The 57671-nt window shown below is 39.4% G+C and carries 26 protein-coding genes, 13 tRNA genes and 2 rRNA genes (2 of these 41 cut by a window edge); 38 read left to right on the plus strand and 3 right to left on the minus strand.

All coding sequences use genetic code 11. The features are described 5' to 3' along the window. The 33 genes from rrf to NAG76_08565 form a co-directional block, all read left to right on the plus strand. Positions 1-18 (plus strand): 5S ribosomal RNA (rrf, locus tag NAG76_08405) (it extends 99 nt beyond the left edge of the window). Between the two features lie 303 nt (positions 19-321). After that, positions 322-3253: ribosomal RNA gene (locus tag NAG76_08410) — 23S ribosomal RNA — on the plus strand. A gap of 141 nt (positions 3254-3394) precedes the next feature. Continuing rightward, positions 3395-3470, plus strand: a tRNA-Asn gene (locus NAG76_08415). A gap of 1 nt (position 3471) precedes the next feature. After that, positions 3472-3547 (plus strand) — tRNA-Thr (locus tag NAG76_08420). 38 nt (positions 3548-3585) lie between these two features. Beyond that, a tRNA-Glu gene (locus tag NAG76_08425) sits at positions 3586-3660 on the plus strand. Between the two features lie 4 nt (positions 3661-3664). After that, a tRNA-Val gene (locus NAG76_08430) sits at positions 3665-3740 on the plus strand. Between the two features lie 6 nt (positions 3741-3746). Then, positions 3747-3820, plus strand: a tRNA-Gln gene (locus NAG76_08435). An 18-nt stretch (positions 3821-3838) separates the two neighbouring features. Beyond that, positions 3839-3914, plus strand: a tRNA-Lys gene (locus NAG76_08440). A 13-nt stretch (positions 3915-3927) separates the two neighbouring features. After that, positions 3928-4010 (plus strand) — tRNA-Leu (locus NAG76_08445). A gap of 713 nt (positions 4011-4723) precedes the next feature. Further along, a tRNA-Leu gene (locus NAG76_08450) sits at positions 4724-4806 on the plus strand. Between the two features lie 44 nt (positions 4807-4850). Continuing rightward, positions 4851-4933: transfer RNA gene (locus NAG76_08455), tRNA-Leu, on the plus strand. A gap of 301 nt (positions 4934-5234) precedes the next feature. Beyond that, a complete protein-coding gene (locus NAG76_08460) occupies positions 5235-6680 on the plus strand; it encodes a DEAD/DEAH box helicase (GenBank protein ID URN96232.1) in 1446 nt (481 codons plus the stop codon). Positions 6681-6910: 230 nt separating this feature from the next. Next, positions 6911-7477 (plus strand): FAD-dependent oxidoreductase, encoded by a 567-nt coding sequence (locus NAG76_08465; protein URN96233.1) that lies wholly within the window; start codon positions 6911-6913, stop codon positions 7475-7477. 222 nt (positions 7478-7699) lie between these two features. Next, the gene (locus tag NAG76_08470; protein URN96234.1) at positions 7700-8641 is read left to right on the plus strand and encodes an ABC transporter permease subunit; all 942 of its coding nucleotides are present in this window, start codon (positions 7700-7702) and stop codon (positions 8639-8641) included. A gap of 33 nt (positions 8642-8674) precedes the next feature. After that, positions 8675-9562: a carbohydrate ABC transporter permease gene (locus NAG76_08475; GenBank protein URN96235.1), complete on the plus strand. Its 888-nt coding sequence runs from the start codon at positions 8675-8677 to the stop codon at positions 9560-9562. Between the two features lie 102 nt (positions 9563-9664). Continuing rightward, entirely contained in the window at positions 9665-11227 is a 1563-nt protein-coding gene (locus tag NAG76_08480; GenBank protein URN96236.1) for a helix-turn-helix domain-containing protein, read from the plus strand. 1 nt (position 11228) lies between these two features. Further along, positions 11229-12950, plus strand: a complete 1722-nt coding sequence (locus tag NAG76_08485) for a sensor histidine kinase (protein ID URN96237.1) — start codon at positions 11229-11231, stop codon at positions 12948-12950. A gap of 100 nt (positions 12951-13050) precedes the next feature. After that, positions 13051-14760, plus strand: a complete 1710-nt coding sequence (locus tag NAG76_08490) for an extracellular solute-binding protein (GenBank protein ID URN96238.1) — start codon at positions 13051-13053, stop codon at positions 14758-14760. A 100-nt stretch (positions 14761-14860) separates the two neighbouring features. Further along, complete coding sequence (locus tag NAG76_08495) at positions 14861-18934, plus strand: discoidin domain-containing protein (protein ID URN96239.1); 4074 nt, start codon at positions 14861-14863, stop codon at positions 18932-18934. A 35-nt stretch (positions 18935-18969) separates the two neighbouring features. After that, entirely contained in the window at positions 18970-28227 is a 9258-nt protein-coding gene (locus NAG76_08500; GenBank protein URN96240.1) for a carbohydrate binding domain-containing protein, read from the plus strand. Positions 28228-28500: 273 nt separating this feature from the next. Continuing rightward, a tRNA-Gly gene (locus NAG76_08505) sits at positions 28501-28575 on the plus strand. 6 nt (positions 28576-28581) lie between these two features. Further along, positions 28582-28658: transfer RNA gene (locus NAG76_08510), tRNA-Arg, on the plus strand. A 9-nt stretch (positions 28659-28667) separates the two neighbouring features. Next, a tRNA-Pro gene (locus NAG76_08515) sits at positions 28668-28744 on the plus strand. A 9-nt stretch (positions 28745-28753) separates the two neighbouring features. Further along, positions 28754-28827: transfer RNA gene (locus NAG76_08520), tRNA-Gly, on the plus strand. Between the two features lie 575 nt (positions 28828-29402). Further along, a complete protein-coding gene (ppc, locus tag NAG76_08525) occupies positions 29403-32207 on the plus strand; it encodes a phosphoenolpyruvate carboxylase (GenBank protein ID URN96241.1) in 2805 nt (934 codons plus the stop codon). Positions 32208-32450: 243 nt separating this feature from the next. Further along, positions 32451-33509 (plus strand): trypsin-like peptidase domain-containing protein, encoded by a 1059-nt coding sequence (locus tag NAG76_08530; protein ID URN96242.1) that lies wholly within the window; start codon positions 32451-32453, stop codon positions 33507-33509. A 126-nt stretch (positions 33510-33635) separates the two neighbouring features. Then, positions 33636-34202 (plus strand): RNA polymerase sigma factor SigW, encoded by a 567-nt coding sequence (gene sigW / locus NAG76_08535; GenBank protein ID URN96243.1) that lies wholly within the window; start codon positions 33636-33638, stop codon positions 34200-34202. 91 nt (positions 34203-34293) lie between these two features. Beyond that, positions 34294-34980 carry a zf-HC2 domain-containing protein gene (locus NAG76_08540; GenBank protein ID URN96244.1) on the plus strand — a complete coding sequence of 229 codons (687 nt, stop codon included), beginning with the start codon at positions 34294-34296 and terminating at the stop codon, positions 34978-34980. Between the two features lie 125 nt (positions 34981-35105). Next, entirely contained in the window at positions 35106-35951 is an 846-nt protein-coding gene (cdaA, locus tag NAG76_08545; GenBank protein URN96245.1) for a diadenylate cyclase CdaA, read from the plus strand. Then, positions 35944-37356 carry a CdaR family protein gene (locus NAG76_08550; GenBank protein ID URN96246.1) on the plus strand — a complete coding sequence of 471 codons (1413 nt, stop codon included), beginning with the start codon at positions 35944-35946 and terminating at the stop codon, positions 37354-37356. The genes cdaA and NAG76_08550 overlap by 8 nt, the downstream gene beginning before the upstream one ends. A gap of 89 nt (positions 37357-37445) precedes the next feature. After that, positions 37446-38786 (plus strand): phosphoglucosamine mutase, encoded by a 1341-nt coding sequence (glmM, locus tag NAG76_08555; protein URN96247.1) that lies wholly within the window; start codon positions 37446-37448, stop codon positions 38784-38786. A gap of 854 nt (positions 38787-39640) precedes the next feature. Continuing rightward, entirely contained in the window at positions 39641-41476 is a 1836-nt protein-coding gene (glmS, locus tag NAG76_08560; protein URN96248.1) for a glutamine--fructose-6-phosphate transaminase (isomerizing), read from the plus strand. Positions 41477-42004: 528 nt separating this feature from the next. Further along, entirely contained in the window at positions 42005-42481 is a 477-nt protein-coding gene (locus NAG76_08565; protein URN96249.1) for a GNAT family N-acetyltransferase, read from the plus strand. Between the two features lie 413 nt (positions 42482-42894). On the opposite strand, the gene NAG76_08570 is transcribed toward NAG76_08565, so the two are convergent. Next, positions 42895-43527 carry a hypothetical protein gene (locus NAG76_08570; protein ID URN96250.1) on the minus strand — a complete coding sequence of 211 codons (633 nt, stop codon included), beginning with the start codon at positions 43525-43527 and terminating at the stop codon, positions 42895-42897. 73 nt (positions 43528-43600) lie between these two features. Continuing rightward, a complete protein-coding gene (locus NAG76_08575) occupies positions 43601-44242 on the minus strand; it encodes a hypothetical protein (protein URN96251.1) in 642 nt (213 codons plus the stop codon). Between the two features lie 1236 nt (positions 44243-45478). Between NAG76_08575 and NAG76_08580 the strand changes: the two genes are divergently transcribed. After that, complete coding sequence (locus tag NAG76_08580) at positions 45479-46396, plus strand: phosphotransferase (protein ID URN96252.1); 918 nt, start codon at positions 45479-45481, stop codon at positions 46394-46396. A 152-nt stretch (positions 46397-46548) separates the two neighbouring features. Here the strand turns inward: NAG76_08580 and NAG76_08585 are convergent, their stop codons facing one another. Further along, positions 46549-47100 carry a TetR/AcrR family transcriptional regulator gene (locus tag NAG76_08585; GenBank protein ID URN96253.1) on the minus strand — a complete coding sequence of 184 codons (552 nt, stop codon included), beginning with the start codon at positions 47098-47100 and terminating at the stop codon, positions 46549-46551. A 148-nt stretch (positions 47101-47248) separates the two neighbouring features. Between NAG76_08585 and NAG76_08590 the strand changes: the two genes are divergently transcribed. The 4 genes from NAG76_08590 to NAG76_08605 all read left to right on the plus strand — a co-directional run. Further along, positions 47249-48145, plus strand: a complete 897-nt coding sequence (locus tag NAG76_08590) for a ketopantoate reductase (GenBank protein URN96254.1) — start codon at positions 47249-47251, stop codon at positions 48143-48145. Positions 48146-48641: 496 nt separating this feature from the next. Next, a complete protein-coding gene (locus NAG76_08595; GenBank protein ID URN96255.1) occupies positions 48642-54971 on the plus strand; it encodes a 5'-nucleotidase C-terminal domain-containing protein in 6330 nt (2109 codons plus the stop codon). A 326-nt stretch (positions 54972-55297) separates the two neighbouring features. Beyond that, the gene (locus tag NAG76_08600; protein ID URN96256.1) at positions 55298-56047 is read left to right on the plus strand and encodes a class I SAM-dependent methyltransferase; all 750 of its coding nucleotides are present in this window, start codon (positions 55298-55300) and stop codon (positions 56045-56047) included. Between the two features lie 583 nt (positions 56048-56630). Beyond that, positions 56631-57671: the 5' portion of an endonuclease MutS2 gene (locus NAG76_08605; protein URN96257.1), read on the plus strand. It continues 861 nt past the right edge of the window; only the first 1041 of its 1902 coding nucleotides appear in the window; it begins with the start codon at positions 56631-56633; its stop codon lies off the right edge, out of view.

The raw sequence follows: 57671 nt of genomic DNA on the forward strand, positions 1-57671 counted from the left end.
AGTAGGACGTCGCCAAGCGGTATTCACAAAATACCTGTTGCATAATTTGTCGAATGTTGATATAATCAAAACTCGTCAGCGCAACAAAGACGATTTTTCTCTATGAAATGAGACATATTTCTTCGGAAGTATGATCATCATAAAGAAGAATGTTTGTTCCTTGAAAACTGGATAAGAAAGTAATGAAACATCCAAAGCGAATGAAAGTGAAACACGCGAATTTACATTCAAATGTTTTACTCAATAGCGAATATTTTTTTCATCGACGACCTTGTTCCACAAGAACACTTGAGGAGATGAAAAACAATATGAGCGCAACTAGGTTAAGCTAGTAAGAGCGCACGGAGGATGCCTAGGCACTAGGAGCCGAAGAAGGACGTGGCGAACAACGATACTGCCTCGGGGAGCTGTAAGCAAGCTTTGATCCGGGGATTTCCGAATGGGGAAACCCAGCAGTCGTAATGGACTGTTACTTCTAACTGAATACATAGGTTAGATAGAGGCATACCAGGGGAACTGAAACATCTAAGTACCCTGAGGAAGAGAAAACAAAAGTGATTCCGTCAGTAGCGGCGAGCGAACGCGGATTAGCCCAAACCAAAGAGCTTGCTCTTTGGGGTTGTAGGACAGTTCACATGGAGTTACAAAGGTGTAGGTTAGGCGAAGAGGTCTGGAAAGGCCCGCTAGAAGAGGTAAAAGCCCTGTAGCCAAAAGTCGACACTCTCCGAACTGTATCCTGAGTACGGCGGGACACGTGAAACCCCGTCGGAATCCGGCAGGACCATCTGCCAAGGCTAAATACTCCCTAGTGACCGATAGTGAAGCAGTACCGTGAGGGAAAGGTGAAAAGCACCGCGGAAGCGGAGTGAAAAAGAACCTGAAACCGTGCGCTTACAAAAAGTCAGAGCCCTATTTATGGGTGATGGCGTGCCTTTTGTAGAATGAACCGGCGAGTTACGATTACGTGCAAGGTTAAGTTGGAAAGACGGAGCCGCAGCGAAAGCGAGTCTGAATAGGGCGAATAAGTACGTAGTCGTAGACCCGAAACCGTGTGATCTACCCCTGTCCAGGGTGAAGGTGCGGTAACACGCACTGGAGGCCCGAACCCACGCACGTTGAAAAGTGCGGGGATGAGGTGGGGGTAGCGGAGAAATTCCAATCGAACTCGGAGATAGCTGGTTCTCCCCGAAATAGCTTTAGGGCTAGCCTCGGATTAGAGTGTCGTGGAGGTAGAGCACTGATTGGGTGCGGGGCCCGCCAAGGGTTACCAAGTCTAGTCAAACTCCGAATGCCACAGACATGTTATCCGGGAGTCAGACAGTGAGTGCTAAGATCCATTGTCAAGAGGGAAACAGCCCAGATCATCAGCTAAGGTCCCCAAGTGTGTGTTAAGTGGGAAAGGATGTGGAGTTGCACAGACAACCAGGATGTTGGCTTAGAAGCAGCCACCATTTAAAGAGTGCGTAATAGCTCACTGGTCGAGTGACTCTGCGCCGAAAATGTAACGGGGCTAAACACACCACCGAAGCTATGGCATGTACCTTAATGGTACTTGGGTAGGGGAGCGTTGAATATAGGTTGAAGTCAGACCGTAAGGACTGGTGGACAGTATTCAAGTGAGAATGCCGGTATGAGTAACGAAAAGACAAGTGAGAATCTTGTCCGCCGTAAGCCTAAGGGTTCCTGAGGAAGGCTCGTCCTCTCAGGGTAAGTCGGGACCTAACGCGAGGCCGAAAGGCGTAGTGGAAGGACAACAGGTTGAAATTCCTGTACCACCGAAAACCGTTTGAGCAATGGGGTGACACAGAAGGGTAGTGACGCGGACTGATGGAATAGTCCGTCTAAGTAGTGAGGCTTGTCGATAGGAAAATCCGTCGGCTATAAGGCTGGGCTGCGATGGGGAGCGAAAATTATAGTAGCGAAGGTCATGAGCTCCGGCTGTCAAGAAAAGCCTCTAGTTAGGTATAGGTGCCCGTACCGCAAACCGACACAGGTAGGCGAGCAGAGCATGCTAAGGCGCGCGGAAGAACTCTCGTTAAGGAACTCGGCAAAATGACCCCGTAACTTAGGGAGAAGGGGTGCCCCGGTAGGGTTAATAGCCCGAGGGGGCCGCAGTGAAAAGGCCCAATCGACTGTTTAGCAAAAACACAGGTCTGTGCGAAGTCGTAAGACGAAGTATACGGGCTGACGCCTGCCCGGTGCTGGAAGGTTAAGGGGAGTGGTTAGGGGTAACCCGAAGCTATGAACCGAAGCCCCAGTAAACGGCGGCCGTAACTATAACGGTCCTAAGGTAGCGAAATTCCTTGTCAGGTAAATTCTGACCCGCACGAATGGCGTAACGAATTGGGCGCTGTCTCAACGAGAGATCCGGTGAAATTTTAATACCTGTGAAGATGCAGGTTACCCGCGACAAGACGGAAAGACCCCATGGAGCTTTACTGCAACTTGATATTGAACTTTGGTACGATCTGTACAGGATAGGTGGGAGCCTTTGAGTCATGAGCGCCAGCTTGTGAGGAGGCGACGTTGGGATACCACCCTGATCGTATCGGAGTTCTAACCTGCTACCCTGAATCGGGTAGAGGGACCGTGTCAGGTGGGCAGTTTGACTGGGGCGGTCGCCTCCTAAAGAGTAACGGAGGCGCCCAAAGGTTCCCTCAGAATGGTTGGAAATCATTCGAAGAGTGCAAAGGCAAAAGGGAGCTTGACTGCGAGACCTACAAGTCGAGCAGGGACGAAAGTCGGGCTTAGTGATCCGGTGGTACCGCATGGAAGGGCCATCGCTCAACGGATAAAAGCTACCCTGGGGATAACAGGCTTATCTCCCCCAAGAGTCCACATCGACGGGGAGGTTTGGCACCTCGATGTCGGCTCATCGCATCCTGGGGCTGAAGTAGGTCCCAAGGGTTGGGCTGTTCGCCCATTAAAGCGGTACGCGAGCTGGGTTCAGAACGTCGTGAGACAGTTCGGTCCCTATCTGTCGCGGGCGCAGGAAATTTGAGAAGAGCTGTCCTTAGTACGAGAGGACCGGGATGGACGTACCGCTGGTGTACCAGTTGTTTCGCCAGAAGCATAGCTGGGTAGCTAAGTACGGACGGGATAAACGCTGAAAGCATCTAAGCGTGAAGCCCCCTTCAAGATGAGATTTCCCAATTAGTAAGACCCCTTGAAGACGACGAGGTTGATAGGTTCGGGGTGTAAGTGTAGCAATACATGTAGCTGACGAATACTAATCGGTCGAGGGCTTATCCTAACCATCTTTTCAAGCGTAAGCAAGAAAAGTACATTGATACAAGCATCACTTTGGAGTTTTGCCTTTCATATCCAGTTTTCAAGGTGCAAGCCTTGATGCTATGCCTTTGATCTTAATTGATCTAGGATTATTGGTTAACGTTCCCTGATAGCTCAGTTGGTAGAGCACTCGACTGTTAATCGAGTTGTCACAGGTTCGAGTCCTGTTCGGGGAGCCATGCTCTCATAGCTCAGTAGGTAGAGTGCATCCATGGTAAGGATGAGGTCACCGGTTCGATTCCGGTTGAGAGCTCCACAACCAGATGTACACTCAAGTAGGACAAGTTATTGCAAGGCCCGTTGGTCAAGTGGTTAAGACACCTCCCTTTCACGGAGGTAACAGGGGTTCGAGTCCCCTACGGGTCACCATTATGGAGGATTAGCTCAGCTGGGAGAGCATCTGCCTTACAAGCAGAGGGTCGGCGGTTCGATCCCGTCATCCTCCACCATAATAATGGGGATTAGCCAAGTGGTAAGGCAACGGACTTTGACTCCGTCATCACAGGTTCGAATCCTGTATCCCCAGCCAGTATTACTCTCTTAATGAGAGCCATTAGCTCAGTTGGTAGAGCACCTGACTTTTAATCAGGGTGTCGAAGGTTCGAGTCCTTCATGGCTCACCAGTTTATTATTTGTGCGCGTGTGGCGGAATTGGCAGACGCACTAGACTTAGGATCTAGCGGGCGACCGTGGGGGTTCAAGTCCCTCCACGCGCACCAACCACGAAATTCACCACCAGATCTTATCTGGTGGTTTTTTTGTGTCTATCATTATTATATGTTGTGTGATGTATGATTTTCGTATTGTTGTGAAGTTGAATAACTAATTGGATCAATAGATAAATTGCTAAGAGATCATATAAATGGGGATAATGATTGATGTTTGCCAGAAGAGAGTAAAGCATAGTGTAAAGTAACTAACTAAGGTAAAATTTCAAAATAAACCATAAAAATGATGTCTAAACGATCCAAAAGGATGAAAAAGCAGCATTGGACCATAAAAATGATGTCTAAACGAGCCAAAAGGAAGAAAAAGTAGCACTGGACCATAAAAATGGTGTCTAAATGAGCTAATACGAAGAAAAAACAGCATTGGACCATAAAAATGGTGTCTAAATGAGCTAATACGAAGAAAAAACAGCACTGGACCATAAAAATGATGTCTAAACGATCTAAAAGGATGAAAAAGCAGCATTGGACAATAAAAATGGTCTAAACGAGTCAATAGAAGGATAATATCACACTAGTCCACAACAATGTTGTACATATGACTTTACTATGTAGAACACCTACACTCAAGAGCAGGAATAACGTAATAGTTACTGTACATATTAGTCTAAAAATATATAAGAAAATCATTCAAAAAAATTTCTTAGCAATGTTGACATTTAATAAATTATGCTGTAAAGTATTAAGGGTAGTCGATTTGATGTGCGCGTGTGGCGGAATTGGCAGACGCACTAGACTTAGGATCTAGCGGGCGACCGTGGGGGTTCAAGTCCCTCCACGCGCACCATATAACTCTTGTTATACATAATCAAATCATAGGACTTACAATGTGCGCGTGTGGCGGAATTGGCAGACGCACTAGACTTAGGATCTAGCGGGCGACCGTGGGGGTTCAAGTCCCTCCACGCGCACCAACCACGAACTTCAACCATTAGGGATAACCTAGTGGTTTTTTTGTATCTATTCATGTAATATTTCCTTATTACTTGTTCGATTATGCTTATTGATGTGATCGAATGATAATCAAGTCATTCAAATTGAATCCGTATAATTAGAGTTTAGTGACAGAAATATGGTCATCTATAATATCGTTTCTTCCACCAAAATCAGCTATTTTTTACAACTTCCTATATTTACACTTCACATTTTTCCTACTATTGTGTTATTCTTATTTGTTACCTGATTCATATATGGATGGTAGACTAAGGAGATAACATGACATTTAATGATTTGAATATTGCACCCGAGATTTTAAAAGGGTTAAGTAAAGAGAACTATACTACCCCGACACCTATACAAGAGCAGGCGATCCCAGCTGTGTTAGCAGGTAGAGATTTGCTTGGCTGTGCTCAGACTGGAACAGGGAAGACGGCAGCATTTGCAGTGCCAATTATCCAATTGCTAAGCAATCGGAAAAGCAATAGCAATACCGGACGTCGTATTCGCTCGTTGATTTTGACACCGACAAGAGAACTTGCTATTCAGATTTCTGATAATATTAAAGCTTATAGTCTTTATACAGATGTACTATGTACCGCTATCGTTGGTGGTGTTTCACAAAAAGTGCAAGAGCGTGCACTAAATCATGGTGCCGATATAATTATTGCCACACCAGGGAGACTTATCGATCTAATTACGCAAAAACGTGTTGATTTACAATATGTCGAAATATTAGTGCTTGATGAAGCAGATAGAATGCTCGATATGGGTTTTATAAAAGATGTGAAAAGCATCATTGCTAAAATGCCGAGCAAAAGACAAACATTGTTCTTCTCAGCAACGATGCCACCGGAAATCTCTAAAATGGTTAAATCGATACTTGTTAATCCGGTGAAAGTAGAAATTACACCAGTATCTTCTACAGCGGATAGAATCGAGCAATCTATTTATTTGATGGAAAGTGGGAAGAAACAACATCAGTTGAATGATTTGTTACAAGATGAATCTATTGTTTCGGCATTGGTGTTTACCCGTACGAAGCGCGGAGCCGATCGGGTTACGAAAGAACTGAATAAAGTGAAAATTTCTGCTCAGGCTATTCATGGTAATAAATCGCAAAATGATCGACAAAATGCATTAAATAATTTTAAAAGTGGTGCAACGCGAGTGTTGGTAGCTACGGATATTGCAGCGAGAGGAATTGATGTGGAAGAACTTTCACACGTGATCAACTTCAATCTGCCTAATATTCCAGAAACCTACGTTCATCGAATTGGTCGTACCGGAAGGGCGGGACAGAGCGGAACTGCTATTTCATTCTGTGATATTGACGAAATTCCATATCTGAAGGATATTGAGAAGTTAATTGGCAAGTCTATCCCAGAAGTAAAAGATCATGCTTATCCAATGAAGCGTACACCACAGCAATTAAATACAGAAGCGGTCGTTCAACCTGTCAAAGCCAAGTCAAACGCGGCACGAAAGTACAAGTCAGAGACAAACCCTGCACGAAATCCAAAGCCCGAGGTAAGCTCAACGCGGAAACCTAAATCCGAGGTGAACAAGACTGGAAAGCCAAAGTTTGGGACAAACTCTGCGCGGAAACCTAAGTCAGAGACAAGCTCGCCATGGAAACCTAAATCTGAGACGAGCTCAACTGGAAGACCTAAGTTTGGGACTAAAGCGGCAGGAAAATCTAAATCTCCATGGGTTAAAAAGTAAAGCAAGACAAGCGGAGACCATAAGGTTTAGGAAGCATAACCAATTCAGATACCTCCACTGTGTAAAGCAGTGGAGGCTTTTTTATACGAGTTTTCATGCGAAATGAACGATAAGATACGTTAAGGTCATAAGAAGCTTGGTATATTGGATTATTTTTGTAATAAACTTAAAACTTCGATACAATAGAGTAAGGCATAGCCTGAATTATAATTGAGGGAGAGTGCTTGAATATGTATGAAGTTGCAATAATCGGAGCTGGTCCAGCAGGAGCTAGTGCAGCATTATTTACTGCAAAAGCGGGTAAGAAAACGATTGTTCTTGATAGTGATAAAGGTATGACAAAACGCGCTTGGTTCGAAAACTTTTATGGAGTTATGGAGATCTCAGGTCCAGATCTTGTTGAAACTGGGATTAAGCAATTTCAGAAATTTGGTGCAGAATACAAGGAAGATACAGTCGTTTCGATCGAGAAGACTGCTAGTGGAGTAGCATTAACTACTGCGAGTGGTGATAGTATCGAAGCTAAACATCTTATTATTGCATCTGGAATCCATACTGATCTAGCGGAGCAATTAAGTATCGCTACAAAACCAGGTACAGAGCCTCGCATTAAAACTATTTTTGATGTTAATGCACAAGGTAAAACAAACGTTGAAAGTGTATGGGCAGCTGGTACATGTACAGGAGTAAGTGTCCATGCGATTATAACTGCTGGTGACGGAGCAAAAGTTGCTATCAATGTTATTAGTGAGCTGAATGGCGAGCGTTACGTTGATCATGATATGATGAAAGCCTAATGATTACAATATGTCAAAGCATAATGATTATACGATAGAATAATAGAAGAAGAGGGATTGTCTCGATGGAGATAATCCCTCTTTTTATTGCGTTTAAAAAGGCGTGTAAATTCCTTATCGTTGATTTAGTACATATATCGTTATTTACTGTTCTAGAATGGTAGCATTAAAAACTTTAACATATAAGGTATACAAATACTCGAAACGAGATGGTGATATTACATGAACAAATCATTAAAGCCGTTATCGGTCTGGCAAAAGTTTATCAAACAGTGGGACTATCAATTAATGATTTTACCCGCAATTCTTTTCTTGTTAATTTTCAGTTACGGCCCAATGTGGGGAGTACTAATGGCATTTCAGGATTACAACATTTTCAAAGGTTTTTCAGCAAGTGAATGGGTTGGATTCAAACACTTTGATATGTTTTTCAACTCTCCTGAATTTTGGCGCATTATGAGAAATACATTTGTAATTAGCTTTTTGAAGTTACTAGTCGGTTTCCCAGCACCAATTATTTTGGCTTTAATGCTTAATGAAATAGGAAATGTAGCATTTAAGAAAATAGTACAGACGATTACGTACATTCCTCACTTTATGTCATGGGTTGTTGTATCGGGCTTAGTATTCTCTATGCTAGCAGTAGACAATGGACCAGTTAATGATATCCTTCTTCAATTTAATTTAATTAAAGAGCCAATTAGTTGGTTATCCATTCCTGAATACTTCTGGCAAATTATAGTTGGAACAAATGTATGGAAAGAAATTGGTTTTGGATCGATTGTATATTTAGCTGCAATTATTGGTATTGATCCCGCATTATACGAAGCATCAGCAATTGATGGAGCAAGCAGAGTGAAGCAAATATTCACGATTACTTTACCAAGTATTGCACCAGTTATTATGATCTTCCTAATTCTTGGAGTAGGTAATACATTGAATGCAGGGTTTGACGATATTATGATGTTAACCCGTAATTTGAATAATGGGGTACTCATGCCAGTGGCAGAAGTAATAGATACCTATGTCTATCAGATGGGGATAATGAATCAACGATATTCTTATGCAACAGCGGCAGGATTATTTAAATCAATATTAAGTGTGACATTACTTGTACTTGCTAATTCACTAGCTCGTCGCTTTAATCAAGAAAGTCTATGGTAGTGAAATGAAGATAACGAACAAGGAGTGGCACAAATGAGATTATCAGCATCTGATAAAGTTGTACGAACAATAATCTATATTTTATTAGCGATCTTAACTTTCATAACATTTTATCCATTTTGGAATTCTTTCGTCATCTCGATCAACACTGGTTCAGATACTGCACTAGGGGGCCTTACTTTTTGGCCACGAGACTTTACATTAGAAAACTATAAAGTTGTATTCCAAGAAAAAAATATTTACAATGCGTATTTAATTACGATCTTAAGAACGGTTTTAGGTACTTTATTATCAATGTTCTTTACGGCACTATTCGCATATGGTCTATCTAAAAAAGGGATAGTATTCAAACGTTTCTATACGTTATTTGCTATCTTTACAATGTTCTTTAATGGTGGGTTAATTCCATACTTTATCATCGTATATTCATTGAATCTGTATAATACTTTCCTATTCCTATTGTTACACGGAATGATTAGCGTATATAATATGATAATATTCCGAACATTCTTCAGTCAATTACCTGATGGATTGGAAGAATCGGCAAGAATTGATGGTTGTTCTAATTTTGGAGTCTTTTTCAAAATTGTACTTCCGGTATCTGGTCCGGTTATAGCAACTTTGTCGTTGTTCACGGCAGTAACACTTTGGAATGATTGGTTTATTCCGGCAGTATTTATCCAGAATCAGACCTTAATTCCGTTACAAACATTACTCGTACAAATAATTAATGCGGGTACTACAGCTTCGCTAATGACTAATTTGAATAGTTATGCTCAATCTGCATTAGCTAATACGGTAACTGTTAAGGCGTTACAGATGGCTACGATGATGGTAGCGACATTACCGATTATATGTATTTATCCATTCCTACAACGCTACTTCGTTAAAGGGGTATTAATAGGATCTCTAAAAGAATAGTAAATTGCAGCATCTCATTATAATATATGTGACTGCTAAGACAAGAGGTTATACAGACAATGTATAACCTCTCTTTGACATCATGCTACTAGGAGGAATTCTATGTATAAAGCAGTTGTAGTTGATGATGAACGATTTGATCTAGAAGGTCTACGTCAGTTAATACCATGGGAAAAATTAAATATAGAAGTCGTGTGCTGGGAGAATCGTCCGCTCGTTGCTCTGCAATATATTGAGGAGCATAGTATTGATATCTTGATTACAGACATTAAGATGCCAGTATTAAGTGGTTTGGAACTTGCAAAACGTGCGCAAGACTTGAATCCACAGTTAAAAAAGTGTTTTATTAGCGGATATCAAGATTTTCAATTTGCTAAGCAAGCATTAGATTTGAAGGCCGATGGCTATGTGTTAAAGCCGGTAGATGACAATGAACTAATTGCAGTTATTGAGAATATTGTTAATCAACTGACAGAGGAACGTAATCAACAAGAGATTATGGCAGAAACTTTAGTGTGGCGTAGGCAGGATAGTGTATCTCAATTACTCCAAGGTCAAACTTCACGACTATGGACAGAGTCGCTTGCCAAGCAACTAGGTTATCACTATAGATGCAATGGCATGGCGGTCGTTATTATAGAGATTGATAGAGGCATTATTTCAATAGGAGAAAGCGAAAGAAGTTTAAAGCTTTTAACAGAACAATGCATGATCTTTCTAGAACAATTATTCCATCAAAATAACTATACTTTATGGTGTAAATTATCAAGTCATCGCTTAGGATTAATTATTCCATATAGCAATGATCTAGTAATAGAACTTACCAAAATAGTAGAATTAACAGCAGCTATGCAAAAAGTTACGATCACTGCAGGCTTCGGTGATCAAGTGAGTGATGAATTTACAGTAAAACAAGCATTCGAGCAAGCTCAGGAATGCATTCATTATAAAATGTTTCTTGGCAAAAATAGAGTGATTGCACCATCAATGTTGTTGCCAAGAGATGACCAACAAACAAAAGATATTCAACCGATACTAGATCGAATGTTCCAAGCCACAATAAAGTATCAGCTAGTCAATATTTATGATTGTATTGATGAGTTATTTACTGTGGTTCAATATGCTGATCATCCACAAAAAGTTTATTATTTTGCTACTCATATTGCACTAAAATTGCAAAATGATCTAGCACAAATGAATGAAAGTTTTCAAAGTTTACTTGGTTGGGAAAGTAATAACTTGGAGAGAATTGCACAATTTGAAACGATATACGATATACAAAAATGGCTAAGAAGTACATTGTTTGAAATATCAGAAACGTTATATATGCGCAAACAGAAAAGAAATTATAAATTATTCGAAGAGATTATTGTTTATATCGAAGAACGTCTTTCAGGCGAAATTACGTTGCGAGAAGTTGCGAACTATTTTGCCTATTCGCCTAATCATCTTGGTCATCTATTTAAGGAAACGATGGGCTCAACGTTTAATGAATATGTACTTATGCGCCGTATGGAAGTAGCAAAAGAGCTGCTTCGCAATCATAAATTAAAAGTATATGAAGTAGCAGATCAGATCGGTTACAAAAGTCTAACCCATTTTAGTAGAACATTTCGTGAGGCAATTGGGATGACGCCAGGCGAATTTAGAAAGAAGAGCGGATAATATGTATAGATCTGGAAAGCGATATATACCACTTCGGACGAAGCTTCTTGCTTCATATATTTTGCTAATTCTTTTTCCTATTATCATTATTGGTAGTTATACCTACTATAAGACAGCGAGCTCTGCTGAGCAGGAGATGCGCAACAATTTAGCGGTTGCGCTTACACAATATAGAACACAAGTCGATTTTAGAGTGAATGATATTATTCGTAGTTCCGATGCTATATTCGAGGATCAAGTGCTGTCGCGAAATTTATCAGGGTATTATCTGGGCGGGGAACGACATCGGATTATGACGCAATATATATTACCGAAAATGGAATCGGCTGTTTTACTTCCTAACACCGAAGTTATGATCAGTCTATATTTAGATAAACCAACCATAGGAGAGTTTTACTATGAGGAGCGTGAAGAGGATTTACGAGATGGTAGTAGAGTATATGGCATCATGTATTCGTCTCGGATTAAAGACCAGGAATGGTATAAGAATTTAAACCTTATGTATGATGAGAAGTTGTGGGAGCAAGTCGGTGTGGACAAGCAGTACGATAATATATCGTTATTACGTAATCTGATCGACTATGAAATCCTGAAAAAAATTGGAATAATAAAGATAACTGTGAAAATGCGTGATGTATTTGAAGATTTTGATCTTAGTAATTTGGGAGAAGGAACAAAACTAATCGTTGTTGATCATAATCAACAATACTTATATTCAAGTGATATGAGCGAAGAGGAGTATGATCCTAGTCTTTTACAATCTTCCGAGCAATATTTACAGATGACAGAAGATATTGATAGTGTACCCTTTCAACTTATTGCACTCGTACCGAAAAAGTCGTTAAGGGAAGGCTCATTACAAGTTCGAAATATTACGATCCTAATCTGTTTCATTTCGTTACTGGTTGCTGTTCTTATTAGTTTTATCATTTCTAAATTTTTCACACTTCGTTTTTCAAAACTAGTATATTCATTGCAAGCATTCACGGAAGGCGACTTTAACAAGCGAATATATTACAGAGGTCAAGATGAGTTCGGTCAAATATCAGATGCTTTTAATGAAATGGCATCTACTATTCAGAAGCAAATAGATGAACTCTATATTAGTAAACTAGAAACAAAAGAAGCGGAATTACAAATTTTGCATGCGCAAATCAACCCACATTTCCTATACAATACCTTCTCCTCGATTAGTCGAATGGCCAAATTAGGAGAAGTAGACAAATTGAACGAAATGATTCTGAAATTAGCTAAGTTTTATCGTCTAACGCTCAATAAAGGTGAAATGATCATCCCTATCTCTAAGGAAATTGAAATTATTAAAGCATATTTGGATATTCAAAATTTGAAATATGGTGATCGTATAGTCGTTACTTATGAGATCGATGATTTATTATTGGAGCAGGAGACAGTGAAATTTATTCTGCAGCCATTTGTTGAAAATGTGCTAGAGCATGCATGGTATGACGATCAGATTCATATTCGGTTAGCAATTAGTCGTGAAGAAGATCGAATCATTTTAGCAATTGAAGATAATGGACTAGGCATGCCCGAACATACGATTAAAGGAATTATCGGAACGAGTGAGTCAGCAATTGGCTATGGGATACGGAATGTGGATCAACGGATTAAGCTCCATTATGGAGCAGAGTATGGTGTCTATATTGAAAGTGTAGTAGGGGAAGGAACGGTAATTAAATTAATGATTCCGTATGCTCATTGATTTAGTACACTTTTCGTTGATTGCTATGATTTTTTTGAAAATCAAATCCATCTATACTTTGATTAGTAACAGATAATTGTATAGAGAGGGGTAAAATGATATGAAAAACAAAAGAGTAACAAAATTAACACTGCTAGTCCTTCTTACATTTTCTTTATTACTCGGAGCATGTAGCAATAATAGCGGTGGTAACAAAACAACTCCAACTCCAACACCTCAGAACACACAAAATGCAAATAATACAGGAGAAGGTGAAGGGCCTGCAACAGCTACTGATCCTAGATCCAAAGTTATTCCAGTAACATTCTCGCAATTTGTTAACTATGATTGGTATACAGCTCCAACTTGGGAAGAGCGTCCACACGGTGCTTGGATTACAGAAAATCTTCAAGTAACAATGGTTCCAGAGCAATCAAATGGAGCGGCAGCACAAAAGCTTAACGGTATGATTGTATCTAATACTCTACCTGATACTATCGTTCTTGATAAAGGTAAAGATGTAGAACGTCTTGTAAGCGCTGGTAAATTAGTTGCACTTGATCCTTACTTAGAAAAATATCCAGAGTTTGTAGAAACAATTGGAGTAGAAACATTGAACATGCTACGTAGTGAAGATGGAAAACTTTATCAAATTCCTAACTGGTATATCAGTGGTGACAATGGTAACGGTAATGCAGCATATCTTGTTAACAAAAAGATTTATAAAGAGTTAGGTTCTCCTAGTCTTGCTACTTGGACTGAGCTAGAAGCTTACTTGAAACTTGTTAAAGAAAAATATCCTGATGTAGTACCTCTTGATGCGGGTGAAGTTCGTGATGGAGCAGAATTACAATTGCTAGGAATGCTTTATAGTGGTGCAGCTGACGGTAATACACCAACATTTATTTCTCCAGGTGCTGGTAGTGTATTCGGTGTTCCACAAGGTGATCAACTCGTCTCAATCTATGAAGATAAAGGATTTGCAGATGCAGTATTGTACTTAAATCGCTTATTCCGTCAAAACCTAGTTACACAAGATTTGTTCACTCAAACACGTGATCAAATTAACGAGAAACTAAGAGCTGGTAAAGTTGCTGTATTTGCAGCTTATGATTCTGTAGTTGAAGGCATTGGTCGTGAAGCGAACAATATGCTTAAAGCAACTGATCCAGAGGCTGGTTATGAAGTAATCTGGCCTGTACACCAAGAAGGCGTAGATAAAAATAAAGTGTATCCTTCTGGATATAACACTTTAGGTTGGAATGTTAACGTAATTACTACAAATGCAAAAGATCCAGAAGCAATCTTCTCATTCATGAACTGGGCTACTAGTGAAGAAGGACAACGTATTATCTTCTTCGGACCAGAAGGTTTATTCTATGATTCAGTAGAAGATGGCGTGCCAATTCCGAACGATGCTTACATTAATCGTGATCCTAAGAAATATGATGAGCTGAAAATCGGTGAGTTCAACTGGTATGGTAATACAAGTTATATTGACGTAGTTAAAGGTAAACGTGAAAAACTATTACCTGAAGAAGCACAAGATTGGACAACAATTGCTCAAACAACGGTATCTTTCTTAACGTCCCTTAATATTACGGAGTATTCTAACTTAGATCCACTTCCTGATTCTGAAGAAGGTATTATTCTTCAACGTTTGAAAGATTACTATAAGCAAGCAATTCCACAAATGATCTATGCCAAATCTGATGAAGAAGTAACAGCGTTGCTGAAAAAAGCAGCAGAAGAAACAAAAGGACTTGGTTATCAGACAGTACTAGATTGGAAAACAGCTAAATGGCAAGAAAATCGTAACCTGATGAAATAAGAATTAATAGATTATCCCCTCTTGATTGCAGTTAGGAACAAGATATGCGTAAGCTAATCTTCCTGATCGTTAAGAGGGGATTTTATTAAGGAGAGATAATATGAGAATGGTCAAAGTGTTAGATCTAAAGAAGAAGACGATATTTGTGTATGGATTAATCGTTGCTCTAGTCGTAGGTTTATTTGGTCCTGTTCCTATCTCAAAGGCTAATGGAACGTCGTCATTACTTTCTATGAACCGTAGCGCATATGCTTCATCTACTGAAGGAGGTCTTTCTCCACAGTTAGCAGTAGATGGTAATTTAAACTCAAGGTGGTCTAGTAGTTGGGGAGTAGATCCACAATGGATTTATATTGATCTAGGAGCAGCAGCTACGATTGACCGTGTAGCATTGCATTGGGAAAATTCATATGCGACTGCTTATCAAATTCAAGTTTCCAATGATGAATATAGTTGGACTACAATATATGCCACAGAAGATGGTGATGGTGGTATAGACGATATTACACTATCGGGTCAAGGACGTTATGTGCGTATGCTTGGGTTAGAAAGAAATATGCAAGCTTATGGCTATTCTTTATTTGAATTCTCTATTTATGGTACGGGAGGAATTAGTGAGCCAATTAGAGAGTTAGGGCCGAATCTAGCATTAAATGCACCTGCATTTTCTTCTTCTGTAGAAGAGGCTTGGTATATTCCAATTGGTAGCGTGAATCCGAATAAAGTAGTGGACGGTGATCCGAATACACGTTGGGGATCTATTCATGAAGATAAAGAATGGATTTATGTAGATTTGGGTTCAATTAAGCAAATAGGTACGGTGATATTGAACTGGGAGGCTGCCGGTGGCCGCGCGTATGATCTTCAAGTTTCGAATGATGCGAACAATTGGACAACGGTCTACCGTGAGCAACGTGGCAATGGAAGTATAGATGAAGTGCCGCTTTATGTAAGCGCTCGCTATATTAAAATGCAAGGTATTGCAAGACTAACGAGTTGGGGATATTCACTTCGAGAGTTTGAAGTGTATGAATACCAGGCAGGAAATCCAAAGCCGAGTCATCAAATTGATCCATTACCAACACCGCAAAAAGTAAATCTTGGCGGCGGGAGCTATTTGACGAATCAGATTGAGATGCCTCATCCGAAAATACCAGAATATAAAGATGAGTCAATCACTGGGCCGATTGCTAGTAATGACTGGTGGCAATCACTCCTCATTAGTCCATTCGGAGATGCTATCATAACGTTGCCGCTCAAATCACAGTTTTCTAAGCAAGGACTAGGAGTTCTTAATCCTGGAGCGGGTTGGATTAATCAAGATGGAAGCGCTGTCACAGCAAGTGGAGCACCTGATTTATATGTTATGGCAAATCATATTAATGCTGCAAAGATGTCTAATCGTGTAAGCGGATATAGTGATTTTGCTGTTGATACTGTGCTAAGCGATGATACAACAGATAAATTGAAAATAACTTTTGTGAAAGGTTCTCCTTATTTATATGGAAAAGTTAGCGACGCTAACGCATTAGAAATTTACTCTTCGAATATAACAAAGATCTATGATCAAAATGGGGCAACGATACTACTGCAAGATGGTAATACCGTTGTGACGGATCGAATTGGAATTGAAATAACGAACTACGAAGAGCCAGTGAATAGCGCGGCTGTAAAACGTTATTATGGACTATTTCTACCGGCAGGTAGCACAATCATGAAAGCTGGCGGTAAGCTGAAAATACAGTTAGGTAATAATGATCAATATTTCTCACTTGCGGCGATGCCATCTGAGGGAGACCTTCAAACATTTTACGAACATGGTTATGCACATGTTGTAGACACCAACGTTACATACAGCTATGACGAAGAAACCTCAATTATCGAAACACAATTTAATGCCACTACAGCACTTAGAAGATCGGGATTTACCGATCAAACCCTACTCGCACAATACCCACATCAATGGAAAATTACAACGACACCAATGACTACTCTAAAATATCCCTCTATTCGAGGAGAATTGAAAGTTAGTAAAGGCAATACATTTGTAACAACTGATCGTTTCTATGGCATGGTGCCGCAGTTTACTGAGCCAGTAAATGGAGAATATTCGAGAACGGAGTTAATGAAATATTTAGCGCTGTTAGATCAGGACACTAGTTCTAACTTATTTGCAGCTGATGCTTATTGGCAAGGGAAAAAGCTACATCCACTTGCAATGGGTGTATTGATTGCCGATGAGATTGGGGCAACAAATTATAAACAGATTTTCCTAAGTCGTATGAAAACAATTCTTGAAGATTGGTATACCTATACGGAAGGTGAGCCCGCTAATTTCTTCTACTACGAGGATGAATGGGGAACAGTGTATTACAAATTTAGTGAATTTGGAGCTAACAGCGGAATAACTGATCATCATTTTACGTATGGCTACTATGTATTTGCTTCGGCAGTACTAGCAATGTACGACGAAGAGTTTTATGAAGATTATAAGGATATGGTCGATCTATTAATTCGTGACTATGGTAATCCATCGAGCGAAGATCCTTTATTTCCACGATTCAGAAGTTTTGATCCGTATTCAGGACATTCGTGGGCAGGTGGCTACGCAGATAATGCTAACGGTAACAATCAAGAAGCAGCGGGTGAATCTTTATTTGGTTGGGTAGGTCAATATTTGTGGTCAGTATTGACGGAGAACGATGATTTCCGTGATGCGGCGATCTATGGATTTACAACCGAACTGAAAGCTATTGAACAATATTGGTTCAATTATGATGGCGACAATTGGCATCCAGACTGGAAGCATGGCTCAGTTGGTCAAGTTTATGGTTCATCTTATTTCTTCGGAACCTTCTTTAGTGGCGAACCTGTTCATATTTATGGGATTCACTGGTTACCTACAGCGGAATGGTTAACAAGTTTTGGTTTCGATACGACAAAGTTAGATGGAGTCTATAACAAGTTCGTACAGGATAATGGTGGTATTGAACGAGATTGGCAACATATTGTGTGGCCGTTCCAATCTATTAGTCAACCACAGACTGTGCTAGCAAAATGGAATCCTACTGTCATGCAGCAGAATGAAGTATTTAATGCATACTGGTTCGTTAACAGTATGGCGAGTCTTGGTTCGCGTACGAAAGATATATGGGCAACTGGTGGACATAGTGCAACCGTTTACAAGAAAGGAACGCAATATCGGGCACTTGTATGGAATCCTTCTAGTGAAAGTATAACGGTTACTTTCCGTAATACTGGAGGCGTGACTGGAAGTACGGTAGTGGCTCCTAAGTCACTAATAAAAGTAGATCCTACCGTGATGTTAGCACCTGAACTTGATAACAATGCAGGTTCTGGACCAGAGCAACCATCAACTTCTATTAATCTCGCGCTTCAAAAGACGGTGACCGCATCCTCTACCGAAATACCTTTCAATAGTAATAATGCAGTAGATGGCAATGTAGGAACGCGTTGGGCTTCGCAAGCAGGTGTTGATTCACAATCATTGGTTATCGATCTAGGATCGGTACAATCATTCGATCGAGTGGTAATAGATTGGGAGACTGCCTATGCGAAGAGCTATCAACTGCAAGTATCACAAGATGGGTCGAACTGGAATGATATTCATGCAACGACGACAGGAGATGGTGGGAAAGATGAAATTTCACTTACTGGAACAGGTCGTTATATACGTCTACTAATGACCGAACGTGGTACGATTTTTGGTTACTCACTTTGGGAGATTGAGGTATGGAGTGCCACTGGGGTCACTACACCAGAAAGTGAATTAATTTCTAAGGATGCAGTAGTAACGGTATCTTCTGTAGAAGCTCCTTTCGAGAAGCAGAATATTGTCGATGGAAATAACGGAACGCGCTGGGCATCCGCACCTGGTAACGATGATGAGTGGGCTGTGATTGATTTAGGTCAATCACATCACCTTACAGAGTTAAGCTTGAATTGGGAAGCGGCTTATGGGACTGCATACCGAATCTATACGTCACAAGATGGCTTGAGCTGGAATGAAGTATATTCGACAACGACAGGACTTGGCGGAGTAGAAAAGATTCCGCTAACAACGACAGGCAGATATATCAAATTCCAAGGGGAGTCGCGAGCAACAATATATGGATACTCCTTATGGGAGTTTGAGGTTTACGGATACAAATAATCAAGAATTACATGATGAGCTGAGGAGAGATAAAAGTGAGAAAGTCAGTCATAATGTTAACGATTTTTTCTTTAATACTAACGATGTTTTATCCGATACTTACACCTGCTAATGTTGCTTATGGTGCTGGCCAATTAACGAGTGGAGAAACTCCGCGACATTGGGCAGCCGAAACATTGGAGAAATGGCGCATGCTTGGAATTATAGAAGGAGATCAGGCAGGTAACCTTTTACCTGATGGAAAGTTGACTAGAGCTGAGCTAGTTACCATTATTAATCGGATATTTGGATTTTCATCCATCAATCAAGCGGGAGCGCAGCCGGCTGTAGCTTTTAATGATGTTTCCGCTGATGAGTGGTATAGCGACGCTATTCAACTAGCAGTTGAAGTTGGTTATATGCAAGGTTATACAGATGGAACAGCAAGACCGAATCAGAGCGTTACTCGCGAAGAATGTATCGTACTCTTAGATCGAGTGTTCATGTTACTTGCTTCTAATCGTATTGAATTAAGTTTTAATGATCGTAATCTTATTCATTCCTTTGCACAGGAAGCTGTACAAAAGTGGTCATCACTAGGTTTTATTCAAGGCTACGAGGATGGCTCATTCCGCGCTACAGCAGGAATAACGAGAGCAGAGCTAGTGACAATGTTAAGCCGCGTTGTACCTAATCTTATTACGGGTGAAGGAAGCGTAATGAAGAATCAACACTTAACAGGAAATGTAGTTATTCAAGCTGGAAGTGTAGAACTTCATGATGTTGTTATAGAAGGCGATTTGTATATAGCTGAGGGGGTTGCACTAGGGAGCATACTACTCGACAATGTTACGATTACTGGTCGTCTAATCGTGCAAGGCGGAGAGGGTGGGATTACACTCCGTAATGCTCAGTTACAAGATATTATTGTTGTGAACAGACAATATGATGTAAAGATTATTGCAGAAGGGTCTACAGTAACTGGAACTGTATGGGTGAATGGTAGTGTGGAGCTAGATAATACTGCTAGCACTGCTGGTGAAGGTAACTTGGATCAAGTATGGCTTGCGCCAGGTTTATCGAGTGGTCATAACCTCGTCTTTACCGGTGTATTTCAACAAATAGCAACCAATAATTATATTGATTCGTTGCTTGCAGGGCCAGTAGCTACAACTCCGGTCAATATTAATATTCAAGGAAAAATAGAGAAATTTGAACTTAATCAACCGTTTATTCTAACGCTAGCTGAACAAAGTAGACTAACATCATTGATTATTGGTCAGCAGGCTAGAGGGAGCTCGCTATTCGGTAGTAATACACAGTTCGGTAATGTAGATAATGCGGCGAGTGGAGTTAGTTATAATAAGGTTATTCTAGCTGTAGGTAATAATGTAATAGGTGCACTTACTGGTAATACTGGGCCTTATATTCCGCCGGTACAAATCCCATTGAAAGCAGAAGCGGTAAAGGGGACGGTATCTGGTACGACTCAGATTACAGCGAATAATAACGTTGGCCTGCACTTAGCAGTACTTGTTTCCTATGATGGAACAAAGCAGTATAACATTGGTGATCGCGCTCCTACAGGTGGTACTGTTATTAATCCTTATGTAAGCGGCACTAATATTTCTGGTGTAGATGAAGAGATTAATAAATTTATTTATGTTTATTGGTTGAATGCAGAGCATCATATTGTAGAGCTGCAAGTTATTGAATTGACAGAAGAAATGATTGCTCCATCAGGTTGGAACTTAGTATGGCAAGATGAATTCACAGATCCAGCGATCGATACGGATAAATGGAATTTTGTCGAGCAAGGTGATGGATTCGGTAATAATGAGCTTCAATTCTATACGTCAAGAGAAGATAATGCGCGAATTGAAGAGGGTAATCTAGTTATTCAAGCTAAAGAGGAAGCTTATAATGGCATGAACTATACTTCCGCCAAATTAACGACTGAAGGTAAGGCTAGCTGGACTTATGGAAAGTATGAGATTCGTGCCAAATTGCCAGAAGGTCAAGGGCTTTGGCCAGCAATATGGATGATGCCAGAGGATATGGAGCTATATGATACATGGCCTGCTTCTGGCGAAATAGACATCATGGAATTAGTTGGTAACGATATGAATACGGTACACGGCACACTTCATTATGGTACTCCGCATACGAGTACAGGTAATAGCTATCAATTACCTAATGGGGAAAGCTTTGCTGACGATTTCCATACCTTTACGACGGAATGGGAACCAGGTGAGATTCGTTGGTATGTAGATGGCAAGTTATTTGGTGTTCAAAATGATTGGTATTCATTAGGGAGCGGGCAACCAACAGACTTTACGTACCCGGCACCATTTGATCGTAATTTCTACATGCAGCTTAATGTAGCAGTTGGAGGAACATGGCCTGGTTCACCTGATGCTAGTACATCGTTCCCACAACAGATGCTCGTTGATTATGTAAAGGTTTACGAACGAAGTGCTCCATATGCATACCGTGAGGCATCAGATAGTAGACCAGGTCAACGCGATCAAAGCGGTAATACTCAAGGAAAGCCGCCGCTTGCGGATGGCAATTATATTTACAATGGACAATTCAATGCAACGAGTAATGATCATGCAGGGATAGAAGGTGTTACTAATAGTAGCTATTGGAGTCTGCGAGTAGGTGACAATGGAGCAGCGAAAATAGTCAATGATCAAGATGCGATGAAGTTATCAGTGACTAGTAGCGGGAACGCAACGTATTCGACACAGTTGATTCAGCACCCCGTACCTCTCAAGATGGGTCAACGCTATCGCTTAACATTTGATGCGAAAGCTTCTGTTGCCCGAAATATTGAAGTGAAGTTGAGTAGTGGCGGTGAAGGTGGCTGGACAGATTATGCTGTATCAGGATTTGCACTTGATTCAACATGGAATACGAATCAGTTTGACTTCACTATGCAATCTAATACGCATCCAACTGCTCGAATTGAATTTAATGTAGGTGGTGCAACTGGCGATGTATGGTTCGATAATATAAAACTAGTAGAAATCGAGGCAGAGGAAGAGAGTAACAGAGACCCACTTGCAAATGGGAATTATATATACAATGGCGCATTCAATCAAGGATTAGCATCATTAGGATATTGGAAATGGGTGCAAAAAGGTAATGCTGAAGGGCAAGCTACAGTTGGAAAATCTGTTGCGCATAAAGAAGCTAAGCTTGATATTGAGAGTAATAGTCAATTAGAAGAACTTAGCTTGCAACAAGAACATATTTATTTGCAGAAACCTGGGCATTATGTATTATCGTTTGATGCCAAATCTTCAGTAAGTCGAGCAATTGAAGTGAAACTACTTGATAGTAAGCGCAATGAAGTATATTTGGAAACGGGTCCACTTCAATTAAGTAGTAGTTGGAGTAAGCAACAGCAGCATTTTGAATTTGATGTTGTTGAGTGTAGAGAGCTTACACTGCAATTTTTCGTTGGAGGTACACCAAGTACAGTTACACTCGATAATGTGCGTTTAGAAAAATTAACGGTGTATACGGTGAAAGATCCGGTTGTGTTACAGGCTGAGCAATATACGTATAATCAGTCTGCAACGCTAGCTAATGAGGGAATCAGTCGTTTTATGAAACTGACTTCAGCTGCAAAACTTAGCTATATGTTGCAATTTGAGCAGACTGGACAATACGAGCTTGCTTTCCGTGTGCGCAATAATGCGGAATCAACTATTTCCGTCGGAGAACATGACATTGAAATTGCGAATAGTCATGGGCAATGGCAGACCGTCTATTCCGAACCATTGACGATTGAAGCGGGCCTGCAGTTGTTAGAACTGGTAGCTCATAATAATGCAGGTACAATTGATCTTGATTGGTTTGCTATCATTCCTGAAGGAATGTCACTTGAAACCGAAAAAGCTAACAATCTTATTCGTAATGGTAGTTTCATGGATGATCTTAATAGCTGGGAGTTCTGGACAGAAGCAGGGGCTTCCATCAGTAATGATAATGCACAGCTTCGATTGGATATCTCATCGGTTGGTGGTCAAAGTTGGAGTATACTAACGAAGCAATCGGGCATTGCACTGGAAAATGGGAAGTTCTATACCCTTTCCTTTAAAGCTAGATCTTCTGCACCAAGAACGATAAGTGTAGGAATTGAAAATAGTTATAATGCAAGATTGTTGAACGATCAGCAAATTCAATTATCTAAGCAAAATAACGTGTATTCCTTTGATTTTGAGATGTCGGCAGCGAGCGATCTTGGTTCACTTGTGTTTCAGTTAGGAAATATTGGTCAAGCTGCGGCAATAGGTCAGCATCAGGTGTGGATTGATGACGTGCAACTTGTTGAGAGTATTAAAGTAGATAGTATACCGTTCACATTTACACAAGGACAGCAGGAAGGAACGACGGCTATTCAAGCAACCCCAGCAGCTGGTCATTCTTTTGTTGTCATTACGGCAAGCCATTCGCAGTCTGTACCAAGTAAGGAGAGCACAGTTCCTGAAGTAGCGGGCGCGATCTCACCGTACACTAGTGGTTCTGATATTGCTGGTGTGGATGCGAACCAAAATAAACATATTGCATTGTATGAAGTAGATGGTGCTGGCATCGTTACTCGTTTTGCCCAAAAGATACTGACCGAGCAAGATATTAAGCCAATTTCGGTTACAAATCCTGTAGCGTTACTACCCGTGCAGAAGATTGAGCCTGGTAATGCTCATAGCACTACTCAAGTAACAGCAGTAGCTGGTGCAGGTAATCGTCTAGTTACCAAAGTATCTAGTACGCCAATTGCTACGCCGAGTATTGGTGCTATTGCACCTACAGGTAGCACAGTATTGAATCCATATGTAGCTGGATCCAATATCTCAGGTGTCGATTCAGACATTAATCGCTATGTAGCACTATATGAAGTAGATAGTAATCAACGGGTTCAGTCATTCACATTGCTTGAGCTACAATCTTCACAAGTGATGATGAAGGAATGGCATAAGGTATGGGAAGATGAATTTGATGGAACGTCTATTAATCAAAGCAATTGGAACTTTGTGCAAGGCGGCGGTGGATATGGTAATCAAGAATTACAATATTACACAAACAATACCGATAACGCACGGGTTGAAGATGGGAAGTTAATCATTCAAGCGCTCAAAGAAAATTATAGTGGACATTCCTATACGTCGGCTAAGCTTGAATCCTCAGGAAAAGCTAGCTGGACGTACGGTAAGTTCGAGGTTCGTGCGAAGTTACCAATTGGTCAAGGGTTATGGCCTGCGATATGGATGATGCCAGAAGATATGAATGTGTATGGCACATGGCCAGCATCAGGTGAAATTGATATTATGGAGGCGCTTGGACATGAGCCAGGAGTTGTTCATGGTACACTTCACTATGGTGTAGAACATGCTAGTACAGGATACAGCTACACATTGCCAGGTGGACAATCTTTCGCGGATGATTTCCACACATTTACGACAGAATGGGAGCCAGGTGAGCTAAGATTTTATGTAGATGGTATTTTGTTTGCGGTGCAAAATGATTGGTTCGCAATCGATAATAACAATCCTGATGTATTCACGTATCCGGCTCCTTTCGATCGTGATTTCTACATGCAACTTAATGTAGCAGTCGGAGGAACATGGCCAGGTAAGCCTGATGCATCCACTGTGTTCCCGCAACAGATGCAGGTCGATTATGTGAAAGTATATCAGATGGATGAGGAAGATTATCGTACTGTTGAGTACAAGCGACCAGGTCCAAGAGATACAAGTGCATCTATTGGTGAAGGTCGGGCTCCGCTTGCAGATGGTAATTATATTTACAATGGTGATTTCTCAGTAGGTACAGATAAAGCGCCAGGAATTGCAGGGGTAGACAATTCTGCTTATTGGACCTTCAATAACGGAGCTGATTTTAATGCAGCAGCAACGGCAGCTTATGATAATGGCTGGATGAAAGTGAATACAACGAATGGCGGCAGTGCAACGTATGCTGTTCAGCTTATTCAAAGACCACTAACATTAGAAATGGATAAGACGTATACATTAACCTTCAAGGCTAAGGCATCAAATAATCGTAATATGGAAATAAAGCTCAGCCAAGGTGGAGAAGGCGGATGGACGGATTATGGTAGAGGAATAGTAGCATTAACAGCTGAACCTGGGACGTATCAATTAACTTTCAAAATGTTATCAAATACTCATCATGGTGCTCGATTAGAACTTAATATGGGTGGGGCAACCGGAGATGTGTGGATCGATGATGTTGTCTTTAAAGAAGTGAGTGAAGATGTAGTCGTCGAGCGAAATCCACTTGCAGATGGCAACTATATTTACAATGGTAATTTTGAACTGGGTACAAAATTCATGTCTTATTGGAATTTCTATCATAGTGCAGCGACAGCGGCTACAGCTAGTGTTAATCCGCGAGTATATGAGAGAAGCGTGAACGTTCAGATTAGTGATGCTGGGCAACATGCTGATGAAGTAATGTTGGAGCAGCGTAATATTCCACTGGTGGAAGGTCAATGGTATGAGCTGAAGTTTGATGCGAAGTCAGAACAAGCAAGAAATATGACGGTACAATTCAAGGACAAATTGTTACCGCAATCAACAGCAATTACGACGCATGTCGTAGCGTTAAATGAGCAATGGAATAGTTACACTTATCAGTTCCAAATGGAGCAGGGATCAACCTTGAATGGCGCATTACATTTTTTACTGGGTGGCAATGCATATGCTGTGAGTATTGATGCCGTGAGCTTAAAGCAATATTTCCCGCCAATTAGTTTGTTGGTAGAAGCGGAAGGTATGGCTGTTACTGGGGATGCAGCGATTGCTCTGAAGAATGATCAGTCTGGACAATATGTCGCATTCGGAGGATTGTCAGGGCAATTAGCTGGGCAACTGCAAATTTCTGAGTCAGGGCTATATATGCTTTCTATGAAGCTATCAGCGTACCAGAGTGATCGGGCATTAACGGTTCAAGTAGGAGATACAACCTATGAGCTGGATATACCGAACACACATGGCACGGAGAAATGGGCAGTCGCTACAGTTGCATTAGAGCTAGAAGCAGGCACATATCCAGTCATTGTTCATGGTCAATATGTAAGTGTTGATTGGTTAGAGCTTGCACCACAACTTGTGCAAAATGGTCAACTTGCTAATAACACCATTGACGATTGGACACTATGGGTAGGCACAGAAGATTGGGCTGGCTCAGCAAGAGCAACATTGAGTGCTAGCGATCAAGCATTAAAAGTAGATATTCAAAATGAGGGCAGTCAATTTTGGAGTGTGCAATTGAATCAGCAACCAATAGTATTGCAACAAGGGAAATCATATCGACTAACGTTCAAGGCAAGCTCAACGCTAACTCGAGATATTAATGTAGCGGTTGAAATCGATGGAGGGTATCCACAATACATGCTTCAAACGGTAGCCCTTAACGATAAGCTAACGCAGTATACGATTGATTTCACGATGGATGCGATGAGTAGAAATGACGGAAAACTTAACTTTATACTAGGTAGAATATCATCAGCGGTAGGAGCGCATCAGATTGTACTTGATGATATTATGCTAGCGGAGACGAGAGAGAGTGTACCGAGCTTGAATAATGCAGTGCAAAACCTTGCATTAACAGGGACATATTCTTCGTCGAGTGGCATTGCAGCAGCAGCTTTTGATGGAAACATGTCTACGCGCTGGGAAAGTGCCCAGACGGATTCGCAGCATATTGCAGTAGATCTGAAGAAGAACTATATGATTGATCATATTAAGCTGAACTGGGAAGGAGCATATGGTAAAGGATATTTAATTGAAACTTCATTGGATGGATCGAACTGGACGACTGTCTTCAGTACATCACATGGGGACGGAGGAGTAGATGATATCTATGTCACACCTAATGAGGCAAGATATGTTCGTCTAACAGGGGTTGAGCGTGGTACACCGTACGGATATTCATTATATGAATTTGCGATCTATCCATATGATGCAACGTATATGCAGGAGGACTTAACGGCTCCAGTACTGCAAGCTGATTCCACAGATACATTCGTGAAACAGCCGATCACGATTAGCTTTGCCGATGATGAGCACTATCGTAATAGTATATTGTCGGTCACAGTTAATAGTCAGCTTCTGACAAGAGGAACTGATTATGAGATTAAGCCTGGTGGTATTTTGCTTAAGGGGCATCTGTTCCCTGCTTCTGGCGAATATGTAATTACAGTAGATGCGTTGCATTATGAAGAAGCAACTATGTTGCAGTCGATCGACCGAATTCCACCAGATAAGAACTTAGCGATAGGTATTAATGCCTCTGCATCAAGTGGTGATGCAAGTGCTGCGTTCGATAATAATCCGGGGACGCGATGGATTTCAGATGCTAGTGATCCGCAATCGATCACAGCGGATCTTGGCGAAAGCTTCGAGCTTGGTCGAATCATGCTTTATTGGGAAGGGGCATATGGCAAGTCTTACATCATTGAGGGATCTCTAGATGGCTTAGAGTGGGCTCCATTGTTCTCTACTACGCAAGGAGATGGCGGAGTAGATGAAATATTGTTCAACGCTACAGAGGCGAGATATGTACGCCTAGTTGGTTCGGAGCGTGGAACACAATATAGCTACTCATTATGGAGCTTCGAGATCTATCCTCATGATCCAAGTGGACTTAAGCTAGCGCCGGTATTGACACCAACAAAAACAAGCTATACTGCAGGTGATGCGATTACATTACAATTTACAGATTCTCCTTTATATGTGGATGCAATAACTAGCATTCTACTTAATGATGAAGAGATAATGGCTGATGCAGTAATGACTTCATCTTCGATATCGATACCTGCTACCCATGTACCATCTGGGGATATCACCATTACAATTGTAGCAGATGGCTATCGTGACGTTACAGTTAGCGTCCATGTAAGTCCGATCAATGTAGCCTTGGGAGCCCAGGTTACAGCTTCCTCTCACTCTGCAAGTGCAACAGTTATTACGGATGGCAACCTACAAACACGCTGGGAGAGCGAGCATTTAGTTGATCCTCAATGGGTTGAATTAGAGCTGGCATCAGAGTCAGTAATAAGTCAGCTAGTTATCTATTGGGAGGCAGCTAGAGCATCGAAGTATATTGTAGAACTATCTTCAGACGGAATGACTTGGCAGGAAGTAGCGCAGATTAATAGCTATAATGGACTCCAGGATACGATTAACTTTACTAGTACTTCAGCGAAATATATTCGCATTACGGGTACGGAGCGTGCGCTACCTTATGGATATTCGATCTACGAAGTGCAAGCTTATTAATTATAGGAAGTAAAGACTGAATCATTGATAGACTAAAGTGTGAGAAAATTCCTCAGTAGAATTGTAAACTACTGAGGAATTCTCTATAAGTCATACTAATTATAGTAGTAAACGATATAAAACCATAAATATGCAGTTTTGTGAGGGATTATAGGGTAAAAAACTTTTTTTGATTTTTTCGTAATAAACACTTGCATTTCATTTTCAAAGGTGATATATTATTACTTGTCGCCGCGATAACAAACGGCGAAACACAACAAGTAATTAAGTTGTGCGGAAGTGGCTCAGCGGTAGAGCATCGCCTTGCCAAGGCGAGGGTCGCGGGTTCGATTCCCGTCTTCCGCTCCATATTGCGCGGCCTTAGCTCAGCTGGATAGAGCGTTTGACTACGAATCAAAAGGCCAGGAGTTCGAATCTCTTAGGCCGCGCCATTTTCATTACGGGATGTAGCTCAGCTTGGTAGAGCACCTGGTTTGGGACCAGGGGGTCGCATGTTCAAATCGTGTCATCCCGACCATTTTAATAAGCGGGCGTAGTTCAATGGTAGAACTTTAGCCTTCCAAGCTAATAGCGTGGGTTCGATTCCCATCGCCCGCTCCATACCATAACAGACAGACTTTGAGAAATCAAAGTCTTTTTTTGTGTTTTTCTACATGTATTAATATTAATATTAATAAGCTGAAAATTTTGTGATACAAAATTCTAAATGAATGATGTCTTGTTATTTACAATAATTAACTACTATTCTTTACATACTATTGTTAAAAGTGAGCTATTAGCATAAATTTTAGTCCAAGTTGAGATGTACTTCTTTAGTATTATTGTCACTGAAAATCCAGATAACATAAGTGAATTTATTTTGCAATACTATAACTATTGCCGAAAATCGAAGAGTAATTTGCGAATTGAACGCAATAAGAGAATAATAAATTCTTTTGTACTTATTGACATGTTCAAGTGTTCGTTAATTAAGCGTTTTCTATATCAAATATAGGTTAAAACAAGCTTTTTTTTAGATTAATTATGTCGTAAAGGTTTCAATCTAGTTGCATTTTGATGTATAATAATAATAATGTTTTTGTAATTAACTGAGAGTAATCTTACGAATATGATTTATAGATAATTTATTAAGCATGGTTTGTGAGTTTGCTATACAGATCTGTAGGAGGAAGAGTATGTCGGATCAAACTGTAACATCAACAGCGACTAATCGGACGCAATCTAATAACTTGCTTAGACGTGATGTCCGTTACTTAGGCAATATACTCGGTGAAGTACTTGTTCATCAAGGCGGACGTGAGCTTTTAGAGCTTGTGGAGCAAATTCGAGAACAAAGTAAATCACTTCGTGCTCATTTTGACCCTGAATTGTTTGGACAAGTAAAGGCGACTATTTCGTCCTTAAGTTCAGAGAAACGTCATCAGGTAATTCGTGCTTTCGCAATTTATTTCCAATTAGTTAATATCGCTGAACAAAACCACCGTATTCGTAGAAAACGTGATTATGAGTTTTTGGCTGGTGAAGAAGTTCAAAATGGATCTATTGAAAGTGCAATTAAAGTACTAAAGGATCGCAATGCATCTACAGCTGATGTTGAAGAAATGTTAGCGGGTATTTCCTTAGAACTTGTCATGACTGCACATCCAACAGAAGCAACTCGTCGTGCTGTACTTGATATTCATAAGCGTATCGCTGATGATGTCATGGAGCTAGACAACCCTACTTTAACTTATCGTGAGCGTGAAAAACTTACTGAGAAACTATTGAATGAAGTACTTATTCTATGGCAAACAGATGAGCTTCGCGATCGTAAGCCAACGGTACTTGATGAAGTTAAAAACGGACTATTCTATTTCGATGAAACACTATTTGACGTACTTCCTAGCGTATATGAAGAGCTAGAAAGATGTCTTGTTAAATATTATCCAGAACAAAAGTGGCATGTACCTAGTTACTTGCGTTTTGGTTCATGGATTGGTGGAGACCGCGACGGTAACCCATCTGTAACATCTGATGTGACTTGGCAATCGTTGAATCTTCATCGTTCCCTTGCCGTTCGTAAATACGAAGAGCAACTTCGTGGCATGATTGAAATGCTAAGCTTCAGCACAAATCTTGTTCAAGTAACAGATGAGCTTCTTGCATCTATTGCTAAAGATCAAGCACAAGTTGAACTTGCACATATTGATCCATGGAGAAATCCTACGGAACCATACCGTGTGAAAATTAGTTATATGCTAGAGAAATTAGAGAACACAGTGGATCCTAACGAAGCTGAACCTAATTCCTACTATGTAACTCCTGATGAGTTAATGGCTGATCTAAAAATTATTGACCGTAGCTTGCGTAGTCATTATGCGGATTACTTCGCTGATACTTACCTTGCGAAGTTATGTCGTCAAGTTGAGTTGTTCGGTTTCCATCTTATGACGCTTGATATTCGTCAACATAGTCAAGAGCATGAAAATGCGATGACTGAAGTATTAGCTAAGCTTGGTATTGAGGCTGATTACAGCGCATTGTCTGAAGACGATAAAATAGCATTGCTGGTGAAATTGTTAGAGGATCAACGTCCATTAACATCTCACCACCAGGAATATTCAGCTTCAACTCGTGAATGTTTGAATGTCTATGAAGTTGTTGCGAAAGCTCAGAAGGAATTCGGTCAAAACTGTATTTCTAGTTACTTGATCAGTATGGCTGAGGCAGCTAGTGATATGTTAGAAGTAATGGTATTTGCCAAAGAAGTTGGTTTGTACCGCGTGGAAGATGATGGTACAACAGTTTGTACGCTTCAAGCTGTGCCATTATTTGAGACGATCGACGATCTTCATGCAGCACCTGGCATTATGAAGCAATTATTCGAAATTCCATTGTATCGTAAAGCTGTTGAAGCTTGTGGTAACATGCATGAGATTATGCTTGGTTACTCTGATAGTAACAAAGATGGTGGTGCGGTTACTGCAAACTGGGAGCTTCGTGTAGCACTTAACAATATTACTGCTACTGGTACTGAATATGATGTTAAGTTGAAATTCTTCCATGGTCGTGGCGGTGCGCTAGGACGTGGTGGTATGCCACTTAACCGTAGTATTCTTGCTCAACCACCTCATACTGTAGGTGCTGGTATTAAGATTACTGAACAAGGTGAAGTTCTATCTTCACGTTATTCCTTGCAAGGTATTGCTTACCGTAGCTTAGAGCAAGCGACTTGGGCGCTTATAACAGCTGCTCGTCTTGCTAAATACCCAGAGCAAGCTCCAAGTGTGGAAGCTGAGTGGGAAGAAATTTCTGCTTCAATCTCTGAAACAGCATTGCATAAGTATCAGGACCTAATCTTTAGAGACCCTGATTTCTTAACCTTCTTCAAAGAATCAACACCGCTTAACGAGGTTGGTGAACTGAACATCGGTTCTCGTCCATCTAAGCGTAAAAATAGTGATCGTTTTGAAGATTTGCGTGCAATTCCTTGGGTATTCTCTTGGACGCAAAGTCGTTATTTATTACCTGCATGGTATGCTGCCGGTACTGCTATCGCTGAATATCTTGGCGATGACGAGAATAAATTAGCTACATTGAAAACAATGTACGAGAAATTCCCGTTCTTCCGCAGCCTAATCGACAACTTACAAATGGCACTTGCGAAAGCAGATATGTCTATCGCTAAGCTATATGCTAGTATGATTACTGACGACACGATTCGTGATCGCATCTTCACTCAAGTAGAACAGGAGTACAAATTGACTTCTGATCTTATCTTGAAAATTACGAATCAAACGGAAATTTTGGATAATGTTCCGGTTATTCAAGAATCTATTCGTTTGCGTAATCCGTATGTTGATCCACTTAGCTACCTACAAGTACAATTGCTTGCTGAGCTTCGTGCCATCCGCGCTGAAGATGGAGACGATCAAGAGTTACTTCGTGAAGTATTGCTTACGATTAACGGAATTGCTGCAGGCCTTCGTAATACTGGTTAATAGTATATCTTATATAAATGTAAGGGGATGTCCTAAAAGTCATTGCAAAAATGACAAAGGGATGATCCCCTTTTTTTTATAATTCTAGAACCGCTGTATAGTCGATACAATACTCTCTGATTTGCCATACAATCTTTATGCTACTTTATAGTTACATTAAGATTGCTTTAAGGTGAAACCCTCACAATAAAAATATCCAATCAAGAGAAATACTAGATTAAGGATACGGGAGGAACTTTCACTATGGAAAACAATCAATTTGAAGCTTATTATAAAGAGGTTGATCAATTACCGCCGATCGTCGAGAAAAAGAAAATAAATAAGAAAAAGAATGGTAAAGGCGTAAAAACTTATATAGCTGCTTTCCTTGCAGGGGCGTTGATGATCGGAGGTTTGGCTTACACTGCTGATCGTATGAATTTATTCACTGGAGTTAGTTACATTGCTAACCAAGCTGGTACGAATACAGGTAGTACAAGCTTCGGTGATGCTGGATTAGTTACAGCATCTAAATCGACATCTAACGGTAGTACTTCAGATGTATACGCCGAAACATCTCCTTCGGTAGTAAAGATCGAAAACTATACAGAGCCAGAAATGTCTAGCATGTTCGATGATCCGCGCATGTGGCAATATTTCGGTGGTATGTCCGGTAATCAGTATCCACAAGGTAGAGAGGATCAGAGCTCGCCGAATCAACGTGGAGATAATTATGAGTCAGATTCTCAAACAGAAGATGAAAATTTTGATGAAGCTAGTTTACAATTAAGTGGTTCTGGGACAGGCTTTATTGTGGATGCCTCAGGATATATTGTAACGAATGAGCATGTTATCTCTGGTGCTAAGCTAGTTAAAGTATCTATTGATGGTTATGACGAGCCAATGAATGCGACAGTTGTTGGTAGCAGTAAAGAGCTTGATATCGCTGTGTTGAAGGTTGAATCGCCTGATGGAGCACCTCTCCCGGCGTTATCATTAGCTAATTCTGATGAACTAGCCATTGGACAATGGGTTCTAGCTATCGGAAATCCACTTGGCTACGACTCTACATTGACGATGGGGGTTATAAGCGCTAAAGAAAGACCGATTACGATTCAGAATGAAGCAGGCGAGGCTCAAGTATATGAGCATATGCTACAAACCGATGCTTCTATTAACCCAGGTAACTCTGGTGGACCATTATTGAATGAAGCTGGTCAAGTTATTGGGATGAACACAGCAGTCAATTCTGAGGCTCAAGGAATAGGATTTGCGATTCCATCTAACATCATTGCAGAGTATATAAATGGGCTTGTAATATAGTGTTAACAGCCATTTTAGATAAAAAAATTCGATTCGAGCAGAGAATGCTCGAATCTTTTCATGTTTTAGGATAAAATAGTAAAGAAAAGTGCAGACGTACCAAGAGACGTTTGGAGGAATAGTGGAGTGAATCTATTAGAGAGCCAGCTCGTTAAGTTGGCATTAAAGGGCGATCAGGCTGCTTTTGCTGAGCTTGTAGAGCTGTATCAAGAGAAGTTATATCATATGGCATATCGTATGTTGAACAATCGTCAAGAAGCAGAGGATGTTGTTCAGGATACTTTCCTTCGTGTATACAATAATCTTGAGCGTTATGATGTTACGATGAAATTTTCTACATGGATTTACCGCATTGCAACTAATTTAAGTATCGATCGGTTAAGAAAACGTAAGCCGGTCTACTCTCTGGATGCAGAATCTTCTGATTATGAAGGTTTGGATGGTTATTCAATGATTCCTAGCGATAATCGTACGCCAGAATCAGAATTGCTAATTTCTGAAACACAACAAATTATTCATCAAGCGATTGATACGTTGCCGCCCAAATATAAGTCGGTTATGATACTTCGCTATATTCATGAACTCTCCTTGCAAGAAGTAGGGGATATTTTAGACATGCCTGTTACGACAATTAAAACTAGGGTCCATCGAGGCCGTGAGTTTCTTCGCAAAAAGTTGGAGCACAAATTATAAATCATTAGAATAATTAGGTAATATTCTTTTGAAACGTTAATTTTGATGAAACGTATGTCTAATAGAACGTAGTGAAAAAGTAGTGTAAGACATGATCGAAAGAACTAAGAAAGTAGGGCTGGCTGCTATGGAATGTAAAGTTGCGATTCAAGCTATTCATCTATACTTAGACGGTGAGCTTGATATAGATCAATTTAAGCAATTAGAAGCTCACATGAATAACTGTGAGGGCTGTAAGCAACAATATGAACAGCTTGAGAAAACGGACGCGATGACGCAGTTTGCGATGCATGCTCCGGTCATGAATACGGCAAGAAGTGAACGTGATATAGCAGATCTCAAATCTTCTATTCTCGCACAACTACCGACTAAACAACAAACAAGATCCAATGCGAGATTCGTCCGTTGGTTATACCGATATCCTGGCTTAACGGCTGCTGCTATGTTTATAGTAGTGATGTTTATTAGTGTCTTTGCATCATGGGATCAGGATAATAAACTCATAATATCGGGTTCGCAAGAAGATTTACAGTACATTGTCATTAACGGAAATACAGTAATAGTACCAGAGGGTAGTAAGTTGACTGGAGATTTGGTGGTCGAAAATGGTATAGTTGAGGTGAAGGGTGCTGTAGATGGAAATGTTACTGTAATCGATGGAAAGATGGTGCTTGCCTCAACTGGTCATATTGCAGGTCAAAGTAAAATCATTGACCAAGCTTTAGATTGGATATGGTACAAAGTGACCTCATCAATTTCTGGGGCGATTCCGCAATAATCTACAAAAAGCTTCCCTTTTCGAGGGAAGCATTTTTATTTACCCGACAAAAAGGGTTTTATATTGTCGATATAGAAATCTTACATGAAGTGAAATAGGATGTTGTGGTAGTTGGGGGTTGAAAAATGGGTAGTTATTTTATAGATTCTTCTTGGCAGGACTGGCTGAAGGATATTATTGATGTTGGGATCGTAGCCTTTATCATATATAAAGTGATGATACTTGTTCGTGGTACGAGAGCTGTTCAGTTATTGAAGGGTGTCTTTGTACTTGTTGCTACATGGGCAATTAGTACATGGTTCAATTTATATACGCTTAAATGGCTAATGGGTCAAATGTTCAATTGGGGTATCGTGATGGTACTTATTCTATTCCAGCCAGAGTTAAGACGAGCGTTGGAGCAATTAGGACGAGGTAATTTCTTCTCTCGTGGCTCGTCATTAGATGCTGCTGGTCTTAGTGAGCAAATTGAAGAAATTATAAGAGCAGTTCGTACGATGGCAAAGCGAAAAGTTGGGGCACTAATCGTATTTGAGCGTAAAACAGGCGTTTCAGAAATGATTGAATCAGGTATTGCGATGGAGTCTAAAATTTCATCGGAGTTACTTATGAATATATTTACGCCTAACTCCCCATTGCATGATGGTGCAGTTATTGTTCGTGGCAATCAGATTATGGCAGCAGGTTGTTATTTGCCGTTATCAGAGAACCCATTTATTAGCAAAGAATTAGGTACACGCCATCGCGCAGGAATTGGAGTAAGTGAAGTTAGTGATGCAATTTCCTTGATCGTATCTGAAGAGACTGGTCAAATTTCGTTATCACTTAATGGGCTTATCGTACGCGATATTAATGAAGAATCACTTATTTCTAAACTGCATGAGGAATTATCACCACGTGCGGAGGGATTGAAGAAGGAGAGTTCCATACTAGCTTTCTTCAAGAAGATAAGGGGGGATCAGCATGGATAAGTGGCTAAGCCATCCTACTTCCTTGAAAGTTTTATCTTTAATACTCGCAATATTAATCTGGGCAATCGTGCATATTGATCCTGAAACTTCTCCGCAGTCTGTGACGTCTAATACAGATACGAAGATTATAGAAGCAGCGACTATTGTTCCGATTGGTCTAGATACAGATAAATACGTCTTAACAGGTCTGGAACCAACAGTAGCTCGCGTTGTTGTTGAAGGTAGAATTTCTAACTTACGTACAGCTACGAATGATGATTATGTGGTACAACTAGATTTGAAGGGTGTTGGACCTGGTATTCAGGACCTTCCGTTGAAAGTAATAATGCCTGCTGGGATTAGAGAAGTTGAGATTTCTCCGAGCCATGTTACTGTGCAAATCGAAGAACTTGAGACGCAAACGTTAGAAGTTCAAGTCCTTACTCAAGGTGAGCCTGCTGCAGGCTATATTGTAGGTGAATCTTCTATTATTGGAGATTCTGGCAATGTCGTTGAAGTAACCATGCCGAAAGATGATTATGCGCGGCTTGAAAAGCTAGCTGTTACGGTAGATATTACAGGTGCTAGTACAACGGTAACGAACAAGAAAGCTAAAGTCGTCGCCTACGATACGCAAGGGGCTGTTATTCCTAACGTTACTGTTAAGCCTGATACATTAAGCGCTGAGACGATCATCACCTTACCGTCAAAAGAATTACCAGTGCAATTGAGATATACGGGTAATCTTCCTGATGGATATAGTCTAGTGTCTATTAATTCAGCAACGATGGCGGTAACAGTTAATGCACCACAAACAGTTCTTGATGAGATGAATCTATATGATGGCTTCGTACTTGATTTGTCGAAGGTGAAGGAATCAGGCGAGGTGCTTGTAAAGGCTGAGAAGTCTGACAATGACTTAACTGTAACGCCAGGTGAGATTCCTGTAATGGTTGAGATTGAAGCTACCGCAACTCGTATGATGAGCGGAATTCCGGTCACGATTACTGGTTTGGAAGATGATACGAAGGCTACGATATCAGAAAGTTCGAATGGACGTATCGATGTATTACTTGCTGGAGCAAATACTTTATTACAGAAAGTGAAAAATTCTGAAATTAAGTTGTCACTTGATGTTACAGGTCTTGCGATCGGAACACATAAGTTAACGGTAGCTGCAGAATTACCTGCTTACATTCATGCGACAGAGTCTCAGACTGTAACACTTAACGTCACTGTAGTGATTTCCAGTACGAAGGAAGTAGATGCTAGTGGTGGAGATGATGGAGTGGATGGTGTAATTCCAGATATCCCAACTACTGGGACGGATGGAGGTATTAATACTACCGAACCTGAACCCACTCCTGATGGTAATGAGGAGCATTCAGAGTCAGAATCTTCTGGCGGTAATGGACAAGCAGAATAAATAAATGGTTATGCATCGCGAGTTCAGGATGCATGAAACAAACAAAAATATACTAAATATTAATATTAAACATTTAAGGGAGAACAGTTATGGGGAAATATTTTGGAACAGATGGTGTACGAGGAGTAGCTAATACCGAACTAACACCTGAATTAGCATATAAAATCGGTCGTTGTGGAGGTTATGTCTTAACTCGCAGTGCACATAAGCCAAAAGTTATTATTGGACGTGATACGCGTATCTCTGGCAATATGCTTGAGGCTGCGCTAACTGCAGGATTACTATCGATTGGTGCAGATGTAATTTCCGTAGGAGTATTATCGACTCCTGCAGTTGCATACCTTACGCGTGAGCTGGAAGCAGATGCGGGTGTTATGATCTCAGCATCCCATAATCCTGTTCAAGATAATGGTATTAAGTTTTTTGCAGGGGATGGCTTCAAGCTATCTGATGAAACGGAGTTAGAAATCGAAACTTTAATTGATGCAGAAGTAGATGAACTACCTCGTCCTGTAGGAGGAGATGTTGGTTCTGTCGTGAGTGCACACCATTTAGCAGATAAATACTCAGCTTACTTGAAAACAACGATTACAGGTCAGTTTACTGGCTTGAAATTAGTTCTAGATTGTGCACATGGTGCTGCTTATGAATTAGCTCCGCAAATTTTCAAAGAGCTAGGTGCAGAAGTCATTACTGTTGGTGCCCAGCCAGATGGTAAAAATATCAATGAAGGAGTAGGCTCTACACATCCTGAATATGTGCGTGAACAAGTACTTGCTCACGGTGCAGATGTTGGACTATCTTTCGATGGTGATGCAGACCGTCTTATTGCGATCGATGAGAATGGTGAAGAAGTCGATGGTGACTTCATCCTATGTATTATTGGTGATCGTATGAAGCGTGAAGGTAAGTTGAAGCATGATACAGTGGTTACAACAGTAATGGCTAACATCGGATTTTTCAAAGGTACAGAGAAGATCGGCCTGAATACAGCGCAAACTGCAGTTGGCGATCGTTATGTGATGGAAGAAATGCGCCGTGGGGGCTACAATCTTGGTGGAGAGCAATCTGGTCATGTTATCTTCTTAGATCACATCACAACGGGTGACGGTATTATGACTGCATTGCAGCTTGTTGAGACGATGCAATTATCAGGTAAGAAGCTAAGCGAGTTGAAAGGTCTTATGCGTAAATATCCGCAGAAGCTTGTTAATGTGCGTGTTGCTGATAAGAGCCTTTATGAAGGCAATGAAGCTATTCTACAAGCGGTACAAGATGTTGAGAACGAACTAGGTGATAATGGTCGTGTACTTGTGCGTCCATCGGGTACAGAGTCGTTAATTCGTGTAATGGCTGAAGGACCAGAGAAAGAACTAGTTGATGCATATGTTGACCGTATTGCTGATGTTGTTAAGACACAACTTGGATAAAAGTTGACGGCGATATATTCGTTACTTCATAATGTAATTATTACTGAATGATCGATAATGGGGACAGATGATATTAGTCTGTCCCTTCTATTTGTAAAGGGGCATTTATGCAACAATTACAAATGTTTATGCGATTGGATGTAATAAGTTGTTGCGTACGAGCCTGAAAATGAATATGATAGGTAGTATGATTCAAGAAGAGAGTGAGGGTAGATGTTACAAAAACTCAAGCGCCAGAGCTTAATGAGGTAGAGGTAAGTTCAAAAAATGGACTTTGATAACGATGATTACGCTAACGTAGCGTAGTCGACGTCGAATATGAAACGAACTTGGAAAGTACGGTTCGCGTGTACCAGTAACGTACACTTGCGTTTCCTCCTTTCACAAGTAGCGCTCCATCTTCTCGGTTCTGAAAGCCTACCTTTTGAACGTTCATTGTAATAGTTGTTCAAAAAATGGACTTACTTTTAACTATTAAGCTGACGAGGTAAAGGTGTTCGAAATTTCGGCGGGGACCTTTCGGTAACTACAGACAACCGTAAGCTAATTTGCAAACCAATTGGGCGACTGATTGAACAAACGAATTGCTGTCTGACTATAATCAAGTGATCGTTTCACAGTTCTTATACTGTTGTCGCTATGGAGAGCGAGCAGGATAAGTATGCGGATCGCTAGCAAAACATATTGCTGATGGAATTATTCCATGGGTTAGCTTGCTATCGTCTACTGAAACGAAAGAGCCAGTTAGTTATATGGATATTTGCTATGCATTCCGCGCAGATTAACAGTATCGTCATAGTCATAAGTAGATGAGGCACTGCCTGTAAACGATACACAACGCGGAGGTTTATACTATGTGTGGTATTGTTGGATATATTGGTAATGGGGAAACACAACAGATTTTGCTTGAAGGATTGAAAAAGTTAGAATATCGCGGATATGATTCTGCTGGTATAGCAGTATTTACAGAGCAAGGACTTGAAGTTACAAAATCTAAAGGTCGTATTGCTAATCTTGAAGAAAAACTTGAAGATACACCGCTTCTTGGATCAGTTGGTATTGGTCATACTCGTTGGGCTACTCATGGTAAACCTTCTGATGTGAACTCTCACCCACATACAGATAATTCTCACCAATTTTCTGTCGTGCATAACGGGATTATTGAGAACTATCTTGATCTAAAAGAAGAACTTATCGCTAAAGGACATGTGTTTGTGTCTGAAACGGATACGGAAGTTGTTTCTCATCTTATCGCTGAAGAATACGATGGTAACCTTGTTGAAGCAGTACAACGTGCTGTGAAGCATATGAGAGGTGCATACGCACTTGGCGTACTAACTTCTCACGAGCCTGACAAATTGGTCGCAGTTCGCTATGCAAGTCCATTGGTTATCGGTATTGGCGAAGGTGAAAACTTTATCGGATCTGATATTCCCGCAATTCTTGAATATACTCGTGATGTATATATTCTTGACGATGGCGATATGGCAGTGTTGACTCATAAAGGGGTAGAACTATTCAACCTTGCAGGAGAGAGCATTGCTAAAGATATCGTTCATATTGATTGGGATCTGGTGACAGCTGAGAAGGCTGGTTTCGACCACTTTATGCTGAAAGAAATTTATGAGCAACCGAAAGCATACCGTGAAACGATGCTTGGCCGGGTATCAGAAGATGGTAAATCCGTTGATCTTAGCAAGGAGCTTGAAATGAACGATGAATATATTCGTTCTATCTCAAAAGTTCACATCGTTGCATGTGGTACAGCATACCATGCAGGATTAGTTGGTAAATCAGTAATCGAATCATTGGCTCGCATTCCAGTTGAAACAGATGTAGCTTCTGAGTATCGTTACCGTTCACCAATTATTACACCTGATACACTAGTTATCGTAGTAAGCCAATCTGGTGAAACTGCAGATACGCTAGCAGCAATGCGTGAAGCACAACGTAATGGCGCTCGTGTACTAGCGATTACTAACGTTGTAGGTAGCTCTGTAGCACGTGAAGCGAACGATGTAATAGCAACATGGGCTGGACCTGAGATTGCCGTAGCTTCTACTAAAGCATACTCTTCTCAATTGATTGCATTCTATTTGCTTGGTCTTCACCTTGCACGTGTTCTTGGTACAAAAGAAGAAGATGAGCTTACTCATATTATTGAAGGATTAACAGCACTTCCAGAGCAAGTAGAGAGCATTCTAGAGCAAGCTTCTGTATTGAAGCAAGTGGCTGAATCTATGTCTCATCATACAAGTCTATTCTTCATCGGACGTGGAGTAGATTTTGCAGTAGCACAAGAGGGATCGTTGAAATTGAAAGAGATCTCTTATATTCATTCTGAAGCTTATGCAGCGGGTGAATTGAAACATGGTACTCTTGCATTAATTGAAGATGATATTCCAGTTATTGCTTTGGTTACTCAAGAAGGTCTATATGAGAAAACATTGAGCAATATTACAGAAGTAAAAGCAAGAGGTGCACATGTGTTTGCAATAACGAACCAAGGCTTCGAAGTTGAAGTTGCGAAATCCGTAGATGAAGTATTCGTAATTCCAAAAACATTGCCAGTTCTTACTCCAGCATTAGCTGTAGTGCCATTGCAATTGATCTCTTACTACGCTTCTCTTGCACTAGGTCATGATGTGGATAAACCACGTAACCTTGCTAAGAGTGTAACTGTAGAGTAGGTTGTTGGTTAGAGGGGCTTGGGTGTGAAACCCAAGCCTCTTTTTTGTGTATGTCTAAGCCACAAACACTAATGCCCACCAATAAAACCATTAACGAGGCTTTGTACCCAACGGTTTAAGATTACAACTCCTCACACAAAGTCTGTCACTCTTCAAAATAAGTTTGTTACTGAGCCGTCCGATATTCAGGTTTTCTTCTTGATTATCGCTCAATTTTCCTATATTTTTTTTTCAATCTATCCTCAACCAAACGCCACAAATCCCTTGATCTATCAGCATTATCTCAATTTTTTACCCGAATAATCTTTTACTAAGCTAAGCACTTCCCCAATGTTTGCCCTACAAAAAAACTGGTACAATTATGTACCAGTTAAGTGTGCGCAAGTGTAAAGATGGATATGCCTAAAAAAGACACTGATACATACTATCTAAAAAATTCAACATAAGTCTATTACTTTCTTTGAATAAATTGTATGTTATTTATGAGGCCGCAACGCATTATGAATAGAGATGATGGGAGATATTAATATGATTACACTCAGAAAGATCACACTGGAAAACCGGCGTGCCATGTTTAATTTGGAAGTTTCAGAAGATCAACGGCGCTTTGTCGCGTCTAACCTGTCAAGTGTGGCTTCGTGTTATGTTCTGGCAACCAATGGGGGGCATCCAATTCCATTTGTCATCTACGCTGATGAGCAGCCTGTCGGTTTTGTTATGTTGGCTTATGGAATCACTGGATATGAAGAGCCAACTATCGCAATAGACAACTATTGCATCATGCGATTAATGATTGACAAGCAATATCAGAACAGAGGTTATGGTCGGGAGGCTATGAACAAGATTCTGGAATTTATCCGTACCTATCCAGCAGGGCCAGCACAGTTTTGTTGGATCCCGTACAGCCGCGAAAACATCGCTGCGAAAAAACTTTACGAAAGCTTTGGCTTCAGGGAGAACGGTGAAATTTTCAATAACGAGTCAATAACTGTCTTGCAACTCTGATTTTCTACTAAGGCGTAGAAGAATGTAAGATCAAAGGAAGGGCCATCCGCAAAAGGATGGCCCTAAAACTTGCCGTACAGACAGCGCAGAGAACGAATAGAACCGTATCATAAATAACGGTTTTTCGGAATTCCTTACGGGGCATGGATTTTAATAAATGTGTGTAGGGTTGGGAAAATGATATTGTTGAAATGATGCAGTAACATTTAATTTTTTGATTTGGAAAATTCCCGACACACCCTACGGAAAAAAAGAGATATGGTAAACAGGAGGCAGTATTCCGAGTTGCAAGATTATGCACTAAAAATCATCGCTAGGCATTAAAGCCTAGCGATGATAGGTGTAAGTTAAATTATTGAGTTAGTCATGCTAATTTAGTTTTAGAATCCATTAATAATTTCATCAGTATAAGATTATTGATTCAATATTGCACCATCTCCAACGATATCCCCGATGTAATCAGGGGAATATGCTCCTGTATATGTATAATAAGATTTTGTCATTACAAAGTAAATGTTGCCTGTAGGGACATTAGTCCAATCCGCATGTTTCCATGATCCAGTTTTAAATCTCTTCGTCCCTTTACTGACTCCACCAGCATACAGTGTAATATCATAATAATCATATTGTGTACCCGAGTAGACATTAGGAGATTGTACCCAGTCTCCAGATGCAGTGATTCTAATTGTACCAGCAGTATTATTTACAATAGTTGAAGATGTTAAAGTGGAATCAAAATCGAAAGAAAAATAGTAAGGCATGTTTTCAGCTGCTTTTGCATTCAAAAAAGTATTCTCAGTTACTTCTTCAGCCATTGTAATAGATGGGGTTTCAGCATAAACTTTTCTCGCGATCTCAATTGCCTCTAATCTAGTGTTAGGGGCAAACAATTCAATTACATTTCCATTCTCTGCAATGTCTTCTGTTGTCAGTACTTTTGCCGTATCATTAGAACTCTTTGTTTCAGCAAATACAGCATTTGTAGTGAAAACTAGTAACATTACTAAAGAAAGAGTAGCTAATGATAGTCTGCGTAGTTTGATCATAAATAAAATCTCCTTTTTTTATAATAGTATATTACTTTTGTAATAATATACTATTATGGAAAATTTGTCCATATTAATCACCGGTAAAAATTGCTCCAAACCCAATTATTCTACTATTTCCTTTTTCATCAGGATTGTATAATTCCAATTTCAGCATTCCTTCGGGTATATTAGTCCAATCAGAGTAACCCCAAACGCCTGTTTTAAATCTATAAATACCGTAGCTGATATCATCGATAAGCAAATTAACATCAAAATATGACTCTGTATCCCCACTATCCGATTCAATTTCTCCCAATACGGCTACTCTGATATTCTCCTTAGCCACAATTTTTAGTTCAGAGGTATAATTATATGAAGACAGATTAATTTGAAAGTCATATGGAAATACCGTAACATAGCGATTTTTTATTATTCCCCCATCGCCTTCATTAGCCTCTTGTATAAACGGAGTATCCGTGTAAAATTCATCAAGCGTTATTAATTCTTCGTGTGAAGAAACTGAATCGTGCATTATTAATTCTTTTCCAGCTTCAAAGATATACGGTGTCTCCTCATATAGTTTTTCAACGTCTACTCTTTCGAAAATACTAGAATGGATTCTTTTGTATATACTAGAACTATCTAAACTTAACTGTCCTATTAAAAAAACTGCACTAACAAATAATAACAAGAGAATAAAAAAACCAGAACCTATTATTATTATTTTTTTCACTTAAATTTCCTCCATAACTGAATCTGTGATAATTTAATAATATGACTCTATTAAATTAATGGACAATTGCTCTTGTTTCAAGAAATAGAAATAAACGTGTATTGGAACTTCCTTCTTTACTAGTCATCGTGAGAAATTAAGCTATATCGTGATTACAAAACAATTTAATATTCAACTCAATTACCTAGCCAGATTTGGAACGATCACTCACAGTCAAATTGATGTGATGACTTGTTCTGACACGCAGGTTTGTTTGATTCTAATCTGTTCCGCTTGACTTCACCACGAACCATAGTGCTGTATTCCGCTTATCTTGCCACTTTCGTGAAGTTGGTTTAATGTATATTTACAACCTATGTCGTGAAAACCGACTATTCAATGTATAAATTCCATAATATGACGCTTAAAGGAGATTGGGAGAATAGGAAAAATCTAAATTAAGTCAAGAAGGTAAATGTAATTTTATCATAAAATTCTATTAATTTCCAATATATAAATATACTTCATGACTTCTGCAGTTCAAGAGCTAGAGAGAAATTAGATGTCTATGTGAAGTGTCTTTAGTAAGTAATTTATTACTTTTTTAAGAATCTTCCGAAAAGAGGGGGATTAAAAAAGAATAAACTTTTTTGGCTAGGTAAGCAGGCTCCGACTTTCTTTTCATGGTAATTTCTAGTGGTTCCAGACTTTTTATCACCTGACAAACCAATAAAAAAGTATGGAACCGATAAATACAGTCCTGATGACAATAAGTCATCAGGACTGTATTTATAACTAGAGAAGGAGGTGTCGACTTTTCCACAATTGGAGAACGGATTAAAAAGTTGCGAAAGATAATACATAATAAGTTCAAAACAGATTTTTACTGGTTAGTTTACGAAGTAGAACGATCACAACATTTTGATGTTAGCAAGGGATTGAGCTAGTTAAGAATCAATTCATTTTACAATTTAGAAGGCTAAAGCTAGAAGACCAAGATGAAATTCTTGAATTTATTAATTTAAAAATAAATCGGTATGATAAAAAGAGATTATAACGATTGGATTATTCAATGAAAATAAAGTATTGGACTGAAAAATGAAGGTGTAAGCTGTAGACGCTACATTAAGCTAACGAGCAGGATAGAGGACGGTAAGGTTGTTCTCGAACAGAAGAACAAATTAATGATATGATGTTGTAAATGGAACAGGCTAGTCGAGCCTATTTTCTAATTTCGTGAGGGAGTCGATAAATTGTATGGGAAATACGAATCAATGGGATGCGGAATGGGAAGTATCAGAAGAATTAGCTCATAAATTAATAAGCAGTCAGTTTCCGCAGTTAGCTTCACAAAGCATACAAAAACTAGGATACGGCTGGGATAATACTGTTTTTCTTGTCGGGGGTGAATATGTATTTCGCTTTCCAAGAAGAGAAGTTGCAATTAATCGTTTAAGGATGGAAGGAAAGATACTACCTAAGCTTAAAGATTATTGTTCCATTGCATATTCTTTACCGCTATTTTTTGGGGAAGGGGATTATAATTATCCTGCACCTTTCCTAGGTTACCCCTATTTATCAGGAGAGTTTCCAATCGGATTAACTGATAAGCAACGTGCGTTATCAGCAACAACGCTCGCGCAATTTTTAAAAAGCTTACATGCATTCCCTGTGCAAATTGCCCAAGAAAATGGAGTTCAACATGACCATAGAGATTTGATTGATATTGCAATGCGTAAAGAAAAGTTGCATAAATTCATTTCCGACCTTGCCCCTCATTTTAGTGAAGAAGAGTATCGTGAAATATCAAACTATTTGGAACAGATTGGAATTGAAAAAGTGAAACCCAAAAACGTATTCCTTCATGGAGACCTTCATTTTAAAAATATGCTGGTAGACGAGAATGGAATAGTTTCAGGGATTATCGACTGGGGGGATATCAATATCGGACATCCTGCTTGTGACTTGAATGTCGCGTATAGCTTTTTGCCTCCCGATGCGCGTTCAGACTTTTTCAAAGAATATGGGGATGTCGATGAAGAAACGAAGATATTAGCTCGATTGATAGCCATATACATTCCCATTTTGATCATGATGCAGGCAATTGATTATAAAGATGAAAAGTTGGTTGCTGAAGCAAAAGCGATCATAAAACGTGCTCTCGCTGTGGATTAAGATCAATCTCGGTGAACAGTATCACATGTATTTACAGAATGCGGACCCTTAAGAGTAGGTTTGGTCAGTCTTTATGGAGCATATTGTGTAAACAAGCTTATGCGCGCTTTTTTATTGTTATACAACATATGGATCTGGTTTGAAGGACAGACTCATTCTTTAAAATAGGGCGTAATCCCTCTTGAATATAGACTTTCCACTAACTTGAAAAATTCTTCTGACGATAAATCCTTTTGACGCTGGAGCCAAAGTCGAAATAAAGAAAGGGAAGTTGTCAGGTAAAACTCAATTAAGTAAGGCGTTAAGGAATGGTTTTGCGGAACGTTCAATTCTAATTGATTTAAAGTGATTTCTTGTTTTAAGCGTTTTAAAAAACGGGCACTTCCATAATCACCTAAAAGGGCACTAAGAACCAGGAGATGTTCTCTTTTATCTAGGCAATAGAGCGTTTCTTGAACCGTATGTATCGATAGTTCTTTATTCGCCAATTCTTTTTTCATTTCATTCAATAAGTCATTTTCAACAGAGTCTAACAATTCGTAAATGTCAGTAAAGTATTGATAAAAGGTGCTGCGGTTATATCCTGACTTATTCGAAATTTCCTGAACCGAAATTTTCTCAATTGGCTTTTGGCTATATAATTCACAAAAAACTTCTATAAACTTTTGTCTTGTTTTCTCCGTTATTTGGGGTTGCTTTTTCATGTGTCCCTCCTACTAGCGAATAATAATATCATCCGACAAATAATAAAAAACTGATGGTTGATCAAGGAATAGTGAAGATTTATAATCACATCATACAACATGTTGTCGGATAATCAAAAGGAAATGTTATATAGTAGGGGTGGTTTGAATGTCAGCAAAACAAGATAGAATTTTAATTTTTGGTGCAGGTGTCATCGGGAGCATGTACGCAATTAAGCTTATTGAAGCAGGGTTTGATGTTAGCCTGTTTGCACATTCTAATAGATTTAAATCATTAAGAGAAAATGGCCTACAATATAAAGAAAAAGGTGTAGTTAGATCGATACAAGTGAATGTCATTGACACGCTCGAAAATGACGATGTATACGATTTTATTTTCGTTACCGTTCGTTATAATCATTCCGAATCAGCGTTGTTAACGCTAAAAGATAATCAAAGCAAAAATATAGTTACGATGATTAGTAATTCAATTGGATTTTCTTCGTGGCTGGATATCGTAGGGGATAGACTTTTACCAGCTTTTCCCGGCTTTGGCGGACAGATTAAAGATGGAGTATTGCATGCTCGATTTCTACCAAAGATTATACTGACGACTGCATTTGGCGAAATTAATGGTGTAGTGACAGATCGCATAGAAAACCTCGCAAAAATATTTAAAATAGCAAAGCTTCCCTACGTTATTAAAAAGGATATGCAAGCGTATCTAATCACACATTCCGTATCAGACATTGCCATGTTGAGCGTTTTGCATTCTGAGAATAAGATAATTGTCAAAAAAACAGCACGCAAAATAACAGTCACTTTAAAAGCGTATCTAAGGGCAATACAAAAAGCAGGCGTTTCAATTGATCCACCAATGCTTAAAATGGTGCTTAAATTTCCAAACTTATTATTAGATCTTTTCTTTATGACATGGCTACGAACTAAAATGGTTAAGGATATGATGTTGCAGGATTATGCGAATAATGCTAACAATGAGATTGTACAGCTGAGTAATGATTTAATGAAATTTTTAAGTCAAAATGATATCAAATCGGAAATATGAAAATCGAAATATATAGTTTTTTCGTAGCATCCTTGACTTTACTAACGGGAAACGATAAATGAACAACAACAGCGGCAGTCTAAGACTTTATTTATCAAGTCTTAGACTGCCGCTGCTTTATTTTCACGGAACTTCATCAACGTAATAATCGAGATCATCGAAAAAATAGAGTGGACGGTTCGCATTAATTGGGTAAAATACCAACAACAAAAAAACAAGTTTAATTATTATAAGTTTACATCAATATTTTTCGACATTTTATGAAAAGCACTCTAACATTTAATAATTCTTAATATAAATCGTCATTCTAGTTAACTTTTGACCTGTAGACTACATGATGTAGGAGAAATAAGCTAAATAATTCTTTTAAGAGGAGGGAAGTAGGTAACTACAGATTCCATCTAAGAGATGCGTGAAGCCAACAGCTATGAGTGATTCTATGAATTATTTTGCTGGAAATAGGGTATTAAAAAAATGAAGGTGGAGAGGTGCAAAAATGTCTTTTTCGAAAAATTTTAACAAAAAATGGATTAGTTTGATGTTGATTATTGCAATAGTAGTCACAACATATCTTCCTGCTGGCTTGCTTCCAAAAGCTGCAGCTGCAAAGGATTCAGTAGTGGAATGGACTTTTACATCCAACGATAATTTAAAGGCTACAGAAGGTAATGATGCCAATAAGGGAATTAGCTTACTTTCAATCAGCAATAATAGAACACTTTCCTATACAGCTTCTAATAAAACATTGTATACAAATGGTTGGGATAAACCAGATGGTTACTGGCAAGTGAAAATTGATACTACAGATTTTACAGATCTAGATTTAACATATAAAGCTTTTGGGACAAGTACTTCCCCAAAAGAATTTCAAATTCAATACAGTTTAACAGGTAATGACGACGACTTTCATTCTATAGCTAATGTAGAGCTTACAGCTGCTATCGCACCTTACGGACCTTTTGCTTTACCAGAAGTGGTTGAAAATCAGAGCTCTGTTTATATTCGTTGGTTAAATACTTTTAATACTTCCATTAGTGGACCACCAGCAACTGTGCAATCTGGCGGAAACAGCAGAATTGCAGATATTCAAATTCAAGGAATTTCACAAGCTGCTCCTGCAGTAGCAAAGGTTGAAGCTAGCCCTGCTTCTAATGCTTGGCCTGCTGGCACAGAAATTAAATTGAACTCAGCAACTACTGGAGCTTCAATTTATTATGCTTTTGATAGTGAACAAAATCCATTCTCACTTTATTCAGAACCGGTTGTATTAACAAATGATGTTTCGATTTATACTTACGCAAGCTTTGATGGATTGGCTAATAGTGTAGGTTCAATATTTGATTACACTTTATTAGAGAAAACAGATATTTCAGCAGCACGTTTAAGCCCTAAAAACCAAAATGTATGGACAGAAGGTATTATTTCACATATCGATGGAGCCAAAACATACATTCAAGATGAAACTGGCGGCATTGTATTATATGGTATGAATATTCCAGATGCTAGTCTTGGTGACAAGGTCAGTGTACAAGGAGTTATGGAAATTTACAGTGGTTTACAAGAATTGAAACCACAAAATGGATTAACTTCTAAGGTTTTAGAGAAAAATGCAGGTGTACCTGAAGCAAAATTAGTGACAGCAAACGATTTAACACCTGCAAATGGTGAGCAGTATGAAGCACAGCTCGTTTATTTAGAAAATGTAACCATTGATCGTAAATCAGGAACAGTATTTAAAGCGCAGCAAGATGGTATAGCAGCAGAATTCGATATTTATTCCAGTTTATCTAGTTTGCAAGAAGGGAAAAAATTCGAAAAAATAATAGGGGTTATTGAGGAATATAACGGTAATTTCCAACTTATCCCGTTAAACAGCAGTTCATTAATTGAGAATAAGTTTTCTGTTCAGGCAAGTCCTGATGCAGGAACAATAGCAATCGGAAATGGAGTTACGCTTTCAACACCAGACAATGAAGCGGTTATTTACTATACAACAGATGGTTCCACACCAACTGAAAATAGCTTAAAATATACTGCGCCAATAGTGGTGAATGAAGATACAACGATTAAAGCTATTGTAGTTAAAGACAACGTGCTTAGTATCGCATATGTATTTGAATATAAGGCAGTCAAAGCTAATCCAAGGATTCATGATATTCAAGGTACAACTCATACCTCTCCATATTTAAATCAAAATGTTAAGGATGTAGAGGGCGTTGTTACACAGCTTTCCTATCAATTTGCTACAGGCGTTTATCGTGGTTTTTATATTCAAGATATGGAACCAGATAATGATGATAGAACATCTGAAGCGGTTTATGTGTATTCAACAAATGAAGAAATGAAGCCTAAGGTTGGAGACCTAGTATCTATTTCAGGTAAAGTAGAAGAGTATAATGAAGGTCTAGCTACTAACTTAACAACGACGCAATTAACAAATATACAAATTAATATATTATCTTCTGATAATGATCTTCCTGAGCCAATCTTACTTGGTAAAGGCGGACGAGCACTTCCAACTTCCATTATTGATAGTGATGGAATGACTACATTTAATCCAGATGTAGATGCGATTGCATTCTATGAATCACTTGAAGGTATGCATGTAAGGTTATCAAAGCCTACTATTATTAGTCCATATTGGACAAGTGGTTATGGCAATTCTATGCTTTATAATATTCCAACACGAGTAGAAAATGAGGAAGAGGATGTACTGACACCTGCTGGTGGTTTAATTCTGAAAGAAGCTTTAAACTACAATCCTCAAAGATTAATTATCGCTTATGGAAACCCTGGAAAGGAAGTAGGCACTGGTGATGTGTTTACCGATGATGTTATTGGAGTTGTAGGCTACAACAATGGAAACTTCAAAATTATTCCAAGTAAAGGAAGCTTACCAGAGATTGATAATAGTACATTTGAAAGGGAAACAACTGAGCTTGAAATTGACCCTAACAAGTTAACGATGGCAAGCTACAACGTTGAGAATTTTCATCCTAGTACTCCACAAGAAAAGATTAATAAGATTGGTGATTCGATTGTAATCAACTTAAAATCACCTGATATTATCGCATTGCTTGAAATTCAAGATAATAATGGTCCAGTGGATAACGGAGTTGTTGCAGCAGATAAAACTTATGAAACCATTATTAATGCTGTCATTGCTGCAGGAGGACCGGCTTATAAATATACTGATATTTCTCCACAGGATAAGAAGGATGGCGGCGAACCAGGCGGAAATATTCGAGTTGGTTTCTTATACAATCCTGATCGTGTAAAAATGACGGATAGTGTATTAGGACAAGCAGGAACAGCTACTACAGCAGTAAGTTATAATGCTGAAAATGATAATTTAACTGTTAATCCTGGACGTATCGACCCAACGAACACAGCTTTTAATGCTTCTCGAAAACCTTTAGTAGCACAATTTGAATTTAACGGAGAAAAGGTTATTGCCATTGTTAATCATTTTAACTCCAAAGGTGGAGATAATGGACCATTTGGTAACATTCAGCCTCCTGTACTTTCAAGCGAAGTGCAACGTCATAAGATTGCGAATGTCGTAAACGGCTTTGTGAAGGATGTTGTAACAAAAAATAGTGATGCAAATGTTGTTGTAATGGGAGATCTAAACGACTTCCAATTTACAGAAACATTGAACATTCTTAAAGGAAATGAAATAATCAACTTGATCGATACGCTTCCGATTAATGATCGCTATTCTTACACCTATGACGGAAACTCTCAAACTTTAGATCATATTTTAGTAAGTAATAAATTAGCTTCTGCAAGTAAAGTAGATGTTGTTCATATTAATGCAGATTTCCCTCTTTCTAGAGGACGTGCTTCAGACCATGATCCATTAATGGCTCAAATTGATCTTAAAGATCAAGCAGTACCAAGTGAAGACTTCCAATTACGAGTGTTGCATACAAATGATACACATGCACGACTAGATAGCGTAGCCAAGCGTGTAACAGCAATTAATGAGAATAAAAATGATCATAGTATTTTACTTGATGCAGGTGATGTATTCTCAGGTACATTGTACTTTACGAAGTATGAGGGCCTTGCTGATTTAGAGTTTATGAACATGGTTGGTTATGATGCTATGGTTCCAGGTAACCATGAATTCGACAAAGGTCCAGAAGGACTGGAGCGTTTTATTAAGGAAGCACAATTCCCAATCCTAAGCTCCAATATTGATTACGGTGGAAATGAAGGGCTAAGCAAGTTATTCAAAAATGAAATTGGTGGTTTAAATAATCCAATCGAACATGCACATATATACCCATCTATTGTGATTGATGTCAATGGTGAGCAGGTAGGTGTGTTTGGATTAACGACAGAAGAAACCGTAGGGATTTCTTCACCTGGTAATACCCTTGTATTCCAAGATTACATTGCGCGTGCAAAAGCAACTGTAGCTTCCTTACAGGAACAAGGTATTAACAAAATTGTTGCCCTCACGCACCTAGGCTACAGCTTCGATGAAATTTTAGCAGATGAGGTTGAAGGTATTGATATTATCGTAGGTGGACACAGTCATACGCTTCTTCCAAAACCAGTCGTGAAGCATGTGAATGGTGAACCGACGATTATCGTACAAACGGGTGAGTATGGCGAAAAGCTTGGTGTTATTGATGCAACATTCGATGACAAAGGTGTACTGACATCATGGGACGGTAATCTACTCCATGTAGCAGATTACGCGGAAGATGCCGTAGCGAAAGAAAAGCTGCAAGGCTACAAAACAAGTCTCGATGAAATGATGGCTGAAGTTGTTGGACACTCTTTAGTAGAACTCGATTACAATGCTATGTTTGATGGCAAACTGCAGCGCGCAGTACGTCGTCAAGAAACAAACCTAGGTAACTTGATTACCGATGGTATGGCTGCAGCGATGAAGGAGAAGATTACATCGCTACTTCCTAGCTCAGAACTAGCTGAAATTAAAGGATACATCGCTTTGCAAAACGGTGGTGGTATCCGTGAGGGAATTTCATCGGGTGACATTACACTAGGAGAAGTAAGAACAGTATTGCCATTTGATAACAGTATCGTAGCTGTGAAGGTAACAGGTACGGAATTAATTGCAGCATTAGAAAATGGTGTATCTGGTTCTCCAGCGGAATATGGCGGCTTTGCACATGTATCTGGAATGAAATATACCTACGATTCAACAAAAGCGAAGCAAACTTTAGATACACAAACGGAAAAGATTACGTTTAACGGTAATCGCATCGTTGAAGTTCAGATTAAAAATGAAGATGGCACATATTCTAAGCTTGATCCGAATGCATATTATATGCTAGCAACAAACTCCTTTACAGCTAGTGGTGGAGACTTCTACTACGCATTAAGAGATGCAAGACAAGACGGAAGAATCTATGAGCTGTTCATGCCAGATTATGAAGTGTTCCTAGCGCATTTAGACAGAGTAGGAACTATTGATATTGGTCTAGAAGGACGTATTACTGATCTTAAAGGTCAATCATTACCAGGGACTGGTGGTAACGGTGGAAACACCGGTGGAAATAATGCTACACCAGAAACAAAACCTGGAGAGTCCAATCAAGGTGATGTTGTTACAGTAATAGTGCCTTCTGAAAACATTAGCAAAGAAACGAATGCACAAGGCAAGACAGTAACTACTGTATCTGTACAAGCAGATGCATTAAAAGAAGCGATTAAGCAAGCTGAAGTTGCTGGCAAAGCTACGAAAAAAATTCAAGTGAATATTGCTAATGTGACGGATGGAATGATTACAATTCAGCTTCCAGCAGCAGCTCTAATCGATGCCAAAAAGGATACAATCATTTCTGTAAATGCAGGTAATTACAGCTATGATCTACCAGTAAATATTTTAGCGATGGAAAAGCTAGCAGAAGAGCTCGGAGCTAAAATGGCTGAATTAATCATTTCCATAAATATAGAAGTAATGACGCAAGATAATACAGATAAGTTAACTCTAAAAGTTGAAGAGGCTAATGGTAAGCTACTACATGCACCAATTGAATTTACCATTATGGCTCAAGCAAATGGAAAGTCTCATGAAGTTAATGGGTTTGGTAATATATTTGTAGAAAGAAGTATTACTATTGGAAGCTTAGTTAATCCTTCCACTGCAACGGTAGTATCATATGATCCATTAACAGATCAACTTACATTTGTACCGGCAATATTCGAAACAGTAAATGGAAAAACAATCGTTACGGTTAAGCGTAATAGCAACAGTCAGTACGCAGTTGTATCCTTCAATAAATCGTTTGAAGATATGACTAAGCATTGGGCAAAGGCTGATGTAGAGCTTTTAGCTTCTAAATTTATTGTACAAGGAAAGTCTGAAACAAACTTTACTCCAGATCAAAGTATCACAAGAGCTGAATTTGCAGCATTACTTGTTCGTTCGCTAGGGTTGAATGAAGACAGCTCTGCACTAGCGTTTAACGATATTGATGCTAATGCATGGTATGCAGGTGTTGTAGGAGCAGCAGTAAAAGCAAAATTAATCGAGGGATTTGAAGATGGTTCATTCCGTCCAGAAGCACAAATTACTCGTGAGCAAGTAGCTGTTATGATAGCTAGAGCTCTTGCAATGACTGGTAAGCTAGAAGAAGCAGGTAAATTAGATGCAACTGCTAAATTTGAGGATGGAGCATCCATCCAAGCATGGGCAAAAGATGCTGTTGGAATTAGTGCTTCAGCTGGTATTGTTCAAGGTAACGCAAATCAAATGTTTGCACCTGCAAAAAATGCTACAAGAGCAGAAGCAACAGCAATTCTGAAAAGATTGTTAAGCTTTGTTGAGTTTATCAATAGCTAATAAAGTATAACGACAAGCCGAACTGATTTCAGGTATTTCTTCCTGATTTCGCTCGGCTTTTCTTTTTCCCAGTATTCCATCCCAAGAAATCTCACCTTGTTTTAAAATATTCCATATATTACAATTATTATATTCTTTCAAATGGGGTGAATGGAATTGGCTTTCCGCATTGTTCGAAGTAATTAGTTTTCGGGCTGGAGAAAACGCGTACCAGCTAAAAAGGGATAAATATGCCCTTTTCGAACAGTGCAGGTGTCATTCCTTAAATTAAAGTCAAGAAACGAATACTGTGACTTGGCTTTTATCATTTGAAAGGTGGTTTCTACATGAATGAATTAGAATATAACAATTTTTATGATAAAGTAGGTAAAATAATTGGTTGGGACTTTAGTGAATTACAGGTAACATCAGAAGGGATAGGCTGGAATTTTTATGAGGAAGTGATAAGAAGGTCTAAGGGCACGGATGTTCTTTTAGACTTAGGAACAGGTGGGGGAGAGAATTTATTATCCATCGCTTCATCATTTCGTTCTGTGGTTGGGATTGATTTATCTAGTGGAATGATGGAAACTGCAAAATCAAACTTGGATAAAACCAATGTTTCTAACGTTCAATTCTTACAAATGTCTTCTGAAGAGTTGCAATTCACTAATGATTTCTTTGATGTAGTCACTTGTTGTCACGCTCCATTCTTTTCAAATGAAGTAGCGAAGGTATTAAAGAATGGTGGGATTTTTTTGACACAGCAAGTTAGTGAAGCGGATAAGCTAAATTTAAAAACGGCTTTTGGTCGTGGACAGGAGTTTGGAGTAGTCGATGGAACTTTAAAAGCGGCTTATGTAAGAGAACTTAAGGAAGCCGGTTTTAATTCAGTTGAATCGTTTGAATACAATGCTGTAGATTATTATCGCAGACCAGAAGACCTTATATTCTTACTTCAACATACGCCAATAATCCCCCACTTCGGCCATGAGAAAAAGGACTTTCAAATTCTAAATGATTTTATTGAAAATAATCGAACGACAAAGGGAATTTGCACTAATTCGAAAAGGTTCTTAATTACAGCTGTAAAATAGATTGCTATTTAGTGATAAAGCACACATAGAGCGTTATCACTAAATATAGACCGAGAAAATAAAGAATAGAAAATCGACTATATAGACTGAAAATAGTACCAGCGTTTTCCATGGATATCTCAAATGGGATTGAGACGGCAGAAACTAAACATTACTTTACTTTAGATTACAAATGTTGTATGCTGTTTCCATCATACGATTTTAATGAAAGACATACTTTTACGAGGTGTTTTATGAGTGTAGTAGGTTTGAAATAGGCACAACTTAACAAGAAATAATGCTATGACTAGGGCTGGTTGGACGTTTTTCTCAATCCTATGTGGTAGATTATTTGAGTTACCTATGAAGATACCTACGATACATGATAAAGCATATGTCGATGAAAAAGCTAATCACAGCGAATGATGATTATTTCAATTGCTTGTGGTAGCCTTAATTTGTTGATTGTTCGATTATGCCAAATACATGTTACGAAGCTGTGGGTCTCCTGCAGCTTTTTTTTGTGCTTGTTTAGACATAAACATTGAAATCTTATGATGTAGGGCTCTTCATCATGATAATAAATTATGAGGAGAATGAAGCGATGAATATAAGTACAATGGACAAATTACAATATAACGAACTGAAGGAATTGGTGAAAACCTACTGCGTGAGTAGTCTTGGAAAACAGTTAATCGATAAGCTTGAACCAAGTTCGAATATCAAGGTCGTTAGGCTCCGCTTGAATGAAACGACAGAGGCTAGAGCGATTTTGGATACAGAAAATCATATACCGTTACTAGGGATCTCGAATATCGAGTATATGATGGAGAAGCTAGAAAAAGGAATGGTACTAGATCCTTCAGAACTGATCGCCGTTGGCGATTTCCTCCGAGGTTGTCGGAAAATTAAGCAGTTCATGATGAAGATGAGTTTCTACGCGCCCAAATTGAGCTCTTATTCATATTCGATGGTAGAGTTTCTCGAGATCGAGGATCGCATTCACTTTGCTATTAAGGGGAATCGCGTAGATTCGGGTGCGAGTAAAGAGTTGAAGCGTATTCGCAAGCATATCGAGATTACCGAATCGAAGATTGAGGAGCAACTGCAGAAATTCCTGAAAAATAGTGCGAATAAGGAGTACATTCAAGAATTTTTTGTTAGTAAGAAGAATGACCGCTTCACAATTCCGATCAAGGCGGCGTATAAGAATCAGGTAGCGGGATCAATTATCGAAGCATCTTCCAAAGGTTCAACGGTGTTTATTGAGCCTTTGACGGTAGCGAAGCATAATGCCGAGTTATCAGGATTGAAGGTAGAAGAAGTAACAGAGGAACTACAAATATTAGCGGAGCTGTCGAACCTTATTTTTGAGCAGATGCATCCGATAATGATTAATATTGATTTAATAAGTCAGTACGATATGATTTTTGCCAAAGCGAAATATAGCAAAAGAATCGGTGGGGTCCAGCCAAGAGTTAATGATCATGGATATATTAACTTTATCGAGTGCAAACATCCGCTACTTCCTGACAACGCCGTTCCATTGCAATTCGAGATCGGGGATGATTATCGCAGTCTAATCATTACAGGTCCGAATGCCGGCGGGAAAACCGTTGTTTTGAAAACGATTGGACTGATTACG

This window comes from Candidatus Pristimantibacillus lignocellulolyticus, from assembly GCA_023639215.1.
In the GTDB taxonomy this organism is placed as follows: Bacteria; Bacillota; Bacilli; order Paenibacillales; family Paenibacillaceae; genus Pristimantibacillus; species Pristimantibacillus lignocellulolyticus.

Bases quoted from the DNA above. Each gene is read 5' to 3' on its own strand.
- NAG76_08460 (URN96232.1), top strand. From the start codon at position 5,235: ATGACATTTAATGATTTGAATATTGCACCCGAGATTTTAAAAGGGTTA.
- NAG76_08465 (URN96233.1), top strand. From the start codon at position 6,911: ATGTATGAAGTTGCAATAATCGGAGCTGGTCCAGCAGGAGCTAGTGCA.
- NAG76_08470 (URN96234.1), top strand. From the start codon at position 7,700: ATGAACAAATCATTAAAGCCGTTATCGGTCTGGCAAAAGTTTATCAAA.
- NAG76_08475 (URN96235.1), top strand. From the start codon at position 8,675: ATGAGATTATCAGCATCTGATAAAGTTGTACGAACAATAATCTATATT.
- NAG76_08480 (URN96236.1), top strand. From the start codon at position 9,665: ATGTATAAAGCAGTTGTAGTTGATGATGAACGATTTGATCTAGAAGGT.
- NAG76_08485 (URN96237.1), top strand. From the start codon at position 11,229: ATGTATAGATCTGGAAAGCGATATATACCACTTCGGACGAAGCTTCTT.
- NAG76_08490 (URN96238.1), top strand. From the start codon at position 13,051: ATGAAAAACAAAAGAGTAACAAAATTAACACTGCTAGTCCTTCTTACA.
- NAG76_08495 (URN96239.1), top strand. From the start codon at position 14,861: ATGAGAATGGTCAAAGTGTTAGATCTAAAGAAGAAGACGATATTTGTG.
- ppc (URN96241.1), top strand. From the start codon at position 29,403: ATGTCGGATCAAACTGTAACATCAACAGCGACTAATCGGACGCAATCT.
- NAG76_08530 (URN96242.1), top strand. From the start codon at position 32,451: ATGGAAAACAATCAATTTGAAGCTTATTATAAAGAGGTTGATCAATTA.
- NAG76_08540 (URN96244.1), top strand. From the start codon at position 34,294: ATGATCGAAAGAACTAAGAAAGTAGGGCTGGCTGCTATGGAATGTAAA.
- cdaA (URN96245.1), top strand. From the start codon at position 35,106: ATGGGTAGTTATTTTATAGATTCTTCTTGGCAGGACTGGCTGAAGGAT.
- NAG76_08550 (URN96246.1), top strand. From the start codon at position 35,944: ATGGATAAGTGGCTAAGCCATCCTACTTCCTTGAAAGTTTTATCTTTA.
- glmM (URN96247.1), top strand. From the start codon at position 37,446: ATGGGGAAATATTTTGGAACAGATGGTGTACGAGGAGTAGCTAATACC.
- glmS (URN96248.1), top strand. From the start codon at position 39,641: ATGTGTGGTATTGTTGGATATATTGGTAATGGGGAAACACAACAGATT.
- NAG76_08565 (URN96249.1), top strand. From the start codon at position 42,005: ATGATTACACTCAGAAAGATCACACTGGAAAACCGGCGTGCCATGTTT.
- NAG76_08570 (URN96250.1), bottom strand. From the start codon at position 43,527: ATGATCAAACTACGCAGACTATCATTAGCTACTCTTTCTTTAGTAATG.
- NAG76_08580 (URN96252.1), top strand. From the start codon at position 45,479: ATGGGAAATACGAATCAATGGGATGCGGAATGGGAAGTATCAGAAGAA.
- NAG76_08585 (URN96253.1), bottom strand. From the start codon at position 47,100: ATGAAAAAGCAACCCCAAATAACGGAGAAAACAAGACAAAAGTTTATA.
- NAG76_08590 (URN96254.1), top strand. From the start codon at position 47,249: ATGTCAGCAAAACAAGATAGAATTTTAATTTTTGGTGCAGGTGTCATC.
- NAG76_08595 (URN96255.1), top strand. From the start codon at position 48,642: ATGTCTTTTTCGAAAAATTTTAACAAAAAATGGATTAGTTTGATGTTG.
- NAG76_08600 (URN96256.1), top strand. From the start codon at position 55,298: ATGAATGAATTAGAATATAACAATTTTTATGATAAAGTAGGTAAAATA.